At 64.7% G+C, this 57,671-nt stretch carries 43 protein-coding genes and 1 riboswitch (1 of these 44 cut by a window edge); of the genes, 18 read left to right on the top strand and 25 right to left on the bottom strand.

The features are described 5' to 3' along the window. Nucleotides 1-588, bottom strand: partial view of a ubiquinone biosynthesis hydroxylase gene (locus tag JNC62_RS04910; RefSeq protein WP_374836519.1) — the beginning only. It extends 633 nt beyond the left edge of the window; the window shows 588 of its 1,221 coding nt (coding positions 1-588); it begins with the start codon at nt 586-588; the stop codon falls past the left edge of the window. 84 nt (nt 589-672) lie between these two features. Here JNC62_RS04910 and tesB point away from each other — a divergent pair, with 84 nt between their 5' ends. From tesB to JNC62_RS04880, 6 genes are all read left to right on the top strand, one after another. Then, complete coding sequence (gene tesB / locus JNC62_RS04905) at nt 673-1,557, top strand: acyl-CoA thioesterase II (RefSeq protein WP_374836518.1); 885 nt, start codon at nt 673-675, stop codon at nt 1,555-1,557. Between the two features lie 212 nt (nt 1,558-1,769). Beyond that, nucleotides 1,770-2,108 carry a P-II family nitrogen regulator gene (locus JNC62_RS04900; protein ID WP_374836517.1) on the top strand — a complete coding sequence of 113 codons (339 nt, stop codon included), beginning with the start codon at nt 1,770-1,772 and terminating at the stop codon, nt 2,106-2,108. Between the two features lie 23 nt (nt 2,109-2,131). Next, on the top strand, nt 2,132-3,493 hold the full coding sequence (locus JNC62_RS04895) for an ammonium transporter (RefSeq protein WP_374836515.1): 1,362 nt from the start codon (nt 2,132-2,134) through the stop codon (nt 3,491-3,493). A gap of 257 nt (nt 3,494-3,750) precedes the next feature. Continuing rightward, entirely contained in the window at nt 3,751-6,396 is a 2,646-nt protein-coding gene (locus tag JNC62_RS04890; RefSeq protein ID WP_374836513.1) for an FtsK/SpoIIIE family DNA translocase, read from the top strand. A gap of 85 nt (nt 6,397-6,481) precedes the next feature. After that, a complete protein-coding gene (locus JNC62_RS04885) occupies nt 6,482-7,144 on the top strand; it encodes an outer membrane lipoprotein carrier protein LolA (RefSeq protein ID WP_374836511.1) in 663 nt (220 codons plus the stop codon). A 127-nt stretch (nt 7,145-7,271) separates the two neighbouring features. Next, nucleotides 7,272-8,078, top strand: coding sequence for an exodeoxyribonuclease III (locus JNC62_RS04880; protein ID WP_374836510.1), 807 nt, complete (start codon nt 7,272-7,274; stop codon nt 8,076-8,078). 16 nt (nt 8,079-8,094) lie between these two features. Here the strand turns inward: JNC62_RS04880 and JNC62_RS04875 are convergent, their stop codons facing one another. Then, entirely contained in the window at nt 8,095-8,550 is a 456-nt protein-coding gene (locus JNC62_RS04875; protein ID WP_374836508.1) for a cyclic nucleotide-binding domain-containing protein, read from the bottom strand. A 109-nt stretch (nt 8,551-8,659) separates the two neighbouring features. After that, nucleotides 8,660-9,343 (bottom strand): response regulator transcription factor, encoded by a 684-nt coding sequence (locus JNC62_RS04870; RefSeq protein ID WP_374836506.1) that lies wholly within the window; start codon nt 9,341-9,343, stop codon nt 8,660-8,662. A gap of 157 nt (nt 9,344-9,500) precedes the next feature. On the opposite strand from JNC62_RS04870, the gene JNC62_RS04865 reads away from it, so the two are divergent. Continuing rightward, nucleotides 9,501-10,049, top strand: coding sequence for a L,D-transpeptidase family protein (locus JNC62_RS04865; protein WP_374836504.1), 549 nt, complete (start codon nt 9,501-9,503; stop codon nt 10,047-10,049). Between the two features lie 37 nt (nt 10,050-10,086). Here the strand turns inward: JNC62_RS04865 and JNC62_RS04860 are convergent, their stop codons facing one another. From JNC62_RS04860 to rplS, 5 genes are all read right to left on the bottom strand, one after another. Beyond that, entirely contained in the window at nt 10,087-10,605 is a 519-nt protein-coding gene (locus tag JNC62_RS04860; protein ID WP_374836502.1) for a SixA phosphatase family protein, read from the bottom strand. 120 nt (nt 10,606-10,725) lie between these two features. Then, the gene (gene leuC, locus JNC62_RS04855) at nt 10,726-12,135 is read right to left on the bottom strand and encodes a 3-isopropylmalate dehydratase large subunit (protein ID WP_374836500.1); all 1,410 of its coding nucleotides are present in this window, start codon (nt 12,133-12,135) and stop codon (nt 10,726-10,728) included. Between the two features lie 240 nt (nt 12,136-12,375). After that, nucleotides 12,376-13,197, bottom strand: coding sequence for an amino acid ABC transporter permease (locus tag JNC62_RS04850; protein ID WP_374836499.1), 822 nt, complete (start codon nt 13,195-13,197; stop codon nt 12,376-12,378). A gap of 8 nt (nt 13,198-13,205) precedes the next feature. Then, nucleotides 13,206-14,003: a transporter substrate-binding domain-containing protein gene (locus tag JNC62_RS04845; RefSeq protein WP_374836497.1), complete on the bottom strand. Its 798-nt coding sequence runs from the start codon at nt 14,001-14,003 to the stop codon at nt 13,206-13,208. Nucleotides 14,004-14,217: 214 nt separating this feature from the next. Then, nucleotides 14,218-14,736, bottom strand: a complete 519-nt coding sequence (rplS, locus tag JNC62_RS04840; RefSeq protein ID WP_374836495.1) for a 50S ribosomal protein L19 — start codon at nt 14,734-14,736, stop codon at nt 14,218-14,220. A 294-nt stretch (nt 14,737-15,030) separates the two neighbouring features. Between rplS and JNC62_RS04835 the strand changes: the two genes are divergently transcribed. Further along, the gene (locus tag JNC62_RS04835) at nt 15,031-15,777 is read left to right on the top strand and encodes a sulfite exporter TauE/SafE family protein (protein ID WP_374836493.1); all 747 of its coding nucleotides are present in this window, start codon (nt 15,031-15,033) and stop codon (nt 15,775-15,777) included. Here the strand turns inward: JNC62_RS04835 and trmD are convergent. The 5 genes from trmD to ffh form a co-directional block, all read right to left on the bottom strand. Continuing rightward, nucleotides 15,759-16,457 (bottom strand): tRNA (guanosine(37)-N1)-methyltransferase TrmD, encoded by a 699-nt coding sequence (trmD, locus tag JNC62_RS04830; protein WP_374836491.1) that lies wholly within the window; start codon nt 16,455-16,457, stop codon nt 15,759-15,761. The genes JNC62_RS04835 and trmD overlap by 19 nt on opposite strands. A gap of 1 nt (nt 16,458) precedes the next feature. Beyond that, nucleotides 16,459-17,031, bottom strand: a complete 573-nt coding sequence (gene rimM, locus JNC62_RS04825; RefSeq protein ID WP_374836490.1) for a ribosome maturation factor RimM — start codon at nt 17,029-17,031, stop codon at nt 16,459-16,461. Between the two features lie 158 nt (nt 17,032-17,189). After that, entirely contained in the window at nt 17,190-17,555 is a 366-nt protein-coding gene (gene rpsP, locus JNC62_RS04820; protein WP_374836488.1) for a 30S ribosomal protein S16, read from the bottom strand. A 36-nt stretch (nt 17,556-17,591) separates the two neighbouring features. After that, the gene (locus JNC62_RS04815; RefSeq protein ID WP_374836486.1) at nt 17,592-17,915 is read right to left on the bottom strand and encodes a chorismate mutase; all 324 of its coding nucleotides are present in this window, start codon (nt 17,913-17,915) and stop codon (nt 17,592-17,594) included. A 10-nt stretch (nt 17,916-17,925) separates the two neighbouring features. Beyond that, on the bottom strand, nt 17,926-19,497 hold the full coding sequence (gene ffh, locus JNC62_RS04810) for a signal recognition particle protein (protein WP_374836485.1): 1,572 nt from the start codon (nt 19,495-19,497) through the stop codon (nt 17,926-17,928). 786 nt (nt 19,498-20,283) lie between these two features. On the opposite strand from ffh, the gene dapF reads away from it, so the two are divergent. Genes dapF through JNC62_RS04790 form a run of 4 tightly spaced genes read left to right on the top strand, consistent with a single transcriptional unit; the run spans nt 20,284 to nt 24,814 of the window. Then, nucleotides 20,284-21,201, top strand: coding sequence for a diaminopimelate epimerase (dapF, locus tag JNC62_RS04805; protein ID WP_374836483.1), 918 nt, complete (start codon nt 20,284-20,286; stop codon nt 21,199-21,201). Next, nucleotides 21,198-22,475, top strand: coding sequence for a tRNA (N(6)-L-threonylcarbamoyladenosine(37)-C(2))-methylthiotransferase MtaB (mtaB, locus tag JNC62_RS04800; RefSeq protein WP_374836482.1), 1,278 nt, complete (start codon nt 21,198-21,200; stop codon nt 22,473-22,475). The genes dapF and mtaB overlap by 4 nt, the downstream gene beginning before the upstream one ends. Before the next feature lie 12 nt (nt 22,476-22,487). Continuing rightward, the gene (gene ftsY, locus JNC62_RS04795) at nt 22,488-24,161 is read left to right on the top strand and encodes a signal recognition particle-docking protein FtsY (RefSeq protein WP_374836480.1); all 1,674 of its coding nucleotides are present in this window, start codon (nt 22,488-22,490) and stop codon (nt 24,159-24,161) included. A gap of 11 nt (nt 24,162-24,172) precedes the next feature. Then, a complete protein-coding gene (locus tag JNC62_RS04790; protein WP_374836919.1) occupies nt 24,173-24,814 on the top strand; it encodes a septation protein A in 642 nt (213 codons plus the stop codon). A 59-nt stretch (nt 24,815-24,873) separates the two neighbouring features. Here JNC62_RS04790 and JNC62_RS04785 read toward each other — a convergent pair whose 3' ends face one another. From JNC62_RS04785 to ccmA, 7 genes are all read right to left on the bottom strand, one after another. Then, nucleotides 24,874-26,034, bottom strand: a complete 1,161-nt coding sequence (locus JNC62_RS04785) for a M20 aminoacylase family protein (protein ID WP_374836478.1) — start codon at nt 26,032-26,034, stop codon at nt 24,874-24,876. 55 nt (nt 26,035-26,089) lie between these two features. Beyond that, nucleotides 26,090-27,550: an MFS transporter gene (locus JNC62_RS04780; protein WP_374836476.1), complete on the bottom strand. Its 1,461-nt coding sequence runs from the start codon at nt 27,548-27,550 to the stop codon at nt 26,090-26,092. Nucleotides 27,551-27,803: 253 nt separating this feature from the next. Further along, nucleotides 27,804-28,415 (bottom strand): DsbE family thiol:disulfide interchange protein, encoded by a 612-nt coding sequence (locus JNC62_RS04775; protein ID WP_374836474.1) that lies wholly within the window; start codon nt 28,413-28,415, stop codon nt 27,804-27,806. Further along, a complete protein-coding gene (ccmD, locus tag JNC62_RS04770) occupies nt 28,412-28,573 on the bottom strand; it encodes a heme exporter protein CcmD (RefSeq protein WP_374836472.1) in 162 nt (53 codons plus the stop codon). The genes JNC62_RS04775 and ccmD overlap by 4 nt, the downstream gene beginning before the upstream one ends. Continuing rightward, a complete protein-coding gene (locus JNC62_RS04765) occupies nt 28,570-29,349 on the bottom strand; it encodes a heme ABC transporter permease (protein ID WP_374836470.1) in 780 nt (259 codons plus the stop codon). Before JNC62_RS04765 ends, ccmD begins: the two co-directional genes overlap by 4 nt. A 60-nt stretch (nt 29,350-29,409) precedes the next feature. After that, nucleotides 29,410-30,069, bottom strand: a complete 660-nt coding sequence (gene ccmB, locus JNC62_RS04760; protein ID WP_374836469.1) for a heme exporter protein CcmB — start codon at nt 30,067-30,069, stop codon at nt 29,410-29,412. A gap of 193 nt (nt 30,070-30,262) precedes the next feature. After that, nucleotides 30,263-30,910: a heme ABC exporter ATP-binding protein CcmA gene (gene ccmA, locus JNC62_RS04755; RefSeq protein ID WP_374836468.1), complete on the bottom strand. Its 648-nt coding sequence runs from the start codon at nt 30,908-30,910 to the stop codon at nt 30,263-30,265. Between the two features lie 270 nt (nt 30,911-31,180). On the opposite strand from ccmA, the gene acnA reads away from it, so the two are divergent. From acnA to JNC62_RS04740, 3 genes are all read left to right on the top strand, one after another. Further along, on the top strand, nt 31,181-33,874 hold the full coding sequence (acnA, locus tag JNC62_RS04750) for an aconitate hydratase AcnA (protein ID WP_374836466.1): 2,694 nt from the start codon (nt 31,181-31,183) through the stop codon (nt 33,872-33,874). Nucleotides 33,875-34,046: 172 nt separating this feature from the next. Then, entirely contained in the window at nt 34,047-34,814 is a 768-nt protein-coding gene (locus JNC62_RS04745; protein ID WP_374836465.1) for a DUF1223 domain-containing protein, read from the top strand. 477 nt (nt 34,815-35,291) lie between these two features. After that, nucleotides 35,292-35,684 carry a DUF2794 domain-containing protein gene (locus JNC62_RS04740; RefSeq protein WP_374836463.1) on the top strand — a complete coding sequence of 131 codons (393 nt, stop codon included), beginning with the start codon at nt 35,292-35,294 and terminating at the stop codon, nt 35,682-35,684. A gap of 15 nt (nt 35,685-35,699) precedes the next feature. Here JNC62_RS04740 and JNC62_RS04735 read toward each other — a convergent pair whose 3' ends face one another. From JNC62_RS04735 to JNC62_RS04725, 3 genes are all read right to left on the bottom strand, one after another. Further along, entirely contained in the window at nt 35,700-36,245 is a 546-nt protein-coding gene (locus tag JNC62_RS04735) for a GNAT family N-acetyltransferase (protein WP_374836461.1), read from the bottom strand. A 100-nt stretch (nt 36,246-36,345) separates the two neighbouring features. Then, on the bottom strand, nt 36,346-39,801 hold the full coding sequence (pyc, locus tag JNC62_RS04730; RefSeq protein ID WP_374836459.1) for a pyruvate carboxylase: 3,456 nt from the start codon (nt 39,799-39,801) through the stop codon (nt 36,346-36,348). 111 nt (nt 39,802-39,912) lie between these two features. After that, on the bottom strand, nt 39,913-40,638 hold the full coding sequence (locus JNC62_RS04725; protein ID WP_374836457.1) for an autoinducer binding domain-containing protein: 726 nt from the start codon (nt 40,636-40,638) through the stop codon (nt 39,913-39,915). Nucleotides 40,639-40,928: 290 nt separating this feature from the next. Between JNC62_RS04725 and JNC62_RS04720 the strand changes: the two genes are divergently transcribed. Then, entirely contained in the window at nt 40,929-42,686 is a 1,758-nt protein-coding gene (locus JNC62_RS04720; protein WP_374836455.1) for a glucan ABC transporter ATP-binding protein/ permease, read from the top strand. A gap of 595 nt (nt 42,687-43,281) precedes the next feature. Here JNC62_RS04720 and JNC62_RS04715 read toward each other — a convergent pair. Continuing rightward, nucleotides 43,282-51,771 carry a glycoside hydrolase family 94 protein gene (locus JNC62_RS04715; RefSeq protein WP_374836454.1) on the bottom strand — a complete coding sequence of 2,830 codons (8,490 nt, stop codon included), beginning with the start codon at nt 51,769-51,771 and terminating at the stop codon, nt 43,282-43,284. A gap of 454 nt (nt 51,772-52,225) precedes the next feature. Further along, nucleotides 52,226-52,447, top strand: a riboswitch (cobalamin riboswitch). Between the two features lie 100 nt (nt 52,448-52,547). Between JNC62_RS04715 and JNC62_RS04710 the strand changes: the two genes are divergently transcribed. Then, nucleotides 52,548-52,763: a hypothetical protein gene (locus JNC62_RS04710; protein WP_374836452.1), complete on the top strand. Its 216-nt coding sequence runs from the start codon at nt 52,548-52,550 to the stop codon at nt 52,761-52,763. Between the two features lie 83 nt (nt 52,764-52,846). Next, the gene (gene metH / locus JNC62_RS04705; RefSeq protein ID WP_374836450.1) at nt 52,847-56,635 is read left to right on the top strand and encodes a methionine synthase; all 3,789 of its coding nucleotides are present in this window, start codon (nt 52,847-52,849) and stop codon (nt 56,633-56,635) included. Between the two features lie 4 nt (nt 56,636-56,639). Here the strand turns inward: metH and JNC62_RS04700 are convergent, their stop codons facing one another. After that, the gene (locus tag JNC62_RS04700) at nt 56,640-57,665 is read right to left on the bottom strand and encodes a YeiH family protein (protein WP_374836448.1); all 1,026 of its coding nucleotides are present in this window, start codon (nt 57,663-57,665) and stop codon (nt 56,640-56,642) included. Nucleotides 57,666-57,671 lie beyond the last annotated feature (6 nt).

Raw genomic sequence — 57,671 nt, 5'->3', positions numbered from 1 at the left:
CTCGTGCTCGACCATGGTGACGATCCCGGATTGACCGTAGTCCCAGCGCACGGTCTTGATGCCGGCGATGTCGCGCAGCTTCGAACGCACGCCGTCGCAGGCGACGAGAAGGCGGGCCTGCACGATCTCGCCGCTGGAAAGGCGGACCTCGGTCGCGTGCGGGCCGGTGGAGAAATCCACCGCCGACGTCGACCAATGGACCGGCAGAGCGAGTCGCTCGGCCGCAGCAAGCAGGCTGCCGGTCACCGCACGGTTCGGCACCATATGGGCGAACGGAGAGCTGTCGCCTTCGGAGCCGGTCCCCTCGAAGGTCAGGAACACGGGGCGGACGGGATCGGCGGTGCGCGAATCGGTGATCACCATCCGCCGGATCGGCTCCGCCTCCGGCGCGATCTGATCCCAGACGCCGAGCACGTCGAGAAGGTTGCGCGCGGCCGCGACGAGTGCGGATGCCCGTTCGTCGCGCTTCCAGGCCTCGGCCGGCGCGCCGTCAACGAGCTCGACCGAAAGATGCGGCGCTGCCGTCTTCAGCGCCACGGCCAGTGACAACCCGACATATCCGCCGCCGGCTACCAGAACGTCGATCATGCGCTTCTCCCTGCCCCCTTGAGCAACCCGAGCAGTCTATATAGAGGACGAAACCGTAGTTTCCTACCGTGGGAGAATGCCCAAATGTCGCGGCCGATTGAGACACGATCCCCGATGGAGGAACTGCTTTCGACGCTGGACCTCGAACCGCTGGAGGTGAACCTCTTCCGGGGACGAAGCCCGAAGGTCGGCTGGCAGCGGGTGTTCGGCGGACAGGTGATCGCGCAAGCGCTGGTGGCGGCCTGCCGCACCGTCGAGAGCGATCGCTTCGTCCATTCGCTGCACGCCTATTTCGTCCGGCCCGGCGATCCGGCGGTGCCGATTCTCTACGACGTCGATCGCGTTCGCGACGGCGCCGCTTTCACGACGCGGCGGGTGATCGCCATCCAGCACGGCAAGCCGATCTTCTTCATGACGGCCTCGTTCCAGCTCGACGAGGCCGGTTTCGACCATCAGATCCGGATGCCGGCCGTGCCGCCGCCGGAGCAACTGCTCGTCGCCGAACAGATCCGCGAGCGCTTCCTTGCCCAGGCACCGCAGAACATCCGCGAATACTGGGAACGGCCACGACCGATCGAGCTGCGGCCGGTGGAGTTGACGCACTACCTGTCGCCGGAAAAGCTGCTGCCGACCCAGAACGTCTGGGTCCGCGCCACCGGACCGGTTCCGGATGCACGCCACCTTCAGGCGGCGGTTCTTGGCTACCTCTCCGACATGACGCTGCTCGACACCGCCCTGTTTGCGCATGGAACCTCCGTCTTCGACCGAACGCTCCAGATTGCGAGCCTCGACCACGCCATGTGGTTCCATCGCCCATGCGCGCTGGACGACTGGCTCCTCTATGCACAGGACAGCCCTTCGGCATCGGGTGCGCGCGGCTTGACGCGCGGCAGTCTTTTCAGTCGCTCCGGCGAGCTCATCGCCTCGGTGGCGCAGGAAGGACTGATCCGCCAGAAGGCATCTGACTAATTTTAGCGCACCTTGCGGCAGTCGCCTGTTTTTTAGGCTACATCCATCGCCACTCGTCAAGCGCTCGGCAAAAAACACCGATTTGCCAATCTGTTACGACAGGCGCTCGAATCTGGCACGCTCCTTGAATGTCTATGCCCAGCGGCCGCAGCAACTTGCTTGCGGCAGCGGGAACGGCTCCGGCCGTTGCATGGACGAAGGATGGGAACCAGATGAAAATTGTGATGGCGATTATCAAGCCGTTCAAGCTCGATGAGGTGCGCGAAGCCCTCACCGCCGTGGGGATCCAGGGCGTGACCGTGACCGAAGTGAAGGGTTACGGACGCCAGAAGGGACACACGGAGATCTACCGCGGCACAGAATACGCCGTGAGCTTTCTCCCCAAGCTGAAGATCGAAATCGCCGTTCCGACCGAAATCGCCGACAGGGTCGTCGATGCGATCGCCGCGGCCGCCAAGACCGGCCAGATCGGCGACGGCAAGATCTTCGTCTACTCGATTGAGCATGCCGTGCGCATCCGCACCGGCGAAACCGATTCCGAAGCGCTGTAACGGCAGATCAGGGAGCACCGTCAATGTCATCGCATACTCTTTCCAGCATGGTTGCCCGCCTGGGCACTGCCGCAGCAGTTCTTCTCGCCCCCGTCGTGGTTTTCGCCCAGGAAGTCGCTCCTGCGGCCGTCGAAGCCGCATCCGCCGCCCCGGTCCCGGACAAGGCCGATACCGCATTCATGTTCCTGTCCACGCTGCTCGTCTTCTTCATGCTAATCCCGGGCCTGGCGCTATTCTATGGCGGCCTCGTGCGCACCAAGAACATGCTGTCGGTGCTGATGCAGTGCACGGTGATCGGTGCCATGATGATGATCGTCTGGGTCGCCTACGGCTATTCCTTCGCCTTCGGCGGCTCGACCAATCCCTACTTCGGCGGCTTCGCCAAGACCTTTCTGGCGGGCGTTTCGGTCGACAGCACGGCTGCAACCTTCTCGGAAGGCGTCGTCATTCCGGAATACCTGTTCATGCTGTTCCAGATGACGTTTGCGGCGCTGACCCCGGCCCTGATCATCGGCGCCTTCGCAGAGCGCATCAAGTTCTCGGCCGTCATCCTCTTCACGCTCCTCTGGGCCACCTTCGTCTATTTCCCGATCGCCCACATGGTCTGGGACGGCAACGGCCTGATCTTCAACATGGGCGCGCTCGACTTCGCCGGCGGCACGGTCGTGCACATCAACGCCGGCGTGGCGGGCCTGATCGGCGCGGTCATGGTCGGCAAGCGCACCGGCTTCGGCAAGGACATGATGGCGCCGCACTCCATGACGCTGACGCTCGTCGGCGCCGCCATGCTGTGGTTCGGCTGGTTCGGCTTCAACGCCGGCTCAAACCTCGAAGCCTCGGGCGGCGCGGTGCTTGCGACCGTCAACACCTTCGTCGCGACGGCGGCTGCCATCCTCGCCTGGTCGCTGGTCGAGAGCTTCACCCGCGGCAAGGCTTCGCTGCTTGGCGCTGCATCGGGCATGATCGCCGGCCTCGTCGTCATCACGCCCGCGGCCGGTTCGGTCGGTCCGATGGGTGCCATCGTGCTCGGTCTGCTCGTTTCGCCGGTCTGCTACTTCTTCGTCGCCGTCGTGAAGAACAAGTTCGCCTACGATGACACGGCCGACGTCTTCGGGGTCCACGGCGTCGGCGGCTTCATCGGCGCGCTCGGCACGGGCATCTTTACCGCGCCCTGGCTTGGCGGGACCGGCGCCGAGGACTTCTTCATTGCCTCGCAGTTCATGACCCAGTTGACCGCCGTCGCGATCACCATCGTGTGGTGCGGTGTCGTCTCGACGATCCTCTACAAGGTCGTGGACGCCATCGTCGGTTTGCGCGTTACGGTCGAATCCGAGCGCGAGGGTCTGGATCTATCGTCGCACGGCGAGGCCGCCTATCACGCCTGATGCGGCGCCTGGGACGGCGACCCGGCTGCCGTCGCCGGGTTTCCCGTTACGGCGACATTCTGAATTTGCAGCGCTTGGCCCGGGCCCTCGGTTCGGGCCTTTTTGCGTTGCCAGGCCCCAGACACCGAGGAAACGAGCGACCCGCGCACCATGGTTAACATGCCATTAACGCTTGACCCGTTAGGGTCGCACATCATCCACGCTCCCGAACCCGGCGGGAAAACCATCCGGAATGATCGCGCGACAGGCTGAAACATATGGCGAGAAGCACATCGGCAATGCTGGATAACCGCCCCGAGCGGTTCGTCCTATCCGCCTTTCTATGGCGGCAGATACGGGCCCTGCTCGGCTTCGGCCTGTTCATAGCGCTCGCGCTCGCCGTCGCCGCACTCTCCACGTGGAACGTGTCCGACCCAAGCCTCTCCTATGCTTCCGGCGGCGAACCGACCAATGCGCTCGGCTATGGCGGCGCCGTATTCGCCGACATCTTCATGCAGTTCTTCGGGCTTGCCAGCGTCATCGCGCTCCTTCCCGTCGTCGCCTGGGCGATCGCGCTCATCAAGAACCGGCGGCTCGCGCGTGTCCTGAAGCGCATTGGCGCCTGGTTCGGCGGAGCGGTGCTCGCATCGGCGGCGCTCAGCTGTGTTCCCGCGCCGATCACCTGGCCGCTGCCCAACGGCCTTGGCGGCGTCTTCGGCGACATGATCCTGCGGTTTCCCGCCCTGTTCACCGGCACCTATCCGACCGGCACGCTGGCGAGCGTCCTCGGCGCCTTGCTCGCGCTTCCCTCGGCGTGGCTGCTGGTCTTCAGTGCCGGATTGATCGGCAACGACCCGGTAGAGGAGGACGAACTCACAGCGCCGGCACCGATCGAACGGACCCGCACCGTCAGCGATGCCGCGGAAGAGGACGAGGCCGAGGGTCCGCTGATGCTCGTCGCCGGCGCCCTGACCCACGCCTGGTACACCAGCCAGGCTCGGGTGCGGCGCCTGTTTGGCTTGTCCGGTCGCAGCAAGACCCATTCGCGCGCAGTCGAACAGCCCTATGACTTCAACGACGACGAGTTCGGCACCCTGAACGAGCCCTCGCGGCCAAAGACGGCGCCACGGTTCTCCGACCGGGTCGAACCGTCATTGGAGGGGGGTGTCCGCCGCGCCGTAGCACCGCCGCCGATCTCCTCCTTCGATGACGATGACGCGTTGGACGACGACGCAGACCTGCCGCGTCCGGCCGGCATCCTGCCCGACGACGACGATTGGGCCCCGCGCGCCGCACCGGCCGGTCCTGCGGGTCTGCGTTCGCGGATCGCCGCCGCCGCGCCGAAGCCGAAGGCCGGCCAGCGGATGGAGCGGGAGGCGCAGTCCTCCTTCGCCGGCCAGGATGGCTTCCAGCTTCCGTCCCTGCACCTTCTTGCAGAACCGCGCAACGTCACGCGGGATGCATCGCTCTCGGCCGACGCGTTGGAGCAGAACGCCCGCATGCTCGAGGGCGTGCTGGAGGATTTCGGCGTCAAGGGCGAGATCATCCAGGTGCGGCCCGGCCCGGTCGTGACGCTTTACGAACTGGAACCCGCGCCCGGCATCAAGTCGTCCCGCGTCATCGGCCTGGCCGATGACATCGCCCGCTCGATGAGCGCGATCGCTGCCCGCGTTGCCGTGGTTCCCGGCCGCAACGCGATCGGCATCGAACTGCCGAACCAGAGCCGCGAGACGGTCTATCTGCGCGAACTGCTCGCCAGCCGCGACTTCGAGACCAGCAAGGCCAAGCTCGCCATGGCGCTCGGCAAGACGATCGGCGGCGAGCCGGTCATCTCCGACATCGCCAAGATGCCGCACCTGCTCGTCGCCGGCACCACCGGCTCGGGCAAATCGGTGGCGATCAACACGATGATCCTGTCGATACTCTATCGTCTGAAGCCGGAGCAGTGCCGGCTGATCATGATCGACCCGAAGATGCTGGAACTGTCCGTCTATGACGGCATCCCGCACCTGCTCTCCCCGGTCGTCACCGATCCGAAGAAGGCCGTCGTGGCGCTGAAGTGGACCGTCCGCGAGATGGAGGAGCGCTACAAGAAGATGTCGAAGATCGGCGTGCGCAACATCGACGGCTTCAACAGCCGCGTCGAGCAGGCGCTTGCCAAGGGCGAGGCGATCACCCGCACTGTCCAGACCGGCTTCGACCGCCAGACCGGCGAGGCGGTCTACGAGACCGAGGAATTCGACCTGCAGCCGATGCCCTATATCGTCGTCATCATCGACGAGATGGCCGACCTGATGATGGTCGCCGGCAAGGACATCGAGGGCGCCGTGCAGCGGCTGGCGCAGATGGCGCGTGCCGCCGGCATCCACGTCATCATGGCGACGCAGCGCCCGTCGGTGGACGTCATCACCGGCACGATCAAGGCCAACTTCCCGACCCGCATCTCCTTCCAGGTCACCTCGAAAATCGACAGCCGCACCATCCTCGGCGAACAGGGCGCCGAGCAGCTGCTCGGCATGGGCGACATGCTCTACATGGCCGGTGGCGGCCGCATCCAGCGCGTCCATGGCCCGTTCGTTTCCGACAACGAGGTCGAGGCCGTCGTCGCCCATCTGAAGACGCAAGGCGCGCCGCAGTATCTCGACGCCATCACCGAAGACGACGACGACGACATGGACGGCGGCGGCCCGGCCGGCACGTCGAATCTCGAGGATTCGGACGATCCCTACGACCAGGCCGTGGCCGTGGTCCTGCGGGACGGCAAGGCCTCGACATCCTATATCCAGCGCCGGCTCGGCATCGGCTATAATCGGGCTGCTTCGCTCATCGAACGGATGGAGCAGGAGGGCATCATCGGGCCGGCAAACCACGCGGGCAAGCGCGAGATTCTCGTTCCGACGGAAGATGAAATCACGAGCCGGTAGCGCAAGCCTGCTTCCTTGCCCGGAACACAAGCCGCGCCGGCGACCACGCCTTGATGGCGCCGCACTTGGCGTACATGAGAGCGACATGAAGGAGATCAATATGAGCACTGACCAAACGACCGCTGGCATGGCCATCACGCGACGCGGTTTTGTCGGTCTGACGGCGCTGTTGCTCGCAGCCGGTCCTGCGATCCTGGCACCACGGCCGGCCGGCGCCCAAGCTTCCGGTGCGGCTCAGCGGATCGCCGATCATTTCTCCTCCGTGAAGACGATGATGGGCGAGTTCGTGCAATTCGGCCCGCGCGGCGAGCAGACCGGCGGCAAGTTCTACATCAGCCGCCCGGGCAAGATCCGCTTCAACTACGAAGATCCCTCGCCGATGCGCGTCATCTCCGATGGCAGCACGGTGGTCATCGGCAATCGCAAGCTGAAAACCTGGGATGTCTATCCGCTCTCCAAGACGCCGCTCAAGCTGCTTCTCGGCAACCGGATCGATTTGAGTTCCAATATGGTTCGCGGGGTGAAAGTCGAGGACGATCTCATCACCATCGTGCTTGGTGACCGCAACATGTTCGGCAGTTCGACCATCACGATGATGTTCGACCCGAAGACCTACGACCTGCGTCAGTGGACGATCCGGGACGCACAGGGCAAGGACACCTCGGTCATGATCTTCAACGTCAAGACCGGCGTGCAGCTGGACCCAAAGGTCTTCGCTATCCCCTACAACGAGATTCACGGCCGGTAACTCCTCCATCCGCCACCCCTCGCAAGCCGAATGGCCGCACCGGTTTCACCGCTGCGGCTGTTTTCTTCCAGACAATACCGGTCTAAACAGCTCGCGGACCCACCATCGGGCCTGACGAGGACACGGCATGCCACTTTCGATCGCCACCTGGAACATCAACTCCGTCCGGCTGCGGATCGGCCTTGTCGAGCATTTCCTCAAAACCTACGAACCGGACATCCTGTGCCTTCAGGAAACCAAGTGCCCGAATGACCAGTTCCCGTCGAAGCCGCTGAAGGCGCTCGGCTACGAACACATCCTGATGCATGGCCAGAAAGGCTATCATGGCGTTGCGACGATCTCCCGGCTGCCTTTGACCGAACTCGTCGAACGGCGCGATTATTGCGGCGTCGGCGACGCGCGGCATCTCTCGGTCGTCTTCACGCACCGCCGCAAGTCGATCCGGCTGCACAATTTCTATGTGCCGGCCGGCGGCGACGAGCCGGATCGCACCATCAATCCCAAGTTCGGCCACAAGCTCGACTTCATCGAGGAAATGAAGCTGCTGCACGCGGAAGCCGAGGCCGGCATCTCCTCGATCCTCGTCGGCGACCTCAACATCGCGCCGCTCGAACACGACGTCTGGTCGCACAAGCAACTGCTTAAGATCGTCAGCCATACGCCGGTCGAAGTCGAAGGTCTGATGGAGGTCATGACAAAGGGTGCGTGGGTCGACCTCATGCGCCGCAAGATCCCGGCCGACCAGAAGCTCTACACCTGGTGGAGCTATCGTGCCCAGGACTGGAATGCTGCCGACCGGGGTCGCCGCCTCGACCATATCTGGTCATCGGCCGACCTCGAGGCGCATCTGTCCGTGATCACCGTCCTGCGCGAGGCGCGCGGCTGGGAGCGCCCGTCCGACCACGTTCCGGTGATCGCGACCTTCGATCTGTAGGAGCCGGCAGCAGCGTTCAGGCGAAGCGGCCGGCCATGCCCGTCGCGCCGTTGATCATCGCTTCCAGGTTGGCACGGATGCGCGCATGCACCAGCGTCGCCACATCCGGATATTCTTCCAGCATCCGTCGAAACAGCGGACGGTTGATGCGGATGACCTCGCTGTCTTCCGTCGCCGTGGCGGTGAACTTGCGTTCGACGACGGTGATCATTGCGAGCTCCGACAGAAGCGACCCGCGGCCGGCGGTCCCTTCGTCCCGCACCGAGCCGTCGCGCGCGGTGGAATAGAGACGAAAATTGCCCGAGGCGATCACGAAGCCGCAATCGGCGGACGTGCCTTCGCGAAACAGCGTCTGGCCTTCGACGAGCCGGCGGCGCTCGGCGCCAAAGGCCATCAGCCGCAGTTTGTCTTCCGAAAGTCCGGCCAACAAGGGAACCTGCGCGAAAAGCCTGATATCGTCAATGAGAGCCAAGCGGCGCCTCCGGCATGCTGTCGGGGCTTCGCAAACCGCGAAGCCTCCTCGAATTCTTGGCAATCCAATAACCGACAACAACACGCCGCGTCCAGCGGGCGCGGGAGCATCAGGGGACGATCTTGTAGCCGCCGTTCTCGGTGACGAGGATCTCGGCATTCGACGGGTCGCGCTCGATCTTCTGGCGCAGCCGGTAGACATGGGTTTCCAGCGTATGAGTCGTGACACCGGAATTATAGCCCCACACCTCTTCGAGCAGGACATCGCGGGTAACCACCTTCTGGTCGGCCCGATAGAGATAGCGGATGATCGCCGCTTCCTTTTCAGTGAGGCGGATCTTCTGGCCGTTGTCCATCGTCAAAAGCTTCTGGCCAGGCTTGAAGGTATAGGGGCCAACGGTGAAGGTGGCGTCCTCGCTGCTCTCGTGCTGACGCAGTTGTGCACGGATGCGGGCGAGAAGGACGGCAAAACGGAACGGCTTCGTAACGTAGTCGTTGGCGCCCGCTTCCAGGCCGAGGATGGTGTCGGAATCGGTGTCGTGCCCGGTCAACATGATGATCGGCGCCTTGAAGCCGCCCTTGCGCAAAAGCTTGACGGCCTCGCGCCCGTCCATGTCCGGCAGGCCGACATCCATGATCAACAGATCCACCTGCCCCGCGCGCGCGGCCTGCATGCCCTTGGCGGCCGTCGTTTCCTGAAGGATCGTGAACTCCTCGTAGAGCGCAAGCTGCTCGACCAGCGTTTCCCGCAGATCGCTGTCATCATCGACAATGAGGATCGTTCGCGACGTCATCTTTTCCCTTCCGGCATTCAAGTTGAACCTAAGCAAAATTGTACTTTTGACAACCCTGCTTGGCTTATTGGTAAGTTCGGAGTCCCGCAGCCGACCCCGTGCATCTGCAAAGATTGGCGGACATGACACAACTGCATGAGCACCTAAGAGCAGCAGTATGAGACGAATAGCAAAGACAGCACCAGAAAAACACGGCACAATCGTGGTACGGCGTGCCCCTGCGAAAAAGAGCCGCGCCATTCTGCAGTATGGAGTGCTGCGCATTCCAGCGGCGATCGGCCGCAGCGGCACCACTGCCCTGAAGCGCGAAGGCGACGGCGCCACCCCGATCGCATCGATGGGCCTACTCCACGGCTTCTGGCGGGCGGATCGAGTGGGGGGAGTCTCCACCCCTTTGCCGCTCCGGCGCATCCGCGCCGACATGCTCTGGTGCGACGCCGCGGACCATCCTTCCTACAACCGCCTGGTGCGGGCGCCGTTCCTTGCCAGCCACGAGGAGATGTGGCGTGCCGACGACCTCTATGACGTGTGCCTGGTGCTGGACTGGAACATCACCTCGCGGCGGCGGAACAGGGGATCGGCGATCTTCTTTCACCTCATTCGACCAGGCTATGAACCGACGGCCGGCTGCGTCGCCGTGAACGCGGGCGACATGATGCGGCTACTGCCGTTCTTGCGGCGGGGCACCCGGCTGCGCGTCGTCTGAGGCGCCGTGCGCACCGGCGACCGCGGCGGGAGACCTCTCAAGCGATGGACTTCGGCGTCACAAAGCGTTCCAGCGTTCCGGTTCCGGCATGCACGTCCGACCAGGATTCAAGCGAGAAATCGAACACGGCCAATGCTGCGGTTGGAAATTTTTCGCCTAGCCGCCTGACGGCATCGGCTTCACCGGCACCGACAAGCGCAAGCGCGAATTGCTGCAGTCCCGGATTGTGGCCGACCAGCATCAGGCAGCGCACGCTGGCGCTGGTATCGCGAACCACCTCCACAAGCCGGTTTGGCGGCGCCTCGTAGATCGCGTCGATGTCACGCTTCTTGACGCCCTTCGGCAGATTGGGCGCGATCAGGTTCCAGGTGTCCTGCGTGCGGCGGGCCGTCGAGACCAGCACAAGGTCAGGGACCAGGCGTTCCCGCGCCATGTAGGCTCCCATCAACGGCGCTGTTTTCTGCCCGCGCGGGGCCAGTGGCCGCTTCAGATCGGTAACGCCGTCCGGCCAGGCGGACTTGGCATGGCGTAGCAGGATAAGGCGGCGGTCAGTCATCGTCTGCTCCTCCGGTCGCATCAATTACGGCCACCATCCGGCCCAAATGCAAGAGGCCGCCCTTGGCGGACGGCCCCCATTTCATCCGGCGCCTTCGCGGCAGGGCAGTGCAGGCCCGGTTCAGTTGAACTCGCGAATGTCGACGAAATGGCCGGCCACGGCCGCCGCCGCCGCCATCGCCGGCGAGACGAGATGGGTCCGGCCCTTGAAGCCCTGGCGGCCCTCGAAGTTGCGGTTCGAGGTCGAGGCGCAGCGCTCGCCCGGCTTGAGCCGATCGTCGTTCATCGCAAGGCACATGGAGCAGCCGGGTTCGCGCCAGTCGAAGCCGGCTTCCTTGAAGATCTTGTCGAGCCCTTCCGCCTCCGCCTGCTCCTTCACCAGGCCCGAGCCCGGGACGATCATGGCGCTGACGGTCGAGGCGACCTTCTTGCCCTCGACGACCTTGGCGACTTCGCGCAGGTCCTCGATGCGCCCGTTGGTGCACGAACCGATGAAGACGCGGTCGATGGCGATGTCGGTGATCTTGGTACCGGGCTTCAGGCCCATGTAGTCGAGCGCGCGCCACTTCGAGGCCCGCTTCGTCTCGTCGGCGATGTCGTCGGGGTTCGGCACGACGCCCTGCACCGAGACGACGTCCTCCGGCGAGGAGCCCCAGGAGACGATCGGCGGCAGGTTGGCGGCGTCGAGCACGACGACGCGGTCATAGTGCGCACCCTCGTCGGTGTGCAGCGTCTTCCAGTAGTCGAGCGCCATGTCCCAGGCCTTGCCCTTGGGCGCGCGGGGCTTGTCCTTGACATAGGCGAAGGTCTTCTCGTCCGGCGCGATCAGGCCGGCGCGGGCGCCGCCTTCGATCGTCATGTTGCAGACGGTCATGCGGCCTTCCATCGACAGCGAGCGGATCGCCTCGCCGGCGAACTCGATCACGTAACCGGTGCCGCCGGCAGTGCCGATCTCGCCGATGATGGCGAGGATGATGTCCTTGGCGGTGACATGCGGCGGCAGCTGGCCGTCGACGCGCACCAGCATGTTCTTCGCCTTCTTCTGGATCAGCGTCTGGGTGGCGAGCACGTGCTCGACCTCCGAGGTGCCGATGCCGTGCGCCAGCGCCCCGAAGGCGCCGTGGGTGGAGGTGTGGCTGTCGCCGCAGACGATCGTCATGCCGGGCAGCGTGAAGCCCTGCTCTGGACCGACGATGTGGACGATGCCCTGGCGGACGTCGTTCTCGGAGTAGTATTCAACGCCGAAGTCGGCGGCGTTCCTGGCGAGCGCCTCGACCTGGATGCGGCTCTCCTCGTTCTTGATCCCGTTCTTGCGGTCCGGCGAAGTCGGCACGTTGTGGTCGACGACGGCGAGCGTCTTCTCCGGATGACGAACCTTGCGGCCGGCCATGCGCAGGCCCTCGAAGGCTTGCGGGCTCGTCACCTCATGGACGAGGTGCCGGTCGATGTAGAGAAGACAGGTGCCGTCTTCCTGCGTGCTGACGACGTGGTCGTCCCAGATCTTGTCGTAGAGGGTACGGGGTGCGCTCATGGGTCTTCATCCGGTTGATGCGATGGAAATGGATAGCGATTGCGGCAAGAGCCGCTGGATCCGATTGGATCAGGCTAGGCGGCTCGTGAGCGCCCCGCACACGCGCGCAAAAAAGCGTACCGGCAGGCGCTTGTGATCCTGCAAGACGACGATACGCGCGCCAATGCATGCGAACTTGGATTCCATGGGCCGCACATAACAATTTTTCGGCGCCCCGGCAATCGGAGAGATTCGCCTGGGTCAGCGCTCGACGCCCCGGCGCAGCCGCCGTTCCAGCGCCCGCAGAGCCAGCGACAGGCCGATCGTCAGGATCAGGTAGACATAGGCGACGATCGAATAGGTCTCGAAGAAGCGGAAGGATCCGGACGCGTAGACCTTGGCCATCTGGGTGATGTCGGAGACCCCGAGCACGGAGACGAGCGAGGAATCCTTGACCATGGCAACGAAGTCGTTTCCGAGCGGCGGCAGGATGACGCGGATCGCCTGGGGAAAGACGACGAGCCGGAAGCGCTGGGTGCGTGACAGGCCGAGTGCCTTGGCCGCCTCGACCTGCCCCCTGTCGACCGACTGGATGCCGGCGCGGAAGACCTCGGCGATGAAGGCGGAGTAGCCGATCATCAGCGCGATGATCGCGCGCCACATCAGCGACACATCCCGGACGAGCAGCGGTTCGACGTAGCCGGCATTGACCAACGGCGCGATGACGAAATTCGCCAGTGCCACAAGGGCCGGCGCGCCGACGAAGGCGATGTAGAATAGCAGCACCAGGATCGGCACGCCGCGGATCACTTCCGTGTAGAAGCGGGCGATCTGCCGCAGCAGCGTGGTCTCGGATAAGGCGAGCAGCGCCACACCGAGCCCCAGCAGCGTAGCGAGCACAAAGCCTACGATGGTGACGAAGACCGTCACCCACAGCCCCTTGAGGATGACGCCGAACACCTGGGCATAGATGTCGTTTGCGGCGATGACGACTGCGATGGCGAGGCCGATCGCGACAAGGGCGACCAGCCACCAGGGATAGTCGCCCTTCGCCGCTCCCGCACGGGGGGATATGGATGCCATGGGGCCGCTTACTGACCCATCTTGTAGTCGAGGAACCATTTCTTGTTCAGGGCGTCGAGCGTTCCGTCCGCCTTCATCGCGGCAATGGCGGTATTGATCGGGGCCACCAGGTCTGAGCCCTTCGGGTAGATGAAGCCGAAATCCTCGGTGCCGAGCGGTTCGCCGATCACTTTCAGCTTGCCTTCAGAGGCATCGACATAGCCCTTGGCGGCGACGCTGTCGGTCAGCACCAGGTCGACGTCGCCGGCTTTCAGCGCCTGCACCGTCGCACCGAAGGTCTCGAACAGCTTGATGCGCGGGTTCTGCTCGTTGCCGTCGAGGATCTCGTAGACGGCCGTGTAGAAAGGCGAGGTGCCCGGCTGAGCGGCGATCAGGCCATCGGCGAAGGCGCCGAAGGTCTTGGCGTCGGTGAAGCGGTTCTCATCGGCGCGCACCAGCATGAACTGCTGCGAGCGCATGTAGGGATCGGAGAAGTCGACCTTTTCCTTACGGTCGTCCTTGATGGTGATGCCGGTCATGCCGATCTGGTACTGGCCGTCATGCACCGCCTGGATCATCGCATCCCAGCTGGTGTTCTGGTACTCGACCTTGAAGTTCAGCCGCTTGGCGATCTCGTTCATCGCGTCATATTCCCAGCCGATCTGCTCGCCGGTCTTCGGGTCGACGAACTGCAGCGGCGGGTAGGCGTTTTCCGTCACGACGACGACCGCCCTTCCGCCGAGATCGGGAAGATCGGCGGCGGCGGCGGTCAGCGGCATCAGGGCAAGGGCAGAAAGTCCGGCAAGGATAGTGCGGCGGAAAAGCATAGGATTCTCCTGAAACGTGGCAAGCGAAAAACTGTCATAGATCGCTCGGCACTGGCAAGCGAGTTCGTGCCGGATTTCAGGTGCAGGAGACAATTCTCTTCCGCAAGGGTTGTCGTGAACGTGCCGGCCTGCGGAACCTGGCCCAGAGCGCTGGCGGAAAAGCAAAAGGCCGCCGGGACTGACCCGACGACCTTTCAGAAAATACGCGCCGGTCTTATTCGGCTGCGGCTTCCGCTGCCTTTGCGGCTTCGGCGGCCTCGGCGGCTGCCTTCTCGGCGGCAAGTGCCTGGGCGGCTGCGACCTTCTCGGCTTCCAGACGTGCCTTTTCCTGGGCAACGGCTGCACGTTCGGCGTCATTCAGCTTGCGGGCGCGCGTGCCGGTGTTCTCGACGATACGGGCCGACTTGCCGCGACGATCGCGCAGGTAGTAGAGCTTGGCGCGGCGAACCTTACCGCGGCGGATGACTTCGACGCCTTCGACGAGCGGCGAGTAGACGGGGAATACGCGCTCGACGCCTTCGCCGTAGGAAATCTTGCGGACGGTGAAGCTCTCGTTGATGCCGCCGCCGGAGCGCGCGATGCAGACGCCCTCATAGGCCTGCACGCGGGTACGGCTGCCTTCCGTCACGCGGACGTTGACGCGGAGCGTGTCGCCCGGGGAGAATTCCGGGAGCGTGCGCTTGGCGGCGATCTTGGCGGCCTGTTCGGCCTCGAGCTGCTGGATGATGTTCATCGGTCTAACCTTTACGTTCTTCTGAAACAGCCAGAGCGCTCGACCGTCTCCCGTCGGGTGACCTCGGGGAAATGCCCGTTGCCGGGCAGGAGCGGATTCGCCATTCTTTGCTTGCGGTTTTCCAAGGATAATCCCAAAACCGTGCCGGCCAATACACCAATCGACAGCGCTTGTCATCCCTGCCGGGCCGATAAATCGCCTTTTGCGAAATTGGGCATTGCCGCCCGGTTGCACGGGGCGGTATCAGACGGTCGGTTCAGCCGTTGGCCGGGGGAGGCCAACCGAGGGGGAAACATGCCGATTGCCGATGCCGTATTCCTGTTCGTCGCCGGATTTCTGTCCGGCGTGGTCAACGCGATCGCGGGCGGCGGCACCTTTCTCACCTTCGGCGCCATGACCCTGACCGGGGTTCCGCCGATTATCGCCAACGCCACCTCGTCGATCACCCAGTTTCCCGGCTACGTCACCTCGGCCATGGCCTACTGGCGCGAAATCCGCGCGGACTGGAACGAGGCCCTCAAGGTGGGCGTGCTGTCGCTCATCGGCGGCGTCGGCGGCTCATTGCTGCTGCTGTCCATGTCGAACCCCGGATTTCGCGCGCTGGTGCCCTGGCTGTTGCTGACGGCAACCGCCATCTTCGCCGCCGGCCCGCTGCTGCGGCCGAAGACCCTTCACGCCGAACAGCCGATCGGCCCGCTCGGCCTCTTCGGCCAATTCGCCACCTCGATTTACGGCGGCTTCTTCGGCGCCGGCATGGGCATCATGACGCTCGCCGTCCTCGGCCTCTCCAAGGGCGGCGATTACCACAAGCTCAACGCGCTGAAGAATTTCCTCGCCATGCTGATCGCCGCCGTCGCGATCATCGTCTTCGCCAGCGGCGACGTGGTCGGCTGGCCGCAGGCGGCGGTGATGGTGCCGGCCGGCGCAATCGGCGGCTATTTTGGCGTCTGGATCGCCCGGCGTGTGCCGCAGAACCTGATCCGGGCGCTGGTCGTCGCCGTCGGAGGCCTGCTGACGGTCTACTACTTCGTCACGGGCTGAGCAGGGAGCAGGTCCGGACGGCGCTCCTCGGTCAGCCGGCGCGCTTCCGTCAGCCGCCACTTCTCGATTTCGGCGTGGTGGCCGGAGCCGAGCACGGCCGGGATCTCGCGGCCCTCCCAGACCTGCGGGCGGGTGTAGTGCGGGTGCTCCAGCAGCCCGCCCTCGAAACTCTCGTGCACGCCGGACAGCGCATTGCCCATCACGCCGGGCAGAATCCTCACGATGGCGTCGAGCAGGATCATCGCCGCCGGCTCGCCGCCTGAAAGGATGTAGTCCCCGATCGACACCTCCTCGAGGCCGCGGGCGTCGATCACCCGCTGATCCACGCCCTCGAAGCGGCCGCAGACGATGACCGCGCCTTCGCCGGCGGCGAGCTCGCGCACGCGGCCCTGGGTGATCGGCCGGCCGCGCGGGCTCATCAACAGACGTGGACGGGCATCACCTTCCGGTGCAGCCTGGTCGATCGCGCGGGCCAGGACGTCGGGCTTCAGCACCATGCCGGCGCCGCCGCCGGCCGGCGTGTCGTCGACGGTGCGGTGGCGGTCGGTGGCGAAATCGCGGATCTGCACGGTCTCGAGCGACCAGTCGCCGCGCACAAGCGCCTTGCCGGACAGCGACTGGCCGAGAAAGCCCGGAAACATCTCCGGGTAGAGCGTCAGGACGGTGGCACGAAAACCCACGTCACTCCCCTTCGCGCGGCGGGCGGCGCCGGCGGCTGCCGGGACGATCCTCGTTCTCGTCGTCGATGCCGGCGGCAACCGGATCGATCAAAAGCTTGCCATTCTCGAAATCAACCTCCAGGACGGCAGCCTCGGAGAAGGGGATCAGCAGCGGCCGCTTGCCGGGGCCCTTCAGTTCCAGGAGGTCGCCGGCGCCGAAATCGAAGATCCCCGTGACCGTGCCGTGGCTGCGGCCGGTCTCGTCGACGGCCTCCAGCCCCTCGAGATCGGCATAGAAGAATTCGTCCTCGTCGAGTTCCTCGTCGGGCAGCTTGTCGCGCTCGATATAGAGCTCGAGCCCCTTCAGCGCCTCGGCGGCGTTGCGATCGTTGATGCCGCGGAACCGCACGATGACGACATTCTTGGCCTCGCGGACCTCCAGCACCTCAAACACCCGGCCGTCCTCGCTATGAAGATTGCCGTAGTCGCCGAGCGCGGTCGGATCGAGCGTATAGGCCTTGACGCGAACCTCGCCGCGCAGACCCTGCGCGGCGCCGATCGTGCCCATCAGAACGGGGTTGTCGAGTTTGCTCATCGTCTTCGATCCGCTCGCGCACCGACCGTGCGCACCTCTGTCCTACGGCTCCAATACGCCTCGAAGTGCGTGCGGAGCAAGTCTGCTCGCAAACGAAACGGGCGGCATGGGACACGCCGCCCGTTCGAAACTGGAGCCATTCCGGGCGAAGGCCGGAATTATTCCGCGGCAGCGGCGGCAGCGGCGTCTTCGGCCTTCTGCTTCTTCTCGGCGGCGCGCTCGAGCGCCTTCTTGCCCGGCTTGCCCTTGTCCGGGTTGCTGCGGGCTTCGCGCTTGGCAATGCCGGCTTCGTTGAGGAAGCGCAGCACGCGGTCGGTCGGCTGGGCGCCCTTGGCAAGCCATTCCTTGATGCGCTCTTCGTTCAGTTCGACGCGCTTGGCGTCTTCCTTGCCGAGCATCGGGTTCCAGGCGCCGACCCGGTCGAGGAAGCGGCCGTCGCGCGGCGAGCGGGCGTCAGCGACGACGATCTGGTAGTACGGGCGCTTCTTGGAACCACCACGGGCGAGACGGATTTTCAGGGACATTGCATTTCTCCTTCGGGATATGACTGGCCGCTTCGTTCAAGCGGTAGGCTGAGTGCTGGAGCCGCCATAGTCGGCGGCGATGGCTTCATGATGCCGGATCACCTCGCGGATGATGAAGTTCAGGAACTTCTCCGCGAAATCCGGATCCAGATTGGCGTCCTTCGCCAGGCGGCGGAGGCGTTCGATCTGGTATTCCTCGCGCGCCGGGTCCGCCGGCGGCAAATCGTGGGTGGCCTTCAGAACGCCCACCGCCTTGGTGCAGCGGAAGCGCTCGGCGAGCATGTGGACCAGGGCAGCATCGATGTTGTCGATCGACTGACGATACTCGGCCAATTGCTTCTTGATCTCGGGATCGATCATCGGCCGTACCTCACTTCTTCTTCGGCAGGCCGGGAAGGCCCGGAAAACCGCCGCCAAGACCGGGCAGCTTCGCCCCGCCGAGTCCCGGAAGGCCCCCGCCGCCGAGGCCGGGCATGCCGCCCGGCTTGATGCCGGCGGCTTCCGCCTGCTTCTGCAGGGCTTCCAGCTGCTTCGGATCGAGCTTCGACAGGTCCGGCATGCCACCCATGCCGGCGCCCATGCCGCCGAGCCCCATCTTGCCGGCCAGGCCGCCCATCATCTGCTTCATCAGGCCGCCGCCCTTCTTGCCGCCCATCATCTTCATCATGTCCGCCATCTGGCGGTGCATCTTCAGAAGCTTGTTGATGTCGGCGGCATCGGTGCCGGAGCCGGCGGCGATGCGCTTCTTGCGCGAATGCTTGAGAATGTCCGGGTTGGCGCGCTCGGCCTTGGTCATCGAGGAGATGATGGCGAGCTGGCGGCCGAACATCTTGTCGTCGAGCCCGGCGGCGGCCATCTTGTCCTTCATGCCGGCCATGCCGGGCATCATCCCCATGATGCCGCCCATGCCGCCCATCTTCTGCATCTGGCGCAGCTGGTCGGCGAGATCGTTCAGGTCGAACTTGCCCTTGGCCATCTTGGCGGCCATCGCGGCCGCCTTCTCGGCGTCGATGTTCTCCGCCGCCTTCTCAACCAGCGAGACGATGTCGCCCATGCCGAGAATGCGGTCGGCGACGCGGCGGGGATGAAACTCCTCGAGCTCGCTCATCTTCTCGCCGACACCGATCAGCTTGATCGGCTTGCCGGTGACGGCGCGCATCGACAGTGCCGCACCGCCGCGGCCGTCGCCGTCCATGCGGGTCAAGACGAGGCCGGTGATGCCGACGCGGTCGTCGAAGTTGCGCGCGAGGTTGACGGCGTCCTGACCGGTCAGCGCGTCGGCGACGAGCAGGATCTCGTGCGGATTGGACTTCCGCTTGATCTCCGCCATCTCGATCATCAGCGGCTCGTCGATATGGGTGCGGCCGGCGGTGTCGAGGATGACGACGTCATGACCCCCGAGCTTGGCGGCCTGCACGGCGCGTGCGGCAATGTCGGTCGGCGACTGGCCGGCGATGATCGGCAACGTGTCGATACCGGTCTGCACGCCGAGCTGGCGCAGTTGCTCCTGCGCGGCCGGCCGGCGCGTGTCGAGCGAGGCCATCAGGACCTTCTTCTTGTCGCGCGTCTTCAGCCGGTTGGCGATCTTGCCAGTGGTGGTCGTCTTACCGGAGCCCTGCAGACCGACCATCATGATGACGACGGGGGCGGCGGCATTGAGGTCGATCGACACGCCCTCGGAGCCAAGCATCGCCACGAGTTCGTCATGGACGAGCTTGACGACCATCTGGCCAGGCTTGATCGACTTCAGGATTTCAGCGCCGACGGCCTTTTCACGCACCGCATCGGTGAAGGAGCGCACCACTTCCAGCGCCACATCCGCCTCGAGAAGCGCGCGGCGGACCTCGCGCAGCGCCGCCGAGACATCGGCTTCCGACAGCGCGCCGCGGCCTGTCAGTCCATTCAGAATGGAGCCAAGGCGGTCCTGGAGTGTTTCAAACATCACGTCGTCCTTCTTGTTTCCGCATCTGGCGGAAACGTCGGTGCAATCGGCGACAAAAACAAGACGCAAAGCCAAATAGCACCCGAGGGCGCATCGCGCTGTCGGGTGTTGACCTCCGGGATCTCTTTATACCTTTTCGGGTCCCGGTCGGCGGCTTCAAGCATCGTCACTTGTCGCAGATGGCGCGCTTAAACAGGAATGAGCGCGGAAAGTCAAGCCGTACGCCGGAAGCCGGTGCTTCGGCCGGCGTGTCCGGCACGCCTGTCGCGCGGGCCGGAATGCCAGCCGGCGTCCGCTTGGCCGGTCCACCGATCCGCCACGGCAGGGCCCACGATCGGCGAGGGTTCTCCGGTCCGGAGAACCCTCTTGTCTCAGTGAGGTCGACGCCATTCTCGCGTCAAACCCTCGTGTTGTGTCAGGCAGCCTTCGCTTGCCGGTGCTTGCTCTGCGCGACCGTGTCGAAATGGAAGTGTCGATCTGCTCGGCCCGCTGATGAGCCGCCTTCACCGTGGCGGTGATTTCATCGAGGGCTGCGGCAGTTTCTTCCAGCGATGCAGCCTGCTGCTCGGTGCGCTTCGACAGGTTGTCGGTTGAACAACGGCTGACCTGTGTTTCGCCATGCGCCGTGGCTTGCAGTTCCGGCCGTCGCGCCGCTGGCGCCATTGCAGGCTCATGGGCGAACTGCCGGATGCGCACCGGTTCGCCCTGCGGGCCACTGGTAATTGCCCCGGATTTTCGCCATATAGCCCCGGTGAACGGGCGTTTTGCCCCTGATGGATTGTCGTCATGGCCGACATGGTCGCATTTGCAAAGATGAACGGGCTGGGAAACAAGATCCTGGTCGTGGACATGCGCGGCCGCAACGACCGCGTGACCGCCGAGGCCGCGATCGCGCTCGCCGCCGATCCCGAAACCGCCTTCGACCAGATCATGGCGATCCATGATCCGAAGGCTCACGGCACCGACGCCTTCATCGACATCCTCAATTGCGACGGCAGCAAGGCGCAGGCCTGCGGCAACGGCACGCGCTGCGTGGTGCAGGCGATTGCCGCCGAGACCGGCAGGAAGGTCTTCACCTTCCAGACGGTGGCCGGCATCCTCAACGCGGTCGAGCATGAGGACGGCACGATCTCCGTCGACATGGGCAGGCCCGTCTTTGACTGGAAGCGGATCCCGCTGGCCGAGGAATTCCACGACACCCGCCGCATCGAACTGCAGATCGGGCCGATCGACGCTCCGGTGCTGCATTCACCATCGGCCGTGTCGATGGGCAATCCGCACGCGGTCTTCTGGGTCGACCGCGACGTGATGTCCTACGATCTCGCCCGCTTCGGGCCGCTGCTCGAGAACCACCCGATCTTCCCCGAGCGGGCCAACATCACGCTGGCGCAGGTCACCTCGCGCACGACAATGACGACGCGCACCTGGGAGCGCGGCGCCGGGCTGACGCTTGCCTGCGGCTCGGCCGCCTGTGCCGCCGCCGTCAGCGCCGCCCGGACGGGACGCACCGGCCGCAAGGTCGACGTCCACGTCGCTTCGGCCAATCCGCCTGGCCTTCTCACCATCGACTGGCGCGAAAGCGACGATCATGTCGTCATGACCGGCCCCGCCGAATGGGAATGGTCGGGCACCCTCGATCCTGCGAGCGGCGCTTGGCAGCGCGACGCGGAGATTGTGGCCGGCGGCGGAGCGGCGGTGCCTTGAGCGGCGTCGAGGTCATAACCTTCGGCTGCCGCCTCAACACCTATGAATCGGAAGTGATGCGCGGCGAGGCGGAGAAGGCTGGGCTCAACAACGCCATCCTCGTCAACACGTGTGCGGTGACGGGCGAAGCGGTGCGCCAGGCCCGCCAGGCGATCCGCCGCGCCCGCCGCGACCATCCGCATGCCCGCATCATCGTCACCGGCTGCGCCGCGCAGACGGAGAAGGAAACCTTTGCCGACATGCCGGAGGTCGACGCCGTGCTCGGCAACGAGGAAAAGCTGAAAAGCGCCTCCTACCGCTCTCTACCGGATTTCGGCGTCTCGGCGGAAGAGAAGGTCCGGGTCAACGACATCATGAGCGTGACTGAGACGGCGCCGCAACTGGTCAAGGCGATCGACGGGCACGTGCGCGCCTTCATCCAGGTCCAGAACGGGTGCGATCACCGCTGCACCTTCTGCATCATACCCTTCGGCCGCGGCAACTCCCGATCCGTGCCGATGGGCGCGATCGTCGACCAGGCGCGGCAACTGGTCGAGGGCGGCTATCGCGAGATCGTTCTGACCGGCGTCGATGCGACCAGCTACGGCGCCGACCTGCCGGGGCAGCCCAGCCTCGGGCTGCTGGCGAAGACGCTGCTGAAGCAGGTGCCGGACATCCTGCGGCTCAGGCTGTCGTCGATCGACGGCGTCGAGGCGGATCGCCATCTCTTCGACCTGATCGCCGACGAGCCGCGCTTCATGCCGCACCTGCACCTGTCGCTGCAGCACGGCGACGACCTGATCCTGAAGCGGATGAAGCGGCGGCATTCGCGCGCCGACGCCCTGTCGTTCTGCCACCAGGTCCGCCGGCTGAGGCCGGAGATCAGCTTCGGCGCCGACATGATCGCCGGCTTTCCGACCGAGACCGAGGAGATGGCGGAGCGGAGCGCCAGCCTCGCGGCGGCGTGCGGCATCGCAAATCTCCACGTCTTTCCCTACAGCCCCCGCCCCGGCACGCCGGCGGCGCGCATGCCGCAGCTCGAGCGGGCGCTCGTCAAGGAACGGGCGGCACAACTGCGCGAAACGGGAGAGCGGCTCCGCCTTGCCCACCTCGCCTCGATGGTCGGCAGCCGGCAAATGATCCTTGTCGAAAACAACGGACTGGCGCATACGGAGAACTTCACGCTGGTCGAGGCGGATGGCCTTCCGCCGCGCGACCTTGTGCCGGTGACCGTCACCGGCCACAATGGCAAGCATTTGATCGTGCAGGCAAGTCCCGTATCATCTCGTAGCTAGCGGATTTCGTTCATGGCCCTCGGCTTCATCAAGAAGATCTTCTCCTTCGGCAAGGACTCCGCGCCCGCGGCGCAAACACCTGAGGAGACAACGCCACACGAGCCTGTGAGCGAGCAACAGGCGGCTGACGTCGACGACCTTGCGCCTGCCACGGATGTGACCGCCGGCGAGGCGCGCGACCTGCTTCTGGAGGAGGCCGAAGCCGCGAACCCGGATGCGGACCTGCATCGTCTTGAATTGCATTCCGACATCTATCCCCTTCCGCCGCTCGTTCACCCGTTGCAGACGACAGAGGCAGACGGCGACGAGACCCCAGCCGTCGAACACGCTGACGCTCCGGCGGCAGGTGAAGCCATTGAAGTCGTCCCTGTTGCAGGTAGCGCCGCTGGCTTGTCACCCGAGGCCGAAACGACCCGCGCGGCCGAGCTCATCAACCTCGGCATGGGCGGCGTGGAACATGCACACGAGGAACTCGCCGCCAGCGAAAAGGCCGCCGGCCCCCTTCTCGAAGAGGCGCCGGGCGATACGCCTGCCGAGGACGATGGGGCTGCCGCAGCGATCATCGACGCCGCGGAGGCTGCGTCCGTCGACAGTCCCGGCGACGTCGTTCCGGCTCCGACCGCACCGGCGAAAAGGAAGCCCGCCAAGGCAAGGAAGGAACCGATCGAGCCGGTCGAGGAAGCCAGGCCGGCGCCGGTGCTGCCCAAGGGCTTTTCCTCCACCGACCAGCGGCCGAAGGAAGCGGATGCGCCCAAGCCCGAACCGAAGCGGAGCTGGTTCCAGCGGCTGCGAGCAGGCCTTGCCCGCACCTCCGCCCAGCTTACCGGCCAGATCGCCAGCCTCTTCACCAAGCGCAAGCTCGACGACGCGACGCTGCAGGACCTCGAAGACCTGTTGATCCAGGCCGATCTCGGCGTCGAGACCGCGCTGCGCATCACCGATACGCTTGCCTCCGAGCGCTATGGCAAGGAGGTCACCGGCGAGGACGTGGCCCGCATCATGGCTGGCGAGATCACCAAGGTGCTGGAACCGGTGGCAAAGCCGCTGGAGCTCGACCTGTCGCACAAGCCGCACGTCATCCTCGTTGTCGGCGTCAACGGCACCGGCAAGACGACGACGATCGGCAAGCTGGCGGCAAAGCTCTCCGGCGCCGGCCTGAAGGTGATGATGGCCGCCGGCGACACGTTCAGGGCCGCTGCCATCGAGCAGCTTCACATCTGGGCCGAACGGACCGGCTCCGAGATCGTCTCCTCCAAGCTCGGCGCCGATGCGGCCGGCCTCGCCTACGAGGCCTACGAGCAGGCGAAGGCGAAGCAGAGCGACGTGCTGATCATCGACACCGCCGGCCGGCTGCAGAACAAGACGGAACTGATGGCGGAACTGGAGAAGATCGTCCGCGTGCTCGGCAAGCTCGACCCGGACGCACCGCACACTGTCCTGCAGACACTCGACGCCACCACCGGCCAGAACGCCATGAACCAGGTGGAGATTTTTCGCAACGTCGCCGGCGTCAGCGGCCTGATCATGACAAAATTGGACGGTACAGCCCGCGGCGGCATCCTGGTGGCGATCGCCGCCAAGCATAAGTTGCCGGTCTATTTCATCGGCGTCGGCGAAGGCATCGACGATCTCGAGCCGTTTGAGGCCAGGGATTTCGCGCAGGCGATTGCAGGGGTTGAGGCATGAACGACCGCATCATCGAGACGCTGGAGGACGCCGGCAAGCCCAAGGTGAGCCCGCTGTTGAAACTGGTGCTGGAGCTCGGCCCGCTCGTCGTCTTCTTCTTCGCCAATTCGCGCGGCGAATGGCTGGCCGGGCATTTCCCGCTGCTGTCGGACCTCGGCGGCCCGATCTTCATCGCCACCGGCCTGTTCATGGCGGCAACGGCGACCACTCTCATCGTCTCCTGGGTGCTGACCCGCACCCTGCCGATGATGCCGCTGGTCTCCGGCATCGTCGTCTTCGTCTTCGGCGCGCTGACGCTCTATCTGCAGAACGACACCTTCATCAAGATGAAGCCGACGATCGTCAACACGCTGTTCGGCGCGATTCTTCTCGGCGGCCTCGCCTTCGGCAAGCCGCTGCTCGGCTACGTCTTCAACGCCGCTTTCCGCCTGACCGAGGAAGGCTGGCGCAAGCTGACGCTACGCTGGGGCCTGTTCTTCCTCGTTCTCGCCGTGCTGAACGAGATTGTCTGGCGGCAGTTCTCGACGGATTTCTGGGTGGCGTTCAAAGTCTGGGGCACGATGCCGATCACCATCCTCTTCACCCTGTCGCAGATGCCGCTAATCATGAAATACTCGGTCGAGCCGCCGGAAGAGGGCAAGGCGCCGCGATAAAGGCGCAGCGTTTTAATCCCTTGAAGGCGCGGCGGATCCGTCGTCCGACGCGCAGCTGATCAGCGCAGGTAGCCTTCGGTCAGCGCCACCCAATAGGCCGCGCCCACGGGCAGGAGGTTCTCGTTGAAGTAGTACTCGGGGTGGTGGACCATCTTGCCCGGACCGCTGCCGAGAAAACAATAGGTGCCCTTCTTTTCCTGCAGCATGAAGGCAAAGTCTTCAGAGGCGAGGAAGGACGGACCGGGATAGATGACCTGATCCTCGCCGAACGCCGCCTGGGCGATCCGCACAGCCTTTTCGGTTTCGCCCGCATCGTTGACGAGCACGGCGCCCGGAACGCCTTCGCGGATTTGCGAGGTGCATCCGAAGGACTCCGCCTGGTGGGCGACGATGCGGCGGATGTTGCTCAGGACCATCTCGCGGTCCTCGGGCGTGGTGGTGCGCACCGAAAGGCGCAGGATGGCGTTGTTGGCCACGACATTGCCGGCATTGCCCGCCAGGAATGCGCCGATGGTGACGACGGCACGGTGCGCCGGTGCGACGTTGCGCGACACGATGCTCTGGATCGCCATGACGGCGGATGCGCCGGCCACGACGGGGTCGATGGTCAGCTCGGGGATGCCGCCGTGGCCGCCCTTGCCGACAATCTCGACCTCCCAGTTGTCGACCGCCGCCATCATCTCTCCGGGACGGAAATAGAACTTTCCCTCTTCGAGACCGGGGATGTTGTGCATGCCGAAAACGGCATCGACCGGGAAGCGTTCGAACAGCCCGTCCTTGATCATGGCCGGCCCGCCTTCCATGGTTTCTTCGCCGGGCTGGAAGATCAGCCGAACGGTGCCATTGAAGTTCCTGGTCCTGGCCAGATAGCGGGCGGCCCCCAGCAGCATGGCAGTGTGGCCGTCATGGCCGCAGAGATGCGATATCCCCTCTTTGGTCGATTTGTAGGGAAAATTGTTCTGCTCCTGGATCGGCAGCGCGTCGAAATCGGCCCGGAGCCCGATCGCCTTGTCGCCATCCCCGCACTTCAGCGTCGCCACGATCCCATGCTTGCCGACGCCGGTCACGATGTCATAGGCGCCGAAGCCGCGCAGCTGTTCGGCGATATAGTCGGCGGTGCTGGCTTCCTGCATCGACAATTCCGGATTGCGATGCATGTGTTCGAACCACTCCTTCATCGGGGCGGCATCTTCTTCCAGTTGTTTGGCGATCGTGTTCATGGGCTTCTCCTGCTTGAGGGGCCGCCGCCTCGCGATGCGGGCCGCAAGGCGGGGTTCAGCTGCGCTCGCCGGATTTGCCCTTCGGCACGGTGAGCACGATCGAAACGACCGCCGCAACCAGCATCACCAGATTGGCCAACAGCGCGAAAAACGCCGCCTCGCGCGAAGCCAGGTTTTCCTGCCGGCCGACGAACGTGATCACGCCTTCGATCCAGCGAATGGCCTCGTTATCGCCGGCGATCGCGGTGTAGATCGTCGAGGAGATCGCCACGCCGAAGGACGCGCCGAGCGACGAGGCCATCTTGTAGATGCCCGCACCGGCACCGGCCTGATCCTCGGGCAGGTTCGACAGCGCCGCATCGGTCGACGGCGTGGCATAGAAGGCAAGACCAAGTCCGAAGAGCGAGAACGCGATCACGGCCAGCACCGTATAGGGGCCCAGCATCAGGTTGGTCGGCATCAGCAACAGGATCGACAGCCCGACGATGTAGCTGCCCCACAGCATCGGTTTGCGCGGGCCAAAGCGCTGGAGCAGCTTTTCGCCGACGCGGATGAACGCCATGATGGTGACGGCGTAGCCGATGGTCAGCAGACCGGCCCTTTGCGCCGTCATCGAGCCGCCCTCCTGCAGCAGCAGCATCGCCACCATGATGATCCCCGCCGTCGCATTCAAGAGCAGGTTCGAGATCGTGGCGCCGGTATAGGTCAGGTTCCGGAACAGGCGAAACTGCACGAAGGCGTTGGGGTTGCCGGATTCAATCCGGTAGAAGGCAATGCCGAAGATCACGGCCACGGCCAGCAGGCCGAGCGAGGCGGGGCTGGTCCAACCGAACTTCGCCCCCTGGGTCGCGAAGATCTGCAGGGCAACCATGGTCACCATGAAAGTCAGCACGCCGGCAAGGTCGAACTTGTAGCCTTCTTTCGGAGGGGCCTTGCTTTCCGGGGTGCCGCGCACCATCAGCAGGCCGATCAGCGACACCACGGCGGCAATGATGAAGATCCAGCGCCAGCCGACGTTCTCGGCCATCAGCCCGCCGAACAGCGCCGCAAAGCCCGAGCCGCCCCAGGATCCCATCGACCACAGCGAGATCGCGCGCTGTCGTTCGGCGCCATCCCAATAGGCCTTTACCAGCGCCAGCGAGGACGGCATGACGAAGGCCCCGGAGAGACCCTGACAGATCCGGCCCAGCATCAGGAAGGTGCCGCCCAGCGCTCCCGATGGGGCGAGTCCCACCAGCAGCGAGCCGACGATCGAGAAGACAAAGCCGAGGACCAGCATTTTGACGCGGCCGACCCTGTCTGCCAGGCCGCCGACAACGACGATGAAGATGCCCGAAAACAGGGCCGTGATCGACACGGCGATGTTCATGAAGGACTGATCAACCTGGAGATCGGCGGCCATCGTCGGGGCGATGTTCAGCGTCGTCTGGGCAAACAGCCAGAAGGCGAGAACGCCGAGGATGATGCCGTAGAGCAGCCGGTCGTTGCCGCGGTAGGTTTCTGCGCTCCGGTTCACGAAAGTCTCCTTTCGCCCATTCTGCACACCGCGCGGGAACAGGTGTCCAGCTTGCACCAGAGTGCCACGCATTTCGTTTTTATTCTACAGCCATGACTGCGGAAACGGATGTGAAGCCCCGCTTGTCGACCGCAGCACAAGTTCTGGCGGCGATGACACGACGATAGCGGTCAGCGACTGATTGCAGCGCCGGGGCAGCGAAGCGCACGCCTTAGCCATCCGGCATGAGGGAGGAGCGGTGTCCGGCAGCAACTCAGCCGGCTTGCGCCGAAGCAGCCAGCGCCTTCTCGATCGCCGGCATGAGCCCGGTTTTGACGCTGTTCTCGTCGAAGGGACCGACCTTCTTGTAGAGGATCGTGCCGTCCGGGCCGACGAGATAGGATTCCGGAATGCCGTAGACACCCCAGTCGATCGCCATCTTGCCGTTCGGATCGATGCCGATGGCCGCATAGGGATTGCCGAGTTCGCCGAGGAAGCGCAGCGCGTTCTCGGTGCCGTCCTTGTAATTCACGCCGAGCACCGTCAGCCTCGGATCCTGCGATAATGCAAGGATGACCGGATGCTCCTGGCGGCACGGCACGCACCAGGATGCCCAGAAATTGACGAGGGTGAGTTTGCCCTTCGCCGCCTCGGCCGTCAGCGCGGGCACGGCCGCACCGTTGCGGGTCGCCCCCTCCAAAGGCGCAAGATCGTGGAACGGCGCCTTGGTGCCGATCAGCGCGGAGGGGATCTCGGATATGTCGCGCCCAGAACTCAGCTGCAGAAAGAAGATCGCAGCGAGCGTCGCGAAGATGACCAGCGGCATCAGCGCAAGCAGGATCCGCGCCCGTGATCCGGCCGGTCTTTCATCGGTGGGCTGGCTCATTTTGTCTCCGCTGCGGAACGGCGGCGAATGCCGGCGGCCTCAAGCTCTGCGAGTTCCCGCCGCCGTGCGCGCCCGTCGAGCCAGACCCAGAGGACGAGGCCGGCCACGGTCGCGGCGGTGGCGAGATAGGCCGCCAGGACATAGGCGAAGTGCGTCATCGCCGGCCCCTTTCCCGGCGTTCGGATCCGGCGGCGCGCGCCGCCAGCCTGCGCAACGTCGCAACGCGCCGGCGCAGGATCTCGTTGCGCATCGCCAGAATGTGCAGCGTAAAGAACAGCAGCGTGAACGCGACCGCCATGACGAGCAGCGGGCGCAGGAATTCCGGATCGATCGTCGGGCCGTCCAGCCGGATCACGCTCGCCGGCTGATGCAGCGTGTTCCACCACTCGACCGAGAACTTGATGATCGGAATGTTGACGAAGCCGACCAGGATCAGGATGGCGCCGACCTTTGCGGCGCGCGCCGGATCGTCCATGGCGCGGTTCAGCGCGATCAGGCCGAGATACATCAGGAACAGCACGAAGACGGAGGTCAGCCGCGCGTCCCAGACCCACCACGTGCCCCACATCGGCTTGCCCCACAAGGAGCCGGTGACGAGCGCGATGAAGGTGAAGCAGGCACCGATCGGTGCTGCCGTCTTGGCAGAGACGTCGGCGAGCGGATGGCGCCAGACGAGCGTGCCCAGCGCCGACATCGCCATCACCGAGTAGCACATCATCGACAGCCAGGCGGCGGGCACGTGGATGTACATGATCCGCACCGTGTCGCCCTGCTGATAGTCGCCGACCGTGGCGAATGAGAGGTACAGTCCGGCGGCGAAAAGGAGCGCGGCCGCAGCCGCCAGCCACGGCCACAAGATGCTGCTCAGCGCGAGAAACCGCGTCGGATTGGCAAGGTCGGAAAACTTGCGGATGGCCAGGCTCTGTTCGCTCATATGCGCCTTTTAACGCTTTCACCCCACGGCTTCAATTGACGCGCATCAATCACATTTGCATCAATCCGTCGAGGCGCGAAGTGCCGCGGCCGCCGCGACCGGGCCAATTACCGCGAAGGCGAGCGTCAATGCCGTCAGGATCAGGAAGGGCGGCAGGAACGGCGCCGGGTCCTGCACGGCGGCATAGACGGCGCTGACGCCGAAGATGAGGACGGGGATCGCCAGCGGCAGGACGAGGATCGACACCAGCAGCCCGCCCCGCGGCAGGGCGACGGCGATCGCCGCCCCCGCCGCCCCGATGAAGGTGATCGCCGGCGTGCCGACCAGCAGCGTCAGCGCCGTGGCGCCGATCGCCGCAACCTCCATGTTCATGAACAGCGACAGGAGCGGCGAGGCGATCACCAGCGGCAGGCCGGTGGCGATCCAGTGCGCCAGGCACTTCGTCAGCACCGTCAGCACCAGCGGCGTGTCCTGCATCAAGAGAAGATCGAGCGAACCGTCCTCGCGCTCCGCCTGGAACAGCCGGTCAAGCCCGAGCAGCGAAGCAAGCAGCGCCCCGATCCACAGGATCGCCGGGCCGATGCGGGCAAGCAGGTTCAGGTCCGGGCCGACCCCGAACGGAATGACGGCGACGACCGTCATGAAGAACAGCACGCCAATCATCGCGCCGCCTCCGGCACGCACGGACAGTTTCAGGTCGCGAAGCATAAGCGCGGTCATATGGCACGTTCCTGCACGGTGCACACCCAGCCAACACAGCCCCTCATCCGCCTGCCGGCACCCCGCAAGCGGGACGGAGGAGCGATGCCATAGTGCCCCGGGTCCCCTCTCCCCGCCTGCGGTGAGAGGGGACGGGTGAGTGGCAGACTGCGCTGTCCCAATAGGGTCGAGCTGGAGGTCCGGACTTCCCTCATCACTCCCAGGTCTCCGCCATTGCCCCGTCGAAACCGGTCATATGCAACTCCGCCATTTCACCGAGCCCGAGCGGTTGGTGCGTCGCCGCAAGCGCGATCCCGCCGCGCTTAAGGTGCTCCTTGACCAGACCCGCGAACATCATTTCAGCGGCTGTGTCCAGGGCCGCCGTCGGCTCGTCGAGGATCCATACCGGCCGCCAGGCGACGAGCAGCTTCGCCATCGCCATGCGGCGCTGCTGGCCGGCGGAGAGATAGCCGAACGGCAGGTGCACGATGCCGCCGAGGCCGACGGCGTCCGCCGCCTCTTCGATGCCCATCCCGTTGCCGCCGGCCGAATCACCGAAGAAGACCTTCCAGAAACGCAGATTCTCCACGACCGTCAGTTCCCGCTTCATCGCGTTGCGATGGCCGAGGTAATGGCAGGCCGAGGCGACGGTCTCGATCTCCTGCGACCCTTCGCCGCTGAAGCGGACCTTGCCCGATTCGCGCGGCAGAAGCCCGGCGACGACGCGCAGCAGCGTCGATTTGCCGGATCCGTTCGGTCCCTTCACCACGAGGGCCCTACCGGTCTCGATCTCGAAGGAAACATCCCGAAATATCAGCTCTTCGCCTCGTTTCGCACTGAGGTCCTCGGCAACGAGGCGCATCGCTTCTCACTTTCCCGTTACGACCTTGGTCGCATTGCACAAATATTCTCGCGATCCGCGGACCGGCGCACTGGATCGTTCCTTGGAAATTATCTATAAGGCCGGCAACACGCCAGCGGTCGGCGTGATTTATCATCCAAGCGCCGAACCCGGAAATGACTTCCGCGTACGGACAGCGGAAATGGCCGCACCCGCATCCCATTTCGCGCCTCTCCGGCGCACGGGCGTTCGTACGTCAGTTTTTGGCGATCAGACGGAACGGGGTATCCAGTGTCCAAGTCCCTAGACAGCTTCAACTGTCGCTCGACCCTCACAGTCGGCGGTGTCGACTATGTTTACTACAGCCTGCCGAAGGCGGAAGCGAACGGTCTGCCCGGCGTCTCCAAGCTTCCCTATTCGATGAAGGTGCTGCTCGAGAACCTGCTGCGCAACGAGGACGGCCGCTCGGTCACCAAGAAGGACATCGAAAGCGTCGCCGCCTGGCTCTCGAACAAGGGCCTCGTCGAAAGCGAGATCGCCTATCGCCCGGCCCGCGTGCTGATGCAGGACTTCACCGGCGTTCCCGCCGTCGTCGACCTGGCGGCCATGCGCGACGGCATCAAGGCGCTCGGCGGCGATCCGGAGAAGATCAACCCGCTCGTGCCGGTCGACCTCGTCATTGACCACTCGGTCATCGTCGACGAGTTCGGCACCGCCACCGCCTTTGCCCGCAACGTCGAGCTGGAATACGAGCGCAACGGCGAGCGTTACCGCTTCCTGAAGTGGGGCCAGCAGGCGTTCAAGAACTTCCGCGTCGTTCCGCCCGGCACCGGCATCTGCCACCAGGTCAACCTGGAATACCTCGGCCAGACCGTCTGGACGAAGGAAGAGGACGGCGAGACGATCGCCTACCCCGACACCTGCGTCGGCACCGACAGCCACACGACGATGATCAACGGCCTCGGCGTTCTCGGCTGGGGCGTCGGCGGCATCGAGGCGGAAGCTGCGATGCTCGGCCAGCCGGTCTCGATGCTGCTGCCGGAAGTCATCGGCTTCAGGCTCACCGGCAAGCTGAAGGAAGGCGTGACGGCGACCGATCTCGTGCTCACCGTCGTGCAGATGCTGCGCAAGAAGGGCGTCGTCTCGAAGTTCGTCGAATTCTTCGGCCCGGGCCTCGACAACATGACGCTCGCCGACCGCGCCACCATCGGCAACATGGGTCCGGAATACGGCGCGACCTGCGGCTTCTTCCCGGTCGACGCCGAGACGATCAACTACCTGACCATGTCCGGCCGCGAAGAACAGCGGATCGCGCTCGTCGAAGCCTATTCCAAGGCACAGGGCATGTGGCGCGAGGGTGACGGTTCCGACCTCGTCTTCACCGACACGCTCGAACTCGACCTCGGCGACGTCGTTCCGTCGATGGCCGGTCCGAAGCGACCCGAAGGCCGCCTGCCGCTCGAGACGATCGCGCCGAACTTCGCCGAAGCGCTCGAAAACGACTACAAGAAGCCCGGCCAGCTTTCCAACCGCTACGCGGTCGAAGGCACCGACTTCGATCTCGGCCACGGCGACGTCGCCATCGCCGCGATCACGTCCTGCACCAACACCTCCAACCCGAGCGTACTGATCGCCGCCGGCCTGCTGGCCCGCAACGCGATCGCCAAGGGCCTGAAGACCAAGCCGTGGGTCAAGACCTCGCTGGCACCCGGATCGCAGGTGGTCGGCGAATACCTGGCGAAGTCCGGCCTGCAGAAGGACCTCGACGCGCTCGGCTTCAACCTCGTCGGCTTCGGTTGCACGACCTGCATCGGCAACTCCGGCCCGCTGCCGGGTCCGATCTCGAAGACCATCAACGACAAGGGCCTGATCGCCGCCGGCGTTCTCTCCGGCAACCGCAACTTCGAGGGCCGCATCTCGCCGGACGTCCAGGCCAACTACCTGGCCTCCCCGCCGCTCGTCGTCGCCTACGCGCTTGCCGGCACGGTCCAGAAGGACCTGACCAAGGAGCCGATCGGCGAGGATCAGAACGGCCAGCCGGTCTACCTGAAGGACATCTGGCCCTCCTCCAGGGAGATCCAGGACTTCATCATGAAGTACGTCACCCGCGAACTCTACGCGTCCAAGTATGCCGACGTGTTCAAGGGCGATGCCAACTGGCAGGCGGTGCAGGTTCCGGCCGGCCAGACCTATGCCTGGGACGACAAGTCGACCTACGTGCAGAACCCGCCCTACTTCGTCGGCATGGGCAAGAAGGGTTCTGGCCTGAAGAACATCAAGGGCGCCCGCGTCCTCGGTCTCTTCGGCGACAAGATCACCACCGACCACATCTCCCCGGCCGGTTCGATCAAGGCGGCTTCGCCGGCCGGTGCCTATCTTCTTGAGAACGGCGTCGGCGTTGCCGACTTCAACCAGTACGGCACGCGCCGCGGCAACCATGAGGTGATGATGCGCGGCACGTTTGCCAACATCCGCATCCGCAACCACATGCTCGGCCCGAACGGCAAGGAAGGTGGCTACACCATCCACTATCCGTCGAAGGAAGAGATGTCGATCTACGATGCGGCGATGAAGTACAAGGAAGAGGGCGTTCCGCTCGTCATCTTCGCCGGCGTGGAATATGGCAACGGCTCGTCGCGCGACTGGGCGGCCAAGGGCACCAACCTGCTCGGCGTCAAGGCCGTCATCGCGCAGTCCTTCGAGCGCATCCACCGCTCCAACCTGGTCGGCATGGGCGTCGTGCCCTTCGTCTTCGAGGAAGGCACGACCTGGGCCAGCCTCAACCTCAAGGGCGACGAACTGGTCGAGATCGACGGCCTCGAAGGCGAGATCAAGCCGCGCGAGAAGAAGATCGCCAGGATCACCTACGGCGACGGCTCGGTGAAGGAGGTTCCGATCCTCTGCCGCATCGACACGCTCGACGAGGTCACCTACATGAACAACGGCGGCATCCTGCAGACCGTTCTGCGCGATCTCGCCGCCTGATTTCGACTGAATTTTCAGCCCATGGATGCCGGGGCCCACGCCCCGGCATCTTCCTTTCCGTAGCACAGTCCAATCGTATGACTTTCACTCCATCGTGACTTCCTGTTGACCGGGCAAGCGGGTATGACGGTGGCCGAAAAGCGGTCGTTCGGTGCATCGCCTGGAAGGATTCATGCCAAAACTGGTCATTCTTGGTTGCCTCTCGTGCCTGCTTGCCGTTTCCGCAGCAGCCACGGCGGCCGTGGCAGACGACAAGCCCAAAGGCGTGGTCGAACTCTTTACCAGCCAAGGCTGCTCATCCTGTCCGAAGGCAGACAAGGCGCTGGAAACGTTGATCCGCGAGGGCGACGTTGTGGCGCTGGCCTATCACGTCGATTACTGGAACTATCTCGGCTGGACCGACACGATGTCGTCCAAGGAGAACACCGAGCGGCAATACTCCTATGCGCGCATGTTCGGCCGCGGCAGCGTGTACACGCCGCAGGCGGTGATCAACGGACGCGAACACGTCAACGGCGGCGATCTGACGCAAATTCGAAATCAGTTGGAATCGCTGAGCACCCAGGGACGCGGCTTGTCGGTGGATGTATCCGTCATCATCGTCCAGGATGAAATGCGCATCCGCATCGGCAGCGGCCAGGGCAAGGCGAATGTCATCATCGCATATTTTGACGGCGAGCAGGCGGTCGACATCGAGGACGGCGAAAATCGGGGACGGCGGGTCGATTACTGGCACGCAGTGACCAACATCGAAACGGTGGGAATGTGGGAGGGGAAGGAAACCAGCCTCGTGCTGCCGGCCAACCTGCTCAACCGCAAGGGCAATGGCGGCTGCGCCATCCTGCTGCAGCGAATGAATACGGCGGACACACCCGGCGCAATAGTGGGCGCCTTCGTCATGACGAACAGCGCGGTGTCTGAGACCGCAAATCGTCGCTGAGCTTCGAGGGTCTGGAGCGGTCCGGCCGGGTTCTTCGAGGGGCTGGGGCTTGAGGGTTCGAAGACACGCCGGACCGGACCTTGACGAAGCTTCCGGCAACGGAATACAGGAACAGCTTCGACGCAAATCCCCAGTGGCCGACCGATTTCCCGCACATGCAAAGCGGCTCGGCTGCGGGGCAGCAACTGGACTTTCCCCGAAAATTTAGGCGCGGTTTTGTCTGAAATGCGGCATCTTCGCTATTTGCGTCGCCGCAGTTGTTAACGGCTGGACGAGATGACGCGGCCCGATTGCAGCCGTCGAGACCGATCGCGCACCGGGCGCAACGATCCCGCCGCGAAGAGGCTGCCGCGGTGCAGCAAGGCAAGCCACGAGCGAAGGCGCAACGTCGCCTCTTTGGTCGGTGGCTTAATTGCTTGCAATTCGGTTCAGGTCAGGCACACTGTCATCGACTTGTCGCATCGAAGCGGAGACTCGATGACTGAAACGCCGGATTCGTCGCCGGGAGAGACCGGTGCCCAGGGGCCGAACGTCGTTGACCTCAGGGAATACCGCAGCAACAAGGACCCTGTCCCGGTCACCTTTCATCGCAGGGAACTGGACGCCATCCTCAGGATCTACGGGCGAATGGTCGGTGAGGGCGAGTGGCGCGACTATGCGATCGACCACACCCATGAGAAGGCAATCTTCTCGATTTTCAAGCGCTCCGGCGAGATGCCGCTTTATCGCGTCGAGAAGAACCCCAAGCTCGCGGCCAAGCAGGGCGCCTACTGCGTGCTCAATGCCCACGGCATGATCCTGAAGCGCGGGCACGAACTGGATCAGGTTCTCAAGGTTTTCGACAAGGCGCTGAAGCTCATCAAGACTTAGGCGCTGGTCATTTGTTCATTTTGCCGTGGCAATAGCCGCTTTGGGTTCACTCGACGCCCCCTCGCCCAGCGCAAGCTGCATGATCACCGTATCGAGCCAGCGGCCATGCTTGAACCCGCTCGCCTTCATCAGGCCGCCGTGCTCGAATCCCAGCGCCCGGTGGACGGCGATCGATGCCGGATGCGCGCCACCGATCACTGCGACCATCTGCCGAAATCCAAGCGCCGTGCAGCGCGCGATCAGTTCGGCAAGCAACGCCTTGCCGATGCCTCGCCCGCGCGCCTCCGGTGCCAGGTAGATCGAATCCTCGACCAGCCAATTGTAGGCCGCGCGCGTGCGGAAAGCCGACGCATAGGCATAGCCGAGGATGACCCCGCTTGTGTCGATGGCGACGATATAGGGGTACCCCGCCGCGATGATCGCCGAAAAGCGGGCCTGCATCTCCTCAAGCGGTGGCGGATCGATTTCGTAGCTGGCGACGCCGTGCAGCACCGATTCGCGATAGATCTCGGTGATGGCGGGAAGGTCGCCGGTGTCGGCGGTGCGGATCGTATAATTCATCGGCCATGAACCCACTGATTTGCACGAGGAGACACGGCGTCGGCCTCCTCGCATGATTGAAAAAGCAAGCCGGGACAGCGGCGGGGCTGCCCCCTGCCGGTCAACCGAACACGACCAGCAGATCCTTGGCGTCGATCTGGTCGCCGGCGCGGACGAGCACCTCGGCGATCACGCCGTCCTTCTCGGCGTGCAGCGCCGTTTCCATCTTCATCGCCTCGATCGACAGGAGCACGTCGCCGGCCTTGACCGACTGGCCGGCGGCGACCGCCACGGTCGAGACGACGCCCGGCATCGGCGCGCCGAGATGGGCGGCGTTGCCTGTCTCCACCTTGCGGCGGACGGCGCTCGATGCGCCCCGGTTGCGGTCCGGCACCTTGATCGGGCGCGGCTGGCCGTTCAGCTCGAAGAACACCTTGACCATGCCCTTCTCGTCGACCTCGCCCTGCGTCTGGTTGAGGATGACGAGCGTCTTGCCCTTCTCGATATCGGCAAACAGTTCCTCGCCGGGCGCCATGCCGTAGAAATAGGCGTGCGTCGGCAGCACGCTGACGGGGCCGTAGGTCTCGGCGGCGTGCGCATAGTCGGTGAAGACCTTGGGATACATCAGATAGGAGGCGAATTCGAAGTCGGTGACCTTGCGCTCGAGCTTGGTCTCGATGGCCTTGCGCTCGGCGTCGAGGTCAGCGTCCGGCAGCAGCGAGCCCGGTCGTACCGTGTAGGCGGCCTCGCCCTTCAGCACCTTCGTCTGCAGCGCCTGCGGCCAGCCGCCCGGGGGTTGGCCGAGATCGCCCTTGAGCATGGACACGACCGATTCGGGGAAGGAGACGTCCTTGGCGGGGTTTTCGACGTCGGCGACGGTCAGGTCCTGGCTGACCATCATCAACGCCATGTCGCCCACCACCTTCGACGACGGCGTCACCTTGACGATGTCGCCGAACATGCGGTTGGCATCGGCATAGGCCTGCGCCACCTCGTGCCAGCGGGTCTCCAGTCCCAGCGAGCGCGCCTGCTCCTTGAGGTTGGTGAACTGGCCGCCGGGCATTTCGTGCAGATAGACCTCCGACGCCGGCCCCTTCAGATCGCTTTCGAAGGCCGCGTACTGATGGCGCACCGCCTCGAAGTAGAAGGAGATACGGCGGATCCATTCCGGGTCGAGGCCGGAGTCGCGCTCGGAGCCGCGCAGCGCCTCGACGATCGAGCCGAGGCACGGCTGCGAGGTGTTGCCGGACAGCGCGTCCATCGCGGCGTCGACGATATCGACGCCGGATTCGGCGGCCGCCAGCACCGTTGCGGCGGCAATCCCCGACGTGTCGTGGGTGTGGAAGTGGATCGGCAGGTCGGTCGCCTCGCGCAGCGCCTTGAACAGCACCCGCGCCGCGGCCGGTTTTAGCAGCCCGGCCATGTCCTTCACGGCGATGATGTGCGCGCCCGCCCTCTCCAGTTCGGCCGCAAGGGCCACGTAGTACTTCAGGTCGTACTTCGGCCGGGCGGCATTGAGGATGTCGCCGGTGTAGCAGATCGCCGCCTCGCAGATCTTGTTCTCCTCGACCACGGCGTCCATCGATACGCGCATGTTCTCCACCCAGTTCAGGCAGTCGAACACGCGGAACACGTCGATCCCACCCTTCGCCGCCTGGCGGACGAAGTATTTCACCACGTTGTCCGGGTAGTTCTTGTAGCCGACGCCGTTGGCGCCGCGCAAAAGCATCTGCAAGAGCAGGTTCGGCGCGCCCTCGCGCACCATCGCGAGGCGTTCCCACGGGTCTTCGGTTAGGAAGCGCATGGCGACGTCGAAGGTCGCGCCACCCCAGCATTCGAGCGAGAACAGCTGCGGCAGCGTGCGCGCATAGGTCTCGGCGACGCGGACGATGTCGTAGGTGCGCATGCGGGTCGCCAGCAGCGACTGGTGCGCGTCGCGCATCGTCGTGTCGGTCACCAGCACCTGCGGCTGGGCCCGCACCCACTCGGCGAACTTCCGCGGACCGAGTTCATCGAGCTTCTGCTTGGTGCCCGCGGCGATCGGCCCCTCGGAGAACGGCACGACCGGGCGGGCCACGTCGTCCGACGGCCTTGGCCGGCCCTTGGCCTCCGGATGGCCGTTGACGGTGACGTCGGCCAGATAGGTCAAAAGCTTCGTCGCACGGTCCTGGCGGCGAACCTGCTGGAACAGTTCCGGCGTCGTGTCGATGAAGCGGGTCGTGTAGCTGGCATTCTGGAAGTTGGGGTGGCCGATGATCGCCTCGAGGAAGGTCAGGTTCGTGGCGACACCGCGGATGCGGAACTCGCGCAAGGCCCGGTTCATGCGCCGGATCGCTTCCTCTGCCGTCGGCGCCCAGGCCGTGACCTTTTCCAGCAGCGGGTCATAGTAGCGGGTGATGACCGCGCCGGAGTAGGCCGTTCCGCCATCGAGGCGGATGCCGAATCCGGTGGCGCCGCGATAGGCGGTGATGCGGCCATAGTCGGGAATGAAGTTCTGCTCCGGATCCTCGGTGGTGATGCGGCACTGCAGCGCGTGACCGTTGAGGCGGATATCCTTCTGCGCCGGCACGCCCGACTCCGGCGTGCCGATGGCAAAGCCGTCGAGGATATGGATCTGCGCCTTGACGATGTCGATGCCGGTCACCTCCTCGGTGACGGTGTGCTCGACCTGGATGCGCGGATTGACCTCGATGAAGTAGAACTTGCCGGTGTCGGCGTCCATCAGGTACTCGACGGTGCCGGCGCCGACATAGCTGGTCGCCTGGGCGATCTTCAGCGAATAGGCGGCCAGTTCCTGCCGCTGCGCCTCGCTGAGATAGGGCGCCGGGGCGCGCTCGACGACCTTTTGGTTGCGCCGCTGGATCGAGCAGTCGCGCTCGAACAGGTGAACGACGTTGCCATGCGTGTCGCCGAGGATCTGGCTCTCGACATGACGGGCCCGCTCGACGAGCTTTTCCAGATAGACCTCGTCCTTGCCGAAGGCGGCCTTGGCCTCGCGCCTGGCCTCGGTGACCTCGCGGGCGAGGTCCTTCGGATCACGGATCGCCCGCATGCCGCGCCCGCCGCCGCCCCACGAGGCCTTCAGCATGACCGGATAGCCGATCGCCTCGGCCATGCGGGCAACTTCGTCCATGTCGTCGGGCAGCGGCTCGGTCGCCGGAACCACGGGAACACCGACCGCAATCGCCAGGTTGCGCGCGGCGACCTTGTTGCCGAGCTGGCGCATCGTCTCCGGCTTCGGCCCGATGAAGGTGATGCCGTTTGCGGCGCAGGCCTCGGCAAATTCCGGGCTTTCGGAGAGCAGGCCGTACCCCGGATGGATGGCGTCGGCGCCGGACAGCTTGGCGACACGGATCACTTCGTCGATCGACAGGTAGCTTTCGATCGGGCCGAGGTCGCGGGCAAGGTGTGGCCCGCGACCAACCTGATAGCTTTCATCTGCCTTGAAGCGGTGCAGCGCGAGCTTGTCCTCCTCCGCCCATATCGCCACCGTCTTGAGCCCCAGTTCATTGGCCGCGCGGAAGACGCGGATGGCGATTTCGGAACGGTTGGCGACCAGGATCTTCGAGATGGGCAAGTCGGACTCCTCATGGACTTGAACACATTGATGCTGCGGCTGCGAACAAGATCACCAGCGCGTGCAAAATGAAAGCTCAAATTTGAGGTCGCCACCTGACGATTTGCGACGTTAGGAGATCAGACCCAGCCGAAAGGAGAGCGCAACCGCATGATGACGGTTCTTCGCGTTCAGTTTCTCCTGAATGCCGGCCATGTACCAGTCGACCGTGTGGTTCGAGATCGACAGCACGCGGGCAATCTCGTGCGATGTCATCCCGTCGGCAAGATGGCCGAGCGCCTCCATCTCCCGCCGCGTCAGGTTAACCTTCACGTCGGGGTTCTCGGTCCCGTCGGCATTCTGCAGCTTCCAGAACATTTTCTTGGCCACGCAGTCGAAGAGGCCGATCTCGGCGGGGTGGAGATCCACCGGCTTTCCGCCGAGCGTGATGTTGCCGACCAGGCCACGGCGGGCATGCACCGGAAAGATGTAGCCGTCCTCCAGCCCGTGGTTGCGGGCGTCGACGATCATCCGCTCCATCCGCTTCCGATGCGGGTTCGCGCGGAAGGCCGCAATCGTATCGCGCCAGCGAAAGCCGCCGCGGGCCTGGTTCATATAAAGGATCGTCGGGTCGATGATGATATATTTCTTGCGGATATAGACCTCCGGCCACCGATCCGGCCAGCGCCCGGAAATGACGAGATCCATCGGGTCGTCGCTTAGCCGAATCTGCCGGATCACCCCATAGTACTCGAAGCCGTAGAGCTCTATCAGCCTTTCGAACTCTGCAATGATTTCGTTCCGATGGGTGAGCTCATCGAGCAATCCGATGAACTGAACGAGAAGATTGATGTTCATTATGAAATTGACCGGCCACGCGGTCCCCCCAATACATATGTACCATAATATCGTCGCCCGCAGCGCGAGCTTCATCGGACAAAACGTCCGCCACCCTATTCGTTTACCAAGTTAAACCGATTTGGCAACGGACCGTTCAGCGTCCATTCATCGACCGGCACATAGCATCCCGCAATCGCTGGAAATGTCCCCGAGCTGACTGCCGTCCAGGGACCGGGGCCATACCGCGTCGCGTACGTCGAACGTAAGGACGAACCGGCGCCCAATCAGGACCGCGAAAGGGTTTCGAAGTGTCATTGTTTCAGGTTTACGCGCGGGCGCTCAGCTATCTGTCCGTCTACAGGCTCCGCGTGTCCTCGATCGTCGTTGCCAACGTCGTGCTGGCGGTGATCGCCATTGCCGAACCGGTGCTGTTCGGCAAGATCATCGACGCCATATCGTCCAAGGGCGAAGTCACCCCGATGCTCCTGATGTGGGCCGGCTTCGGCGTTTTCAACACGATTGCGTTTGTCCTCGTCGCGCGCGAGGCCGACCGCCTGGCCCATGGCCGGCGGGCAAGTCTCCTGACCGAAGCCTTCGGCCGGATCATTTCCATGCCGCTTTCCTGGCACAGCCAGCGCGGCACATCCAACGCCCTGCATACGCTTCTGCGTGCCTGCGAAACGCTGTTCGGCCTTTGGCTGGAGTTCATGCGCACCCATCTGGCAACGGCGGTGGCGCTCGTGTTGCTGGTCCCGACCGCGTTCGCCATGGACTATCGGCTGTCGGTGGTTCTGGTCCTGCTGGGCGCCGCCTATGTCTTCATCGGCAAGGCGGTGATGAGCCGGACGCGCGACGGCCAGGCCTCCGTCGAGGGGCACTACCACACCGTCTTCTCGCATGTGTCCGATGCCATCAGCAACGTCTCGGTCGTGCACAGCTACAACCGCATCGAGGCTGAAACCCGGCAACTGAAGCAATTCGCCCAGCAACTGATCGATGCCCAGTTCCCGGTGCTGGACTGGTGGGCCCTGGCAAGCGCGCTGAACCGCATTGCGTCGACCATTTCGATGATGACCATCCTCGTGATCGGGACCATCCTCGTCCAGCGTGGCGAGCTGCGTGTCGGCGACGTCATCGCCTTCATCGGGTTCGCCGGCCTTTTGATCGGCCGCCTCGACCAGATGAAGCAGTTTGCCACGCAGATCTTCGAGGCCCGCGCCAAGCTGGAGGATTTCTTTGCGCTCGAAGACGCCGTCAAGGACCGTTACGAACCGTCCGACACCGCCGAGCTCAGCGATGTCCGTGGCAAGGTGGAGTTCCGCAATGTCAGCTTCGATTTCGCCAATGCGACGCAAGGCGTGCGCGACATCTCGTTCACGGCCGAAGCCGGCCAGACGGTTGCGATCGTCGGTCCGACCGGCGCCGGCAAGACCACGCTGGTCAACCTGCTCCAGCGTGTCTACGACCCCCAGAAGGGTCAAATCCTGATCGACGGCGTCGACATCTCGACGGTGACGCGCAAGTCGCTGCGCCGCTCCATCGCAACCGTGTTCCAGGATGCCGGCCTGCTGAACCGATCGATTTCCGACAACATCCGCCTCGGACGGGACGGCGCAACGCTGGAGGAGGTCATGGAGGCCGCCGAAGCTGCGGCCGCTGACGATTTCATCCGGTCGCGCCAGGCTGGCTACGACACCCATGTCGGCGAGCGCGGCAACCGGCTTTCGGGCGGCGAGCGCCAGCGCATCGCCATTGCCCGGGCCATCCTGAAGGATGCGCCGATCCTGGTGCTGGACGAGGCGACGAGCGCGCTCGATGTCGAGACCGAGGCGCGCGTGAAGGCGGCGATCGACAATTTGCGCAAGAACCGCACCACCTTCATCATCGCGCACCGTCTTTCCACGGTCCGGGAAGCCGACATGGTGCTCTTCCTCGACCACGGCCACATCGCCGAGATGGGCAGCTTCCAGGATCTCAGCCAGAGCAACGGCCGGTTTGCCGCTCTCCTGCGGGCCAGTGGCATCCTGACCGACGAGGACGTCCGCAAGAGCTACACGGCCGCCTGATCGACCGCAGAAGGTCCGCGCCCATGATCCGGCCCCGTCAGTCCCGACGGGGCCGGATCCTTGCGTGGCAGTATGCATCGACCGGCTCGCCCCTCACCAGCCTCCCGGCGTCCGTTGCAACCACGCCGGCGCCCGCAGTCGCCTTCGGCAATGGCGATCGACAAAGAAGGCGCGGGGCGCGGCATCGCGGCACGGCCAAGACCGGCTGAGAAAGCTGGCGTCGCCCGCAGAAGCACCCTTACCCCGCAGGCAAGGATGGCATCACCAGCAGGATTGCCTTTTGGCCGCCAAATGCCGGCGGACCTGATCCCTGACCGCGATGGCCAGGAGCGCTCCTGCTCCGCCGATCCGCAGTGGAGGCCTAAGGCCGGCGCGAACCGGCACGGAAAAATGCAGTCGTGAGAGGCGCCGGAAGATCGGCCATCCCGCCGTGTCTGCGCGAATGCACCGTCACCCGGAGGGCGCAAGCCCGGCCCGCGAGGGCGCGGCATCTGCCCCACATGACAACGGGGCGGATCAACCGGTCGGACAATCCCGACGGAGAAAGCCGCCGGCGCGGCTTTCTCCACATTAGCACCGGGGGCGGGCGCCGGCCTTACGCCGTGACCTCGACTTCCGCCGCCGGCACGGGCGCCTCATCAATATGCGTGACAACCTTGCCGTCTGCCGTTCGCTCGACACGAATACGGTGCTCGGTGCCGTCACACCGGACCACGGCCGTGAAGCCCGGCCAGTCCGACGGCAAGGTCGGGGTGACGACCAAGCGGCCGCCGCGCTTGCGAATGCCAAGGATTCCCTCCACGGCTGCGCGGTACAGCCAACCGGCTGAGCCGGTGTACCAGGTCCAGCCGCCCCTGCCCTTGAGATTGCCCTCGCCATAAACATCGGCGGCCACGACATAGGGTTCCACCCGGTACCGGTCGACCGCCTCACGGCTGGAGGCGTGATTGACTGGATTGAGCATATCCAGGCAAGTCCAGGCGTCATCCGCCCGCCCCTGCATCGCCAGCGCCATCACCACCCAGGTTGCCGCGTGGGTGTATTGTCCGCCGTTTTCCCGGACACCGGGCGGGTAGCCCTTGATGTAGCCGGGATCGGGCACCCCCTTTTCGAAGGGCGGCGTAAAGAGCTTGATGATGCCGGTCTGCTCGTTTGCCAGGCTTCCGAGCACGGCGTCCATGGCCAGTTGCGCCCGCTCCTTGTCGCCCTCGCCAGAGAGCACGCTCCAGGACTGGGCGATCGAATCGATCCTGCACTCGGCGTTGCCGGCAGCACCCAGCGGGCTTCCATCGTCGAAATAGCCGCGGCGATAGTGGGCACCGTCCCAGCCGGCAGACTCCAGCGCCGCCTTGAGGCTCTCGAGATGGGCGAGCCACTTGCGCGCGCGCGTGGCGTCCCCCCGATCGCGCGCAATCGAAGCGAAGGCCCGCAGCGCCCCGGCGAGGAACCAGCCGAGCCAGACGCTGGTCCCCTTGCCGGCTTCACCGACCCGGTTCATCCCGTCGTTCCAGTCGCCGCCGAGCATCAACGGCAGGCCATTTTCACCGGTCCGCTGGATGGCGAGGTCGAGCGCACGCGCACAATGTTCGTAGAGATCCGCCGACCCGACGGAGCGAGCGGGCTTGAAGAACGCATCATGCTGGCCCTCGGCGAGCGGCGGCCCCTCGATGAACGTCAGTTGCTCGTCCAGGATATCGTGACGGCCGGTCGAGTTGCAGTATTGCACGACCGCATAGGCGAGCCAGACGACATCGTCGGAGATCATTGTCCGCACGCCGGCGCCGGTTTGCGGCAGCCACCAGTGCTGCACGTCGCCCTCGTGGAACTGGCGGGAGGCGGCGTTGAGGATCTGCTTGCGCGCGAGGTCCGGCCGTTGGGTGAGAAACGCAAGTGAATCCTGCAACTGGTCGCGGAAACCGAATGCACCGCTCGCCTGGTAGAACGCGGCCCGGGCGATCAGGCGGCATCCGAGACTTTGATAGGGCAGCCAGGTGTTCACCATCAGGTTCAACGCCGGATCCGGGGTTTCAACCTGCAAGGCGCCGGTGAAATCGGCCCAGAAAGTGCGAACCTTGGCAAGCGCCGCATCGATCGTCACCGAAGCAGCGTCCTTGACCAGCGCCCTTGCGGCTTCGACGCCATCGCAATCGCCGAGCAGGAAGACGATTTCCTGCTCTTCGCCGGCCGCCAGTTCAAGGTCACTCATCAGTGCCGCGCACGGCGCTCCAAGGCTCTCCATCGTGCCCGAAAGCGCCGCGCCGCCGGCGAGCGCTCCGGGAAGAACGATGTCGCCCTCCCGGCCGATGAACTCCCGCCGGCTCGCGGTCGCGCCGGCAAGTTTCGCAGTCGTCGCGAAGAACGCGACGCGGCCGGAGTAATCCAGGCTATAGGGATTGGTGGCGAAGATCGCCCCGCTCGCCTCGTCCTGGCTGCACAGCACGAACGGGGCGGTCTTGGCCGGATTGTTGCCGAGGACCCATTCCACGTAGCCGTACACCGACAGCCTGCGCGCGACCGGCCCCTTGTTGCGGACGATCAGGCGCGAATACTTGACCGGGCGTTCCGCATCCACTGTCTGGACCAGGTCGAGTTCCAGCCCGCCCGACGTGCTGCGGAAGGCCGAATAGCCAAGGCCATGCCAGGTCTCGAACAGCACCGAAGGATCGCGCGACAGCCCGGCGAACGGTACGTAAACGGCACCGCTGTCGCGATCTTTCACGTAGAACGCCTCGCTCGGCCGATTGATCACGGGGTCGTTGGTCCACTGGGTCAGCTGATAGTCACGCGAGTTGCGGCTCCAGGTATAGGCACCGCCCTCGGCGGCGACATGGAAGCCGAAACCCTCGTTCGCGATCACGTTGATCCACGGATGCGGCGTTCCTTCGCCGCCCCTGAGCTTCACCACGTATTCGCGGCGCTCGACATTGAAGCCACCATAGCCGTTCCAGAAGGCCAACGAGCCGCCGTCGATCTCGACCGGTTCCGGCGTCCGCGCCATCCTTGCCGCCGGGGCGGAGTGGCGGACATCGGACGGCTCGGACGGAACCGGCGTCGCAAACAGCGACACCGCCCGCTCGATCTGGTCGGCAAGCGTACCGTTGCGGGCATGGAAAACGGCGCGCGCGGTCGCCAGCAGCGCCTGCCAGGTGGTCACCTCCATCAGATCGCGACGCACGGCGAAGATGTGCTGGCGCGTGCCGTCGGGCTGGCTGCGTATGCGCAGGTTCTCGCACATCTGTTCGAGCGTATGCTGCATGTCCTGCGCGTAGGACGACGCCTTTTCGTTGAGAATTACGAGGTCGGCCAACACGCCCCGATGGCGCAGGTATTCCTGGGCGCGCAACGCTTCCCGGGCAATGTCGAGATCGGAGTCGTCGTTGATCCGCAGCACGAAAATCGGGAAGTCCCCGGAAATGGCGAGCGGCCACAGGGCTGATTGCGCGGTCAGACCCGCCTCCACCGTCGCCGCGTCGGCACGCAGATGCATGTCGGGATAGACGAGATAGCGCCCGAGCGCCTGGAAGCTCGCAGCCTCCTGCGACGTGACGCCGATGTGGCGCAGATGCACCTGCGAGCGGGTCCAGGCGTGGATGAGCTCGTGGTTGAACGCATCGGGATGCCGATAGCGATCGATGGCGCGGTCAAGTTCCTCGCGGCTGGGCGCGGCGACGGTCCAGAAGATGACCTTGACCTTCTTGCCGGCGGGCACGCGCACGACGCGGCGCAACGCCACGATCGGATCGAGCGTAAATCCGTCCGTCCCGACAAGCTGTGCGTCCGGATCGAAGGCGGCAGCCGTGGCGAGGCTCCGGCCCCGGCCGATGAAATTGCGACGGTCCGTCTCGACCTCCGTGCGGCGTGCTCCCGCGTTATCGACGATCAGGTGCGCCACGCACATGTCTGGCTCGTTCGGGTCGCGCTTGTTCCGCAGCACACGAACCGCGTCGCCGCGGGGATCGATCTCGGTCTTCAGGAACATCCGGGCAAACAGCGGGTGCGCACTGTCGACGTCATCCGTCGTGACCACCGGCTCGGCATAGGAGGTCACCTCGATGAAGCGATCCTCGGCACCGGTGTTCAACAGCGTCAGGCGACGACCTTCCGCATCGTGCTCGCTCGCAACGATGCACTCGACCTCACTGAAGAGGGTGCCGACGGCCTTGAAGAACACCGCCTTGTCGTCACTGAACTGCGCCTTGACCTCCTCGCCGTCCGCCCGTTTGGGCGCAACGGTTGCCGACCACCATTCGTTGGTCGCCGTGTCGCGCAGGAAAATGAACGTGCCCCAGCGATCCTCGGCCGGATCGGGCCTGAAACGGGTGACCGACTGGCCGTTCCAATGCGAGTAACCCGTTCCCGTCGCCGTCAGCATCACCGAGTAATGTCCGTTGGAGAGGAACACCGCCTCGCGGTCCTCGTTCAACGGATCCTCGATCTCGCGCACTTCGGGACGAAGCAGGTCGGCCTGGGTGCTGCCTACCGTCTCCGGCTCGCGCTTGGTGTTGATGATCGGGATGTCGCGCGGCGCCTTCTCCTGCAGCAGCAGTTCGGCAGCCTCGATCACCGGGTCGGCATGGAACCGCGCCCTGAGCGCGCCGTTGAAGACGACGTTGGCGACAGCTGCAATCGACATGCCGTGGTGATGGGCCATGTAGTTGCGCACCACCGCGCAGCGCTTGCCCTCGGGCACGCGCGTCGGCGTGAAATCCACCGCATCATGAAAGCCATAGACGCCGAGCGCGCCGAGCTTGCGCAATTCCTCGAGGTTTTCCAGTGCCGCCTTGGGTGCGTACTGCGTTGCCAGCAAGGAGGCGTAGGGCGCAATCACTGCGTTTTGGCCGAGCCCGCGCTTCAGCCCGAGCGTCGGCACCCCGAAATTGGTGTACTGATAGTTCATCTCGTGGTCGCGGGCGTTGAAGGCCGCTTCCGAAATGCCCCAGGGGGTGCCAAGCCGCTTGCCGTGGTTCTGCTGTTCCTTGACGACCAGATTGTTCGTCTGGTTCAGGATGCCACCCTGCGGCTCCTGCATGACCAGCGGCGGCATCAGGTACTCGAACATCGAGCCGGACCACGAGACCAGCGCGCCGCGCGAGCCGATCGGCACGATCGGACGGCCGAGCTTGTACCAGTGCTCCGTCGCAAGGTCCCCCTTGGCGATCGCAAACAGGCTGGTCAGGCGCGCCTCCGACGCCAGGAGATCGTAGCAGGCCTCGTCGAGCTCGTTCGTCTCGACGCGGTAGCCGATCGAAAGCAGGCGGCGCTCGGGCCGGAAGAGAAACCCGAAATCCATCGAAAACGCGATGTCGCGGGTGCGGTCACGCAGGACGATCAGGCGCTGGCGCAGCGCCTCAATGCTGCCGAGGTCGAAGACGCTGTCGGCAATGTGCGCCTCGCAAGTCGCAACAAGGGCATTCGCCCACTTGACCACCTCGCCGCTCTGCGCGCTCTTGATCTCGTGGTCGAGGTTGGCAATCAGCTTGTTGACGTCGCGTGCCAGCACTGCGAGGTTGATCACCCGGATCGAGGCGAACTCGTGCTCCCGCTTCACCGCGGCGAGCGCGTTGTGGAAGCCGGAGATGCGCTCCTCGATCAGACGGCGCAGCGGGCGCACGGTCTTGCGGTCGTCCGGCAGGTCCGCCAGCGTCTCCGACAGGATCGAGGCGACGTCGCCGATGCCGTCGAGGCTTCCATGCAGGTGCGCCGACGGCGCCTCCGCCCATTCGCGGCAGAGCGAGGATACGGCGATCAGGTGGCCGGCAAGGTTGCCGCTGTCGACGGCCGAGACGTAGCGCGGCCCGAGCGTCTCCAGCGTGTTGGTGCGGTACCAGTTGTAGAGGTGGCCGCGGAACTTCGGCATGCCGTCGATCGTCGAAACGGTCTCCTCCAGACGCCGCACGGTCTCCTCGAACCCGATCCAGCCGAAATCGCGCGCCGAGATCACCGACAGCAGATAGACGCCGATATTGGTGGGCGAGGTGCGCTCGGCCAGCACCGGATGCGGCGTTTCCTGGAAATTGTCCGGCGGCAGGAAATGCTGCTCGGCGGTGACGAACTCCTCGAAATAGCGCCAAGTCCGGCGGGCGATCTTGCGCAGCTCCACCACCACCTCTTCGGGCGCGACCAGCTGATCTTCCGTCTCCGCCGTCTGGCTGACATACCAGGCAATGGCCGGTGAAAGCGCCCAGATCAAAGCAAACGGGATGGCGATGAAGGGCAGTCCCGTGTCGGAGAACAGGGCGAGCGCAACGGAGATCGCCGCCAGCACCGGCGCCTCCCACATGTCCATATAGTAGGACCGGATTCCGCCGCCCGACAGACTGTGGACCTGTGCGGCCGTTCGCCACTCGAGCATGTGTTTCCGGCTGACGAACAGGCGAAAGAGCGAGCGCACCGTCGCGTCGGCCATCAGGGCTGCCTGATCGGCGATGAAGACGATGCGTAGCGCCACCTGGGCATTGGCCGCGCGGATATCGGACAGGATCGTCTGCAGGTGTGCACGGGCGACGATGTCGCTGCGGCGCGGCACCGCGCCGGTGATCAGCGAAAGCGTCGGCGCGACGAACAGCAGGAAGATCAGCACCAGCTGCCAGATCAAGGCCTGGCGCGGCTCCATGTAATACCAGCCCATGACCGAGGCGACCAGCCAGCCGACCGGAATGAGGGAGCGGCGCAGGTTATCGTACATCTTCCAGCGGCCGAGCATGGAGACTCCGCTGGAGGGCCGGAAGATATAGGGAAGCAACTGCCAGTCGCCGCGGGCCCAGCGATGCTGGCGCGACGTCTCCACCTCGTAGCGGATCGGGAAGTCTTCGATGAACTCGACGTCGGTGACGAGCGCGCAACGGGCATAGGAACCTTCGAGCAGGTCATGCGAGAGAACGGTGTTTTCCTCGATACGCCCTTTCAGCGCCGCTTCGAACGCATCGACATGATAGAGCCCCTTGCCGGTGAAAGTGCCCTCGCCGGCAAGATCCTGGTAGACGTCGGACACCGTGAAGACATAGGGATCGACGCCGCGATTGGCGGAGAAAATCCGCTGGAAGGTCGAAGCTTCGTCGCCGGTCGTCAGCGACGGGGTCACGCGCGGCTGCAGGATGCTGTAGCCGGCGACGACCTGCTGGGTCTTCGGATCGATCTGGGGGCGGTTGATCGGATGGAAAAGTTTGCCGACGAGCTTGGTCGCAGCGTCACGCATAAGACGCGTGTCGGAATCCAGCGTCAGCACGTACTGGACGTTGTCGGGCACGATGTTGGCGCCGGGCAGGAAGCTCGTGTCGCCGTCGCCGCGCAGCAGCAGATTGAGCTCGTGCAGCTTGCCGCGCTTGCGCTCCCAGCCCATCCACACGCCTTCCTGGGGATTGAACAGTCGGCGGCGGTGCAGGAGATAGAAGCGGGTCCGGCCGTCATAGGCATAGCGCGCCGAAAGCTGCGCAATCTCACCCTTGGCATACTCCAGCACTTCCAGGTCTTGCGGCGTCTCCTCGACCTTGCTGTCGGTCCAATCGCTGACCAGCGCGAAGTAGATCTCGCCGCGGGGATTGGCGAGGTAGTGAACTTCCAGGTTTCGCACCAATTCGTCGACGTGGTCGCGCTTGGAGATAAGACAGGGCACCGCAACCAGTGTGCGCGCCTCTTCCGGAATGCCTTCTCGGAACTCGTAGCCCACCAGGCGCGTCGGCCTGACGCATAGGGTGACGACGGTGTTGAACAGGCCCACCGCACCCTCCGATGCCGGCAGCGCGAAGAGGATCAGCATGATCAGCCAGGCGCCGTCGGGAATGTCCATCTGGTCGAGGAAAAAATAGACGCCGACCATCGCCAGAAGCGTCAGGAGCGTCACCGGCCCCGCGATCGCAAACCAGTTCAGGGCCCGCGTGAAACGGACGATGCGCTGCAGGATGGACGGCCGGTAGCCGATGCGCCGCTCCAGGAGCCCGCGCTTCTTTCCGACCAGATAGGCGCCGACATTGGCCTCGTGCGCGCCGATGACGTTGCCGGCGGCCATGTCCTCGGCGGTCATGGCAAGCGCGGTTTGGGTCACCTCCAACTCGCTCCGGCCCGAGCGGCGGGCGAGCTTTTCGATCGTGTCGCGATAGGCGTTGCGCGAGCCGAAGTCGAGATCGTTGTAGTCGGACCCCTCGCGAAGGGCGGCGTCAAGCCGGCTGACGCTCTCCACCCAGACCGGCCACTCGGTGTCGTCGATCGCGCGCAGGCCCTTGATCAGGTTGCTCATCGTCGCGTTGCCGGACGATAGCCGGTTCTGCTCGGCGACAAGTACCTCCTCAAGATCGCTGCCGCGCGCTTCGATCTGCCGTTCCAGCCATTGGATCGCTGCGCCGGATGCCTGGAGACCATCGCGCAACCGGTAGAGGAGCTGTGCGACGAAGGTGTTGTCGGCGACGAGATCCTCGATCTCGCGCAGGATCACCACACTCCTCTCCGGATCGTTCAGCCGGATCAATTCGTCGGCGACCTCGTTTGCCTTGCGGCGCATGCTGCGCGATCGATCCACGCGGCTCGCGATCCGTCTCAGGTTCTCGATCAGGATGAAGCGGATGATCGACGGCAAGGCCCAGAGCTCGCCGATCTTGAAGGCCTCAATCTTCTGGAAGCCTTCGACGATCGCCGTCAGGCTTTCGCGCGAAACGCTGCTGTGGGTATGAGCGACATAAAGCCAGCCCAGCGCCATCGTGCGCGGGATCTCGACATCGCCAACCTTCATCGTCGGCAGTTGGCGGTAGAATCGACGCGGAAAATCGCGGCGGACCTCCTGGATGGCCTCCTCGACAACGTAGTAGTTGTCGAGCAGCCATTCGGCCGCCGGCGTGATGGCGGCTCCCGCTTCGACGTCGCGGGCGATCGTCTGGTAGACCCGGAAGATTTCCCGCTCGTTTTCCTTGTGTCGGGCGCGAAACACGAACGGCGCGAACCCCGGCAGGGCGCTTGCGCCGTCACGCGCCAGGGCTTCGCCGCAGGCGTTCAGCTCCTCGAGGGTGAAATAGGTATCCCGGATCGAATCGTTGTAGTCGATCTGCTTGGATTCCGGCTCGCGCGTCGAAGGCTGGGGTCGATTGTGAAGGGGCATTTGCTTGTTTCTGGGTTCGAGCAACGTGGATTTACACCGCAATCGTCGATCGCGGATCGCATTCGACGGACAAGTTCACTCGTGCGCCACCGTGAACCGTGACGCCTTCATGCGTCCTCTGCGTGCCGCCGCCAGTCCGAAGTCGGGGCGGAAATACGCAAGCCCGCGCCGCTCGATCATGGGCGCAATGTGGCTCAGGCGACACGCAAATGTACATCGGGGCCGCGTGGTGCATGAAAACAGCATTTTCTAGCCGCAAAGGCAGGTGGTTGCAACAAGGCGGCTGGGCAAGACGGTCACTCCCTGGCAAGAGGCGGCAACGGGCAAAAAATTCGATCACCCCTAGACACACCACGGTGAACAGGGGCTGAACGCAAAGCCCAGCAGAGGGTTCCGGCCAGCCGGCATCTGTCGACAAGCCCTGCTGCGACATTGACAGGACCGACGCCATCGGGCCAATCTGAAGCATCAGGGTTCTTTCGAATCGTTTCGATCCGGAGGCTAAGAGGGAAGCCGGTGCGGTGCCCCGCAAGGGACATCAAGGCCGGCGCTGCCCCCGCAACTGTAAGCGGCGAGCTGCTGTCGCCCATTGCCACTGGCACGATCGCGTGCCGGGAAGGCAAGACAGCCGCAATGACCCGCAAGCCAGGAGACCTGCCCTGATGAACTCGTAACGTCCATGGGCGGGGTGTCCCAAGGGTGCGCTTGCTCCGCAACGGCGGAACTCCAGCTCGCGTGCGTCCGGTCATCCCCCAATTCGAAGATTGGGGAAGTCATTGTCTGTCACCGTCGAAACCAACCCGTGCGGGTCCGGAAGGCCCGAGTCCGTCTTCATCTCCTGGCTGCTCTGGCAGCCGCGCGGCGCCGACCTCGCGGTCGAGGCCCTGAAAGAGGTACAAAAGCTCGCACCCTTTCAGGAGCGAGACCCCGAGATCGTGCGGCTGCGTTCTCTGTTTGCTACATTGGCGGGCCAGACCGGGAAGCCACACTAGGCAAAGCTCATAAAGACATATTGACATAAAGATACCTTTATGTGATCTCCGATGCAGATATTCCTGCATCGGAGGGCTTTGCCATGGCGGCAGCCGACCTCGACGACCTGTTCGGTCCCGAACTTTCACCCCGCACCGGCAAGGACATCGCCGACGCGCTCGAGTCCGCAGCGCGGGAGCGTATTCTCGTGCTCGACGGCGCCATGGGCACGGAGATCCAGACGCTCGGCCTGGTCGAGACGGATTTCCGCGGCAGCCGCTTCGGCGATTGCGCTTGCCACCAGCAGGGCAACAACGACCTTCTGACGCTGACGCAACCGGCCGCGATCGAGGATATCCACTATCGCTACGCGCTTGCCGGCGCGGACATCCTGGAAACGAATACGTTTTCCTCCACCGCGATCGCCCAGGCCGACTACGGCATGGAGGCGCTCGTCTATGAACTGAACCGCGACGGCGCGCGGCTTGCCCGACGCGCCGGCCTGCGCGCGCAGGAAAAGGACGGCAGGCGCCGTTTCGTCGCCGGGGCGCTGGGACCGACGAACCGCACCGCCTCGATCTCACCGGACGTCAACAATCCCGGCTATCGCGCCGTCACCTTCGACGACCTCCGCATCGCCTATGCCGAACAGCTGCGCGGCCTCATCGACGGCGGGGCCGACATCATCCTGATTGAGACGATCTTTGACACGCTGAACGCCAAGGCGGCGATCTTTGCGACCAGGGAAGTCTTCGCCGAGAAGGGCATCGAACTGCCCGTCATGATCTCCGGCACGATCACAGACCTCTCCGGCCGCACCCTCTCCGGCCAGACGCCCGAAGCCTTCTGGAACTCGGTCCGCCATGCCTCTCCCTTCTCGATCGGGCTGAACTGCGCGCTCGGCGCCAACGCCATGCGTGCGCATCTCGACGAGCTGTCCACCGTTGCCGACACCTTCGTCTGCGCCTATCCGAACGCCGGCCTGCCGAACGCCTTCGGCAAGTACGACGAGACGCCGGAGCAGATGGCCGCGCAGATCGAAGGCTTCATGCGCGACGGTCTGGTCAACATCGTCGGCGGCTGCTGCGGCTCGACGCCGGCCCATATCAGGGCGATCGCAGACGCCGCCCGCCGCCACAGACCACGCCAGGTCCCGGACATCCCGCGCCACATGCGCCTGTCCGGCCTGGAGCCGTTCACGCTGACCAAGGACATTCCTTTCGTCAACGTCGGCGAACGCACCAACGTCACCGGCTCGGCGAAGTTCCGCAAGCTGATCACCGCGGGCGACTTTGCGGCAGCCCTCGACGTGGCCCGCGACCAGGTGGCGAACGGCGCCCAGATCATCGACGTCAACATGGACGAGGGCCTGATCGATTCGGCACGGGCGATGACGGAGTTCCTCAACCGCGTCGCCGCCGAGCCGGACATCGCCCGCGTGCCGATCATGATCGATTCATCGAAATGGGAGGTGATCGAGGCCGGCCTGAAATGCGTGCAGGGCAAGCCTCTCGTCAACTCGATCTCGCTGAAGGAAGGCGAGGATGCCTTCCTTCAGCACGCCCGCCTCGTGCGCGCCTATGGCGCTGCCGTCGTCGTCATGGCCTTCGACGAAAAGGGCCAGGCCGACACGCAGGAGCGCAAGGTCGAGATCTGCGCCCGCGCCTACAAGCTGCTCACCGAGGTGGCCGGTGTGCCGCCGGAGGACATCATCTTCGATCCCAACATCTTCGCCGTCGCCACCGGCATCGAGGAGCATGACAACTACGGCGTCGACTTTATCGAGGCCGCGCGCCAGATCGTCAGGACGCTGCCGCACGTGCACGTGTCGGGCGGCGTCTCCAACCTCTCGTTCTCGTTCCGCGGCAACGAGCCCGTGCGCGAGGCGATGCACGCGGTGTTCCTCTACCACGCGATCCACGCCGGCATGGACATGGGCATCGTCAACGCCGGCCAGCTTGCCGTCTACGACACGATCGACCCGGAGTTGCGCGAGGCCTGCGAGGATGTCGTGCTGAACCGCGCGCCGAAGGCCGGCGGCACGGCGACCGAACGCCTGCTGGAGATCGCCGAGCGCTTCAAGGGCACAGGCGGGAAGGAAGCGAGGGAGAAGGATCTCGCCTGGCGCGACTGGCCGGTCGAGAAGCGACTTGAGCACGCGCTCGTCAACGGCATCACCGAGTTCATCGAGGCGGATACGGAAGAGGCCCGCCTTGCCGCCGAGCGGCCGCTGCATGTCATCGAGGGCCCGCTGATGGCCGGCATGAATGTCGTCGGCGACCTCTTCGGCGCTGGAAAAATGTTCCTGCCGCAGGTGGTGAAATCGGCCCGCGTGATGAAGCAGGCGGTCGCCGTTCTGCTGCCCCATATGGAGGCGGAAAAACTCGCCAACGGCGGTGCCGCCCGCGAGAGCGCCGGCAGGATCCTGATGGCCACGGTCAAGGGCGACGTGCACGACATCGGCAAGAACATCGTCGGCGTCGTGCTCGCCTGCAACAACTACGAAATCATCGACCTCGGCGTCATGGTGCCCGCGGCGAAGATCCTCGAGACCGCGCGCGCTGAGAATGTCGACATTATCGGCCTGTCCGGTCTGATCACGCCGTCGCTCGACGAGATGGCGCATGTGGCGAGCGAGATGGAGCGCGAAGGGTTCGATATTCCGCTTCTGATCGGCGGCGCCACGACCAGCCGCGTGCACACGGCGGTGAAAATCCATCCGCGCTACCAAAAGGGCCAGGCGGTCTACGTCACCGACGCCAGCCGCGCCGTCGGTGTCGTCTCCAGCCTGCTCTCTGCGGAGGCGAAGGCTGGCTACGTCGAGACGCTGCAGGCGGAATATCGCAGGGTTGCCGACGCCCATATGCGGGCGGAAGCTGAAAAGCAGCGCCTTCCGCTGGCGAAGGCGCGCGAGAACGCTTTCAAGCCCGACTGGTCCGCCTACCAACCGAAGACGCCCTCCTTCCTCGGCACCCGCGTCTGGCAGGACTGGGATCTGGCCGAGCTGGCCGGCTACATCGACTGGACGCCGTTTTTCCAGACCTGGGAGCTGAAGGGCGTCTATCCGAAGATTCTCAATGACGAAAAACAGGGCGCCGCCGCCCGCCAGCTCTTTGCCGACGCGCAGGCGATGCTGGACAAGATCATCGCCGAGAAATGGTTCACGCCGAAGGCGGTCGTCGGCTTCTGGCCGGCAAACGCGGTCGGCGACGATATCCGCCTCTTCACCGACGAAACGCGGTCCGCGGACCTTGCGACCTTCTTCACCCTGCGCCAGCAGCTGTCGAAGCGCGACGGCCGGCCGAACCTGGCGCTCTCCGACTTCGTCGCGCCGCGGGAAAGCGGGATTTCGGACTATCTCGGCGGTTTCGTCGTCACCGCCGGAATCGGCGAGATTGCGATCGCCGAGCGCTTCGAACGCGCAAACGACGACTACTCCTCGATTCTCGTCAAGGCACTGGCCGACCGCTTCGCCGAGGCGTTTGCCGAACGGATGCACGAGTATGTCCGCAAGGAGCTCTGGGCCTATGCGCCGGATGAGAGCTACGCCCCACAGGAGCTGGTCGCCGAGCCCTATGACGGCATTCGCCCGGCGCCGGGCTATCCGGCCCAGCCCGACCATACCGAGAAGACGACGCTGTTCCGGCTGCTCGACGCGGAGAAGGAGATCGGCGTCCGCCTGACCGAGAGCATGGCCATGTGGCCGGGCTCCTCCGTCTCCGGCCTCTACATTGCCAGTCCGGAAAGCTACTACTTCGGCGTCGCCAAGGTCGAGCGCGACCAGGTTCAGGACTACGCCCGCCGCAAGGGCATGGCGGTGGCCGAGGTCGAGCGCTGGCTGGGGCCGGTGCTGAACTATGTCCCGGCACCGCTGGCCGAAGCGGCCGAGTAGCGCATCAGGGGGCGATCGCCTGCAAAAGCAGGATCATCGCGTAGCTTGCCGCAAGCAGCACCAGCAGCGACAGGACGACGGTGGCACTGACCCGCATGCCCGCCTGCATCACCTTGCGGATGTCGACACCAAGCCCGAGGGCGGCCATGGCGACCACGGTCAGGGCGCCGGACGCCTTGTTCATGGCCAGGGCCGCCGGCTCGCCGATCAGACCGACGGAACGGGCCGCCAGCAGCAGGAGGAAGCCGACGATGAACCACGGCACCAGCCGGTGCAGCGGCGGCCGGCAGCGGTTGCTGCCCGACCGGTTCGCCGGCAGCAGGGACAGCAGCAGCACGACCGGCCCGAGCATCATCACGCGCACCAGCTTCACCAGCATGCCCACCTGCACGCCGACCGCCGAGACCGGCGCCGTGGCCGCGAAGACCTGCGGAACGGCATAGACGGTCATGCCGGCCAAAATGCCATAGTCGACACCGGATAGCCGCAGAACGGGCACCAGCAACGGCAGGAGCAGCACGGTGATGACGCCGAGCACAGCGGTGAACGCGATCGAAGATGCCACGTCGTCGGGTCGCGCCCGAATGACCGGTGCTGTCGCGGCGATCGCCGAGTTGCCGCAGATCGAGTTGCCGCAAGCGACCAGCACGGCCATCCGTTTCGGCAGGCCGAGCAAGCGGCCAATGCCATAGCTGGCTGCAAGGACGCAAAAGACGACGAACGCGATCGCCCCGAGCATTGCTGGCCCGACCGAGGCAAGGGCGGCCGCGCTGATCCCTGCGCCCAGCAGGACGATGGCAATCTCCAGAAAGTATTTGGCGGTGAATTCGATGCCGGGGTCGAAGGCGGCCGGGCGCCGGAGCCGAAACCGCAGGAGCGCGCCGAAAAGGATCGCCAGCACGAGCGCGTCGAGCCAGGCCTCCCCTGTCAAGTGCCGCTCGGCGACGTCGCCAAGATACGCAAGGCCGGCCACGGCCAGCGACAGAAACACGCCGGGAATGTGGGCGCTGAAGGGAATGGCTTTGCTCATGCACCT

Origin of the sequence: Mycoplana ramosa, from assembly GCF_041930185.1 — a bacterium.
Classification (GTDB): domain Bacteria; phylum Pseudomonadota; class Alphaproteobacteria; order Rhizobiales; family Rhizobiaceae; genus Mycoplana; species Mycoplana ramosa.
Note: the sequence above shows the minus strand (reverse complement) of the source record. Positions and strands in the feature narration are given on the sequence as shown.

Excerpts from the sequence above, each read along its gene's own strand:
- tesB (WP_374836518.1), top strand. The coding sequence starts at position 673 with ATGTCGCGGCCGATTGAGACACGATCCCCGATGGAGGAACTGCTTTCG.
- JNC62_RS04900 (WP_374836517.1), top strand. The coding sequence starts at position 1,770 with ATGAAAATTGTGATGGCGATTATCAAGCCGTTCAAGCTCGATGAGGTG.
- JNC62_RS04895 (WP_374836515.1), top strand. The coding sequence starts at position 2,132 with ATGTCATCGCATACTCTTTCCAGCATGGTTGCCCGCCTGGGCACTGCC.
- JNC62_RS04890 (WP_374836513.1), top strand. The coding sequence starts at position 3,751 with ATGGCGAGAAGCACATCGGCAATGCTGGATAACCGCCCCGAGCGGTTC.
- JNC62_RS04885 (WP_374836511.1), top strand. The coding sequence starts at position 6,482 with ATGAAGGAGATCAATATGAGCACTGACCAAACGACCGCTGGCATGGCC.
- JNC62_RS04880 (WP_374836510.1), top strand. The coding sequence starts at position 7,272 with ATGCCACTTTCGATCGCCACCTGGAACATCAACTCCGTCCGGCTGCGG.
- JNC62_RS04870 (WP_374836506.1), bottom strand. The coding sequence starts at position 9,343 with ATGACGTCGCGAACGATCCTCATTGTCGATGATGACAGCGATCTGCGG.
- JNC62_RS04865 (WP_374836504.1), top strand. The coding sequence starts at position 9,501 with ATGAGACGAATAGCAAAGACAGCACCAGAAAAACACGGCACAATCGTG.
- JNC62_RS04860 (WP_374836502.1), bottom strand. The coding sequence starts at position 10,605 with ATGACTGACCGCCGCCTTATCCTGCTACGCCATGCCAAGTCCGCCTGG.
- leuC (WP_374836500.1), bottom strand. The coding sequence starts at position 12,135 with ATGAGCGCACCCCGTACCCTCTACGACAAGATCTGGGACGACCACGTC.
- JNC62_RS04850 (WP_374836499.1), bottom strand. The coding sequence starts at position 13,197 with ATGGCATCCATATCCCCCCGTGCGGGAGCGGCGAAGGGCGACTATCCC.
- JNC62_RS04845 (WP_374836497.1), bottom strand. The coding sequence starts at position 14,003 with ATGCTTTTCCGCCGCACTATCCTTGCCGGACTTTCTGCCCTTGCCCTG.
- rplS (WP_374836495.1), bottom strand. The coding sequence starts at position 14,736 with ATGAACATCATCCAGCAGCTCGAGGCCGAACAGGCCGCCAAGATCGCC.
- JNC62_RS04835 (WP_374836493.1), top strand. The coding sequence starts at position 15,031 with ATGCCGATTGCCGATGCCGTATTCCTGTTCGTCGCCGGATTTCTGTCC.
- rimM (WP_374836490.1), bottom strand. The coding sequence starts at position 17,031 with ATGAGCAAACTCGACAACCCCGTTCTGATGGGCACGATCGGCGCCGCG.
- rpsP (WP_374836488.1), bottom strand. The coding sequence starts at position 17,555 with ATGTCCCTGAAAATCCGTCTCGCCCGTGGTGGTTCCAAGAAGCGCCCG.
- JNC62_RS04815 (WP_374836486.1), bottom strand. The coding sequence starts at position 17,915 with ATGATCGATCCCGAGATCAAGAAGCAATTGGCCGAGTATCGTCAGTCG.
- ffh (WP_374836485.1), bottom strand. The coding sequence starts at position 19,497 with ATGTTTGAAACACTCCAGGACCGCCTTGGCTCCATTCTGAATGGACTG.
- dapF (WP_374836483.1), top strand. The coding sequence starts at position 20,284 with ATGGCCGACATGGTCGCATTTGCAAAGATGAACGGGCTGGGAAACAAG.
- ftsY (WP_374836480.1), top strand. The coding sequence starts at position 22,488 with ATGGCCCTCGGCTTCATCAAGAAGATCTTCTCCTTCGGCAAGGACTCC.
- JNC62_RS04785 (WP_374836478.1), bottom strand. The coding sequence starts at position 26,034 with ATGAACACGATCGCCAAACAACTGGAAGAAGATGCCGCCCCGATGAAG.
- JNC62_RS04775 (WP_374836474.1), bottom strand. The coding sequence starts at position 28,415 with ATGAGCCAGCCCACCGATGAAAGACCGGCCGGATCACGGGCGCGGATC.
- ccmD (WP_374836472.1), bottom strand. The coding sequence starts at position 28,573 with ATGACGCACTTCGCCTATGTCCTGGCGGCCTATCTCGCCACCGCCGCG.
- JNC62_RS04765 (WP_374836470.1), bottom strand. The coding sequence starts at position 29,349 with ATGAGCGAACAGAGCCTGGCCATCCGCAAGTTTTCCGACCTTGCCAAT.
- ccmB (WP_374836469.1), bottom strand. The coding sequence starts at position 30,069 with ATGACCGCGCTTATGCTTCGCGACCTGAAACTGTCCGTGCGTGCCGGA.
- ccmA (WP_374836468.1), bottom strand. The coding sequence starts at position 30,910 with ATGCGCCTCGTTGCCGAGGACCTCAGTGCGAAACGAGGCGAAGAGCTG.
- JNC62_RS04745 (WP_374836465.1), top strand. The coding sequence starts at position 34,047 with ATGCCAAAACTGGTCATTCTTGGTTGCCTCTCGTGCCTGCTTGCCGTT.
- JNC62_RS04740 (WP_374836463.1), top strand. The coding sequence starts at position 35,292 with ATGACTGAAACGCCGGATTCGTCGCCGGGAGAGACCGGTGCCCAGGGG.
- JNC62_RS04735 (WP_374836461.1), bottom strand. The coding sequence starts at position 36,245 with ATGAATTATACGATCCGCACCGCCGACACCGGCGACCTTCCCGCCATC.
- JNC62_RS04725 (WP_374836457.1), bottom strand. The coding sequence starts at position 40,638 with ATGAACATCAATCTTCTCGTTCAGTTCATCGGATTGCTCGATGAGCTC.
- JNC62_RS04715 (WP_374836454.1), bottom strand. The coding sequence starts at position 51,771 with ATGCCCCTTCACAATCGACCCCAGCCTTCGACGCGCGAGCCGGAATCC.
- metH (WP_374836450.1), top strand. The coding sequence starts at position 52,847 with ATGGCGGCAGCCGACCTCGACGACCTGTTCGGTCCCGAACTTTCACCC.
- JNC62_RS04700 (WP_374836448.1), bottom strand. The coding sequence starts at position 57,665 with ATGAGCAAAGCCATTCCCTTCAGCGCCCACATTCCCGGCGTGTTTCTG.